Source organism: Acidisphaera sp. L21, assembly GCF_009765685.1.
Taxonomy (GTDB): Bacteria; Pseudomonadota; Alphaproteobacteria; order Acetobacterales; family Acetobacteraceae; genus LMUY01.
The window spans coordinates 85029-141834 of record NZ_LMUY01000007.1 but is presented as its reverse complement, the minus strand read 5'-3'; the positions used below and the strand labels follow the sequence as shown (position 1 = coordinate 141834).

General features: G+C 67.9%; 52 protein-coding genes, 2 other RNA genes and 1 pseudogene (1 of these 55 running past the window's edge). 38 read left to right on the top strand and 17 right to left on the bottom strand.

Annotation, left to right across the window (positions count from 1 at the left end):
• Positions 1-232: the end of a MerR family transcriptional regulator gene (locus GSQ76_RS01490; RefSeq protein ID WP_158742134.1), read on the top strand. 842 nt of this gene lie to the left of the window's left edge; the window shows 232 of its 1074 coding nt (coding positions 843-1074); its start codon lies off the left edge, out of view; its stop codon occupies positions 230-232.
• Here GSQ76_RS01490 and GSQ76_RS01485 read toward each other — a convergent pair.
• Complete coding sequence (locus GSQ76_RS01485) at positions 184-1035, bottom strand: SDR family NAD(P)-dependent oxidoreductase (RefSeq protein WP_158742133.1); 852 nt, start codon at positions 1033-1035, stop codon at positions 184-186. The genes GSQ76_RS01490 and GSQ76_RS01485 overlap by 49 nt on opposite strands.
• Before the next feature lie 252 nt (positions 1036-1287).
• Here GSQ76_RS01485 and GSQ76_RS01480 point away from each other — a divergent pair, with 252 nt between their 5' ends.
• A complete protein-coding gene (locus tag GSQ76_RS01480) occupies positions 1288-1938 on the top strand; it encodes a tetratricopeptide repeat protein (RefSeq protein WP_216850844.1) in 651 nt (216 codons plus the stop codon).
• Here GSQ76_RS01480 and GSQ76_RS01475 read toward each other — a convergent pair whose 3' ends face one another.
• The 4 genes from GSQ76_RS01475 to GSQ76_RS01460 all read right to left on the bottom strand — a co-directional run bounded on the left by GSQ76_RS01475 (position 1939) and on the right by GSQ76_RS01460 (position 8127).
• Positions 1939-3741 carry a glycoside hydrolase family 15 protein gene (locus GSQ76_RS01475; RefSeq protein WP_158742131.1) on the bottom strand — a complete coding sequence of 601 codons (1803 nt, stop codon included), beginning with the start codon at positions 3739-3741 and terminating at the stop codon, positions 1939-1941.
• A gap of 70 nt (positions 3742-3811) precedes the next feature.
• Positions 3812-5476, bottom strand: coding sequence for a hydantoinase B/oxoprolinase family protein (locus GSQ76_RS01470; RefSeq protein WP_158742130.1), 1665 nt, complete (start codon positions 5474-5476; stop codon positions 3812-3814).
• The gene (locus tag GSQ76_RS01465; protein WP_158742129.1) at positions 5473-7539 is read right to left on the bottom strand and encodes a hydantoinase/oxoprolinase family protein; all 2067 of its coding nucleotides are present in this window, start codon (positions 7537-7539) and stop codon (positions 5473-5475) included. The genes GSQ76_RS01470 and GSQ76_RS01465 overlap by 4 nt, the downstream gene beginning before the upstream one ends.
• Before the next feature lie 138 nt (positions 7540-7677).
• The gene (locus tag GSQ76_RS01460) at positions 7678-8127 is read right to left on the bottom strand and encodes a MarR family winged helix-turn-helix transcriptional regulator (protein ID WP_254070179.1); all 450 of its coding nucleotides are present in this window, start codon (positions 8125-8127) and stop codon (positions 7678-7680) included.
• Between the two features lie 83 nt (positions 8128-8210).
• On the opposite strand from GSQ76_RS01460, the gene GSQ76_RS01455 reads away from it, so the two are divergent.
• Positions 8211-9698: an FAD-dependent oxidoreductase gene (locus GSQ76_RS01455; RefSeq protein WP_216850843.1), complete on the top strand. Its 1488-nt coding sequence runs from the start codon at positions 8211-8213 to the stop codon at positions 9696-9698.
• A 34-nt stretch (positions 9699-9732) separates the two neighbouring features.
• Here the strand turns inward: GSQ76_RS01455 and GSQ76_RS01450 are convergent, their stop codons facing one another.
• Positions 9733-12228 (bottom strand): ATP-binding protein, encoded by a 2496-nt coding sequence (locus GSQ76_RS01450; RefSeq protein ID WP_158742126.1) that lies wholly within the window; start codon positions 12226-12228, stop codon positions 9733-9735.
• A 139-nt stretch (positions 12229-12367) separates the two neighbouring features.
• Positions 12368-12919, bottom strand: coding sequence for a GAF domain-containing protein (locus GSQ76_RS01445; RefSeq protein ID WP_158742125.1), 552 nt, complete (start codon positions 12917-12919; stop codon positions 12368-12370).
• 398 nt (positions 12920-13317) lie between these two features.
• Between GSQ76_RS01445 and GSQ76_RS01440 the strand changes: the two genes are divergently transcribed.
• From GSQ76_RS01440 to GSQ76_RS01420, 5 genes are read left to right on the top strand one after another with little or no spacing between them, the layout of a single operon-like run.
• On the top strand, positions 13318-13722 hold the full coding sequence (locus GSQ76_RS01440; RefSeq protein ID WP_158742124.1) for a biotin/lipoyl-containing protein: 405 nt from the start codon (positions 13318-13320) through the stop codon (positions 13720-13722).
• A gap of 9 nt (positions 13723-13731) precedes the next feature.
• Positions 13732-15117 (top strand): acetyl-CoA carboxylase biotin carboxylase subunit, encoded by a 1386-nt coding sequence (accC, locus tag GSQ76_RS01435; RefSeq protein WP_158742123.1) that lies wholly within the window; start codon positions 13732-13734, stop codon positions 15115-15117.
• Entirely contained in the window at positions 15098-15532 is a 435-nt protein-coding gene (locus GSQ76_RS01430) for a hypothetical protein (protein WP_158742122.1), read from the top strand. Before accC ends, GSQ76_RS01430 begins: the two co-directional genes overlap by 20 nt.
• Complete coding sequence (gene pxpB, locus GSQ76_RS01425) at positions 15529-16194, top strand: 5-oxoprolinase subunit PxpB (protein ID WP_158742121.1); 666 nt, start codon at positions 15529-15531, stop codon at positions 16192-16194. The genes GSQ76_RS01430 and pxpB overlap by 4 nt, the downstream gene beginning before the upstream one ends.
• Before the next feature lie 11 nt (positions 16195-16205).
• Entirely contained in the window at positions 16206-17210 is a 1005-nt protein-coding gene (locus GSQ76_RS01420; protein ID WP_254070178.1) for a biotin-dependent carboxyltransferase family protein, read from the top strand.
• Here GSQ76_RS01420 and GSQ76_RS01415 read toward each other — a convergent pair.
• Both GSQ76_RS01415 and pdxH read right to left on the bottom strand, forming a co-directional pair.
• Complete coding sequence (locus tag GSQ76_RS01415; RefSeq protein WP_254070177.1) at positions 17207-18622, bottom strand: AAA family ATPase; 1416 nt, start codon at positions 18620-18622, stop codon at positions 17207-17209. The two genes, GSQ76_RS01420 and GSQ76_RS01415, sit on opposite strands and share 4 nt — an antisense overlap.
• A 7-nt stretch (positions 18623-18629) precedes the next feature.
• Complete coding sequence (gene pdxH / locus GSQ76_RS01410; RefSeq protein WP_158742119.1) at positions 18630-19250, bottom strand: pyridoxamine 5'-phosphate oxidase; 621 nt, start codon at positions 19248-19250, stop codon at positions 18630-18632.
• Between the two features lie 152 nt (positions 19251-19402).
• On the opposite strand from pdxH, the gene fabI reads away from it, so the two are divergent.
• The 4 genes from fabI (at position 19403) to GSQ76_RS01390 (ending at position 22868) form a co-directional block, all read left to right on the top strand.
• Positions 19403-20248 carry an enoyl-ACP reductase FabI gene (gene fabI, locus GSQ76_RS01405; protein ID WP_254070176.1) on the top strand — a complete coding sequence of 282 codons (846 nt, stop codon included), beginning with the start codon at positions 19403-19405 and terminating at the stop codon, positions 20246-20248.
• A 20-nt stretch (positions 20249-20268) separates the two neighbouring features.
• On the top strand, positions 20269-21369 hold the full coding sequence (aroC, locus tag GSQ76_RS01400; protein WP_158742118.1) for a chorismate synthase: 1101 nt from the start codon (positions 20269-20271) through the stop codon (positions 21367-21369).
• 38 nt (positions 21370-21407) lie between these two features.
• Complete coding sequence (locus GSQ76_RS01395; RefSeq protein WP_254070175.1) at positions 21408-22634, top strand: hypothetical protein; 1227 nt, start codon at positions 21408-21410, stop codon at positions 22632-22634.
• Positions 22635-22721: 87 nt separating this feature from the next.
• Positions 22722-22868: a peptide chain release factor 1 gene (locus GSQ76_RS01390; protein ID WP_158742117.1), complete on the top strand. Its 147-nt coding sequence runs from the start codon at positions 22722-22724 to the stop codon at positions 22866-22868.
• Here GSQ76_RS01390 and GSQ76_RS01385 read toward each other — a convergent pair.
• A complete protein-coding gene (locus tag GSQ76_RS01385) occupies positions 22865-23791 on the bottom strand; it encodes a ribokinase (RefSeq protein WP_158742116.1) in 927 nt (308 codons plus the stop codon). The genes GSQ76_RS01390 and GSQ76_RS01385 overlap by 4 nt on opposite strands.
• Positions 23788-24705 carry an FAD-dependent thymidylate synthase gene (gene thyX / locus GSQ76_RS01380; protein WP_158742115.1) on the bottom strand — a complete coding sequence of 306 codons (918 nt, stop codon included), beginning with the start codon at positions 24703-24705 and terminating at the stop codon, positions 23788-23790. Before thyX ends, GSQ76_RS01385 begins: the two co-directional genes overlap by 4 nt.
• Positions 24706-24773: 68 nt before the next feature.
• On the opposite strand from thyX, the gene GSQ76_RS01375 reads away from it, so the two are divergent.
• The 6 genes from GSQ76_RS01375 to GSQ76_RS01350 all read left to right on the top strand — a co-directional run bounded on the left by GSQ76_RS01375 (position 24774) and on the right by GSQ76_RS01350 (position 29884).
• Complete coding sequence (locus GSQ76_RS01375) at positions 24774-26153, top strand: phosphatase PAP2 family protein (protein ID WP_158742114.1); 1380 nt, start codon at positions 24774-24776, stop codon at positions 26151-26153.
• A 55-nt stretch (positions 26154-26208) separates the two neighbouring features.
• Positions 26209-26551, top strand: a transfer-messenger RNA (tmRNA) gene (ssrA, locus tag GSQ76_RS01370).
• A gap of 67 nt (positions 26552-26618) precedes the next feature.
• Positions 26619-27626 (top strand): LLM class flavin-dependent oxidoreductase, encoded by a 1008-nt coding sequence (locus GSQ76_RS01365; protein ID WP_158742113.1) that lies wholly within the window; start codon positions 26619-26621, stop codon positions 27624-27626.
• Positions 27623-28279, top strand: a complete 657-nt coding sequence (locus GSQ76_RS01360) for a sulfite oxidase-like oxidoreductase (RefSeq protein WP_158742112.1) — start codon at positions 27623-27625, stop codon at positions 28277-28279. Before GSQ76_RS01365 ends, GSQ76_RS01360 begins: the two co-directional genes overlap by 4 nt.
• A 67-nt stretch (positions 28280-28346) precedes the next feature.
• Positions 28347-29000 (top strand): carbonic anhydrase, encoded by a 654-nt coding sequence (locus tag GSQ76_RS01355; RefSeq protein ID WP_174247270.1) that lies wholly within the window; start codon positions 28347-28349, stop codon positions 28998-29000.
• Positions 28997-29884: a bestrophin family protein gene (locus tag GSQ76_RS01350; RefSeq protein ID WP_158742110.1), complete on the top strand. Its 888-nt coding sequence runs from the start codon at positions 28997-28999 to the stop codon at positions 29882-29884. Before GSQ76_RS01355 ends, GSQ76_RS01350 begins: the two co-directional genes overlap by 4 nt.
• Before the next feature lie 24 nt (positions 29885-29908).
• Here the strand turns inward: GSQ76_RS01350 and GSQ76_RS01345 are convergent, their stop codons facing one another.
• From GSQ76_RS01345 to GSQ76_RS01335, 3 genes are read right to left on the bottom strand one after another with little or no spacing between them, the layout of a single operon-like run.
• Entirely contained in the window at positions 29909-30910 is a 1002-nt protein-coding gene (locus tag GSQ76_RS01345) for a DUF2891 domain-containing protein (RefSeq protein ID WP_158742147.1), read from the bottom strand.
• The gene (locus GSQ76_RS01340) at positions 30910-31374 is read right to left on the bottom strand and encodes an ankyrin repeat domain-containing protein (protein WP_254070174.1); all 465 of its coding nucleotides are present in this window, start codon (positions 31372-31374) and stop codon (positions 30910-30912) included. Before GSQ76_RS01340 ends, GSQ76_RS01345 begins: the two co-directional genes overlap by 1 nt.
• A gap of 47 nt (positions 31375-31421) precedes the next feature.
• Positions 31422-31733: an antibiotic biosynthesis monooxygenase gene (locus GSQ76_RS01335; protein ID WP_158742108.1), complete on the bottom strand. Its 312-nt coding sequence runs from the start codon at positions 31731-31733 to the stop codon at positions 31422-31424.
• Positions 31734-31869: 136 nt separating this feature from the next.
• On the opposite strand from GSQ76_RS01335, the gene GSQ76_RS01330 reads away from it, so the two are divergent.
• The 3 genes from GSQ76_RS01330 (at position 31870) to GSQ76_RS01320 (ending at position 34798) form a co-directional block, all read left to right on the top strand.
• Positions 31870-32385, top strand: coding sequence for an SspB family protein (locus GSQ76_RS01330; RefSeq protein ID WP_158742107.1), 516 nt, complete (start codon positions 31870-31872; stop codon positions 32383-32385).
• Positions 32386-32469: 84 nt separating this feature from the next.
• Positions 32470-34134, top strand: a complete 1665-nt coding sequence (locus GSQ76_RS01325; protein WP_158742106.1) for a fumarate hydratase — start codon at positions 32470-32472, stop codon at positions 34132-34134.
• Between the two features lie 151 nt (positions 34135-34285).
• Complete coding sequence (locus tag GSQ76_RS01320; protein ID WP_158742105.1) at positions 34286-34798, top strand: hypothetical protein; 513 nt, start codon at positions 34286-34288, stop codon at positions 34796-34798.
• Here the strand turns inward: GSQ76_RS01320 and GSQ76_RS01315 are convergent, their stop codons facing one another.
• Entirely contained in the window at positions 34799-35638 is an 840-nt protein-coding gene (locus tag GSQ76_RS01315) for an alpha/beta hydrolase (protein ID WP_254070181.1), read from the bottom strand.
• Positions 35639-35711: 73 nt separating this feature from the next.
• On the opposite strand from GSQ76_RS01315, the gene GSQ76_RS01310 reads away from it, so the two are divergent.
• From GSQ76_RS01310 to GSQ76_RS01280, 7 genes are all read left to right on the top strand, one after another.
• Positions 35712-36113 (top strand): VOC family protein, encoded by a 402-nt coding sequence (locus GSQ76_RS01310; RefSeq protein WP_158742103.1) that lies wholly within the window; start codon positions 35712-35714, stop codon positions 36111-36113.
• Positions 36100-37128: a tRNA preQ1(34) S-adenosylmethionine ribosyltransferase-isomerase QueA gene (gene queA, locus GSQ76_RS01305; RefSeq protein WP_158742146.1), complete on the top strand. Its 1029-nt coding sequence runs from the start codon at positions 36100-36102 to the stop codon at positions 37126-37128. The genes GSQ76_RS01310 and queA overlap by 14 nt, the downstream gene beginning before the upstream one ends.
• The gene (tgt, locus tag GSQ76_RS01300) at positions 37125-38249 is read left to right on the top strand and encodes a tRNA guanosine(34) transglycosylase Tgt (RefSeq protein WP_158742102.1); all 1125 of its coding nucleotides are present in this window, start codon (positions 37125-37127) and stop codon (positions 38247-38249) included. The genes queA and tgt overlap by 4 nt, the downstream gene beginning before the upstream one ends.
• A gap of 6 nt (positions 38250-38255) precedes the next feature.
• A complete protein-coding gene (gene queF / locus GSQ76_RS01295; RefSeq protein WP_158742101.1) occupies positions 38256-38744 on the top strand; it encodes a preQ(1) synthase in 489 nt (162 codons plus the stop codon).
• Between the two features lie 13 nt (positions 38745-38757).
• Positions 38758-39786, top strand: coding sequence for a tRNA epoxyqueuosine(34) reductase QueG (gene queG, locus GSQ76_RS01290; protein WP_158742100.1), 1029 nt, complete (start codon positions 38758-38760; stop codon positions 39784-39786).
• Complete coding sequence (locus GSQ76_RS01285; RefSeq protein WP_158742099.1) at positions 39783-39989, top strand: ribbon-helix-helix domain-containing protein; 207 nt, start codon at positions 39783-39785, stop codon at positions 39987-39989. Before queG ends, GSQ76_RS01285 begins: the two co-directional genes overlap by 4 nt.
• A 68-nt stretch (positions 39990-40057) precedes the next feature.
• The gene (locus GSQ76_RS01280; RefSeq protein ID WP_158742098.1) at positions 40058-40228 is read left to right on the top strand and encodes a hypothetical protein; all 171 of its coding nucleotides are present in this window, start codon (positions 40058-40060) and stop codon (positions 40226-40228) included.
• A 6-nt stretch (positions 40229-40234) separates the two neighbouring features.
• Here GSQ76_RS01280 and GSQ76_RS01275 read toward each other — a convergent pair whose 3' ends face one another.
• Positions 40235-43222, bottom strand: coding sequence for an AsmA family protein (locus GSQ76_RS01275; protein ID WP_158742097.1), 2988 nt, complete (start codon positions 43220-43222; stop codon positions 40235-40237).
• On the bottom strand, positions 43219-46788 hold the full coding sequence (locus tag GSQ76_RS01270; RefSeq protein ID WP_158742096.1) for a hydantoinase B/oxoprolinase family protein: 3570 nt from the start codon (positions 46786-46788) through the stop codon (positions 43219-43221). Before GSQ76_RS01270 ends, GSQ76_RS01275 begins: the two co-directional genes overlap by 4 nt.
• Before the next feature lie 149 nt (positions 46789-46937).
• Here GSQ76_RS01270 and GSQ76_RS01265 point away from each other — a divergent pair, with 149 nt between their 5' ends.
• From GSQ76_RS01265 to GSQ76_RS01220, 10 genes and pseudogenes are all read left to right on the top strand, one after another.
• Positions 46938-47711, top strand: coding sequence for a TerB family tellurite resistance protein (locus GSQ76_RS01265; protein WP_158742095.1), 774 nt, complete (start codon positions 46938-46940; stop codon positions 47709-47711).
• A 71-nt stretch (positions 47712-47782) separates the two neighbouring features.
• An RNA gene (rnpB, locus tag GSQ76_RS01260) (RNase P RNA component class A) lies at positions 47783-48172 on the top strand.
• A 268-nt stretch (positions 48173-48440) separates the two neighbouring features.
• A complete protein-coding gene (mraZ, locus tag GSQ76_RS01255; RefSeq protein ID WP_158742094.1) occupies positions 48441-48908 on the top strand; it encodes a division/cell wall cluster transcriptional repressor MraZ in 468 nt (155 codons plus the stop codon).
• A complete protein-coding gene (rsmH, locus tag GSQ76_RS01250; RefSeq protein ID WP_158742093.1) occupies positions 48905-49843 on the top strand; it encodes a 16S rRNA (cytosine(1402)-N(4))-methyltransferase RsmH in 939 nt (312 codons plus the stop codon). The genes mraZ and rsmH overlap by 4 nt, the downstream gene beginning before the upstream one ends.
• The gene (locus GSQ76_RS01245) at positions 49840-50718 is read left to right on the top strand and encodes a hypothetical protein (protein WP_158742092.1); all 879 of its coding nucleotides are present in this window, start codon (positions 49840-49842) and stop codon (positions 50716-50718) included. Before rsmH ends, GSQ76_RS01245 begins: the two co-directional genes overlap by 4 nt.
• Positions 50715-52778 (top strand): penicillin-binding protein 2, encoded by a 2064-nt coding sequence (locus tag GSQ76_RS01240; protein ID WP_158742091.1) that lies wholly within the window; start codon positions 50715-50717, stop codon positions 52776-52778. The genes GSQ76_RS01245 and GSQ76_RS01240 overlap by 4 nt, the downstream gene beginning before the upstream one ends.
• 1 nt (position 52779) lies before the next feature.
• Entirely contained in the window at positions 52780-54216 is a 1437-nt protein-coding gene (locus tag GSQ76_RS01235) for a UDP-N-acetylmuramoyl-L-alanyl-D-glutamate--2,6-diaminopimelate ligase (RefSeq protein WP_158742090.1), read from the top strand.
• On the top strand, positions 54216-55520 hold the full coding sequence (gene murF / locus GSQ76_RS01230) for a UDP-N-acetylmuramoyl-tripeptide--D-alanyl-D-alanine ligase (protein ID WP_158742089.1): 1305 nt from the start codon (positions 54216-54218) through the stop codon (positions 55518-55520). Before GSQ76_RS01235 ends, murF begins: the two co-directional genes overlap by 1 nt.
• Positions 55517-56608, top strand: a complete 1092-nt coding sequence (gene mraY, locus GSQ76_RS01225; RefSeq protein ID WP_408836152.1) for a phospho-N-acetylmuramoyl-pentapeptide-transferase — start codon at positions 55517-55519, stop codon at positions 56606-56608. The genes murF and mraY overlap by 4 nt, the downstream gene beginning before the upstream one ends.
• Positions 56605-56806: pseudogene (locus tag GSQ76_RS01220) on the top strand (UDP-N-acetylmuramoyl-L-alanine--D-glutamate ligase); the annotation flags it as partial. The gene mraY and the pseudogene GSQ76_RS01220, both read left to right, overlap by 4 nt.

Sequence of the window (56806 nt, the reverse complement as noted above, 5' to 3'; positions counted from 1 at the left end):
TCTGGATCTTGCCGATGTTGGCCCCGACGAGGCGATTATTCTATGCCCCGCCAATCACAGCCCGCCCAGCCTCGTGGCGCCGCATCCAGGATCGCCGGGCTACGAAGCGGTTGCGACCTGCCTCGCACCCCCCGGTGTTCGCTTGAGGACGGAAGGGGTCATTGCCTGGCGACCGGCGATCGATCACAGCCCACCCTCTGCCGTCAACACCGCGCGCAGCCCCTCGCGATAGGTCGGATAGCGCCACCGCCGCCCCAGCGCCGCCTGCGTCACCGCACTGCGCACCCGGCGATTATCCGCCCAGAACGACCGCGCCATCGGGCTCATCGTCGGCTCCGCCTCGGCGAACGGGATCAGCGCCGGTGGCTCGCGGCCCAGCAGCCGGGCGGCTTCGGCAATCACGTCGGCGCTCGCGGCTGGTTCGTCGTCCGCACCATGCAGCACCCGCGGGCCAGCGGGCCGATCCTGCGCCATCGCAGCCAGCAACGCGCCGCTGATGTCCTCACGATGGATCCGGCCGAAAAGATGACCCGGCTTGTCGACCCGGCGGGCCCGGCCGGCACGCAAATCGTCCAACACCGAGCGGCCCGGACCGTAAATCCCAGCTAGGCGCATCAGGTCGACGGCAGCGCCGGGTCGCGCCGCAGTCCAGGCACGTTCCGCAGCGACCCGGCGGCGGCCACGCTCGCTGGTGGAGGCGGGTTCCGTCGCCTCGTCCACCCACCCGCCGCCGCGGTCGCCATAGACCCCGGTAGTGGACAGATACCCAATCCAACGCAGCGCCGGCGCCGCCGCAATGGCGACCGCATGGCGGGCCAGAACCGGATCGCCATCCTCGCCGGGCGCGGCAGTGGCAACCAGGTGGGTGACATCGGCCAGCACCCGGTCCGCCATGTCGAACGGGACCAGCGTCACGCCGGCGGGCGGGGCGGCGTCCGTCTGGCGAGTGGCGACCGATACCGTCCAGCCATCCGCCGCCGCTTCGCGCGCCAGGGCGGTCCCGGTGTAGCCAAGGCCGAAGATCAAAAGCTGCATGGCTGCGCCGTCCCGCTCCAGTTGCCCGGCGCGCCGGCTGCCGGGTAGACTATCAATATTATGAAGAAACGCGACCGCGCGATCATCGCCGGGGCGGTCCTGCTTCTCCTGGTCGCCGCAGGCACCGCGTGGGAGCTGCATGGGTCCGAACCCGCGCAAACCGACGAAGTGGCAGAGACGGGGGAGGCATTGCCGATCCCGCCCGTCCCGCCACGCATTGCCGAGGGCGCGGATTACGAGCGCTGCCTCGGCATGCTGGCCAGCGACCCGGAGGGCGCCAACAACTTTGCCGATGCCTGGCAGGCGACCGGCGGTGGCGAAGGCGCCGATCACTGCCTTGCCCTGGCGCACCTGCAATTGGGGGACGTGCAGTCCGGTGCCGAGATGCTGGAAAAACTCGCCGGCTCCAGCAAGGCGCCGGCCGCCGCGCGCGCCACGGTGTATGGCCAGGCCGACCAGGCCTGGTTGATGGCAGGCGACCCGGCCCGCGCGCTGGCCGCCGCCACCCTGGCGCTGAGCTTGTCACCCGATGATCCGGATCTGCTGATCGATCGTTCTGTCGCGGAAGCCACGCTCGGCCATTACGACGATGCGGTTGACGACCTGAGTCACGCACTGGAACTGGACCCGAAGCGGGCCGATGCCCTGGTGCTGCGCGCAGCGGCCTGGCGGCACGAAGGCCATCTGGATCTGGCCCAGGATGATGTCGATCGCGCATTGGCCAAGGATCCCGACAACCCCGAGGCCTACCTGGAACGCGGCATTCTGCGGCAACGACAGGGCGACAGGAACGGCGCGCACAACGACTGGATGCAGGCCGAGCAGCTGGCGCCCGACTCCGCCACCAGCGATCTGGCCGAACAGAACCTCGCCTTGCTGGAGGCAGGGCCGGAACGCCGCTGATCAAGGCCAGGGCGGCGGCCGGCCACCGGCAAGCGTGCGATCCAGGTAACTCGCCGCACTGATCAGCGCGAGATGGGTGAGCGCCTGCGGAAAATTGCCCTGGTGACGGCCGGTAGGCGACAACTCCTCCGCATACAGCCCCAGCGGGCTGGCATAGCCGAGCAACTTCTCGAACAGCAACCGCGCCTGCGCCACTTCACCACCCCGGGCGAGACATTCCACATACCAGAACGAGCAGGCGAGGAACGATCCCTCCTGCCCCTCCAGCCCGTCCAATGCGCGATCCTGTTCGGCCCGGCGGAACACCAGCGCGTCCTCCACCAGATGTTCGCGGATCAGGTCCATCGTGCCCAGCCAGCGCGGGTCGCACGGTGAGATGAAGCGCACCAGCGGCATCAGCAGCATCGAGCCATCGGGCGTGTCGGCACCAGGATATTGAACGAAGCTTTTCAGATCCGGCCGCCAGAATTCCTCGTGGATGCTGGCGTGGATCCGCATCCGCAGCTCGTTCCATTCCGGAAACGGCGCCGGCAGCGACCGCTTCTGCCCCAGCCGCACCGCGCGGTCGACGGCGACCCAGCACATCAGGCGGGAATGCAGGAAGTGCTTGCGCTCCCCCCGTCCTTCCCAAATCCCGCTATCCGGCCGCTGCCAATGTTCGCCGATCCAATCGATCAGCGTGCGAATGTGGCTCCAGTCCTCGTACGAGGTCGATCGACCGTATTTATTGGCGAGGTACACCGCGTCCATCAACTCGCCATAGATGTCCAGTTGGAACTGGTCGGACGCGGCATTGCCGATTCGCACCGGACGGGACCCGGCGTAGCCCACCATGTCCAGTTCCGTCTCCGGCAGATCGTTCTCACCATCCAGGGAGTAGGCGACCCGCAACCGCTCACCCTCGCAGGCGCGCACCCGGTCGCCGATCCAGTCGACGAATTGTTCCGCCTCGTCGGTCAAACCCAACCGGATGAAGGCGTACATCGTGAACGAGGCGTCGCGGATCCAGACGTAGCGATAATCCCAGTTGCGCGCCCCGCCGGGTTGTTCTGGCAGGCCGAAGGTTGGCGCGGCGATCGCGGCGCCGTGGCTGCGGGACGTCAGCAGCTTCAACGTCAGCGCCGATCGCATCACGGTCTCGCGCCACCGCCCCACATACAGCGATCGGCGGGACCAATGGCGCCACCACTCTATCGTTTCGTGAAAGGTACGCTCCGCCACGTCCTTGCAGAAGGCGCTGTGGTCGTCGGGCGGATCGATCTCCAGCAGGAAGCCAGCAGAGTCGCCCGCCTTGAGGTCGAAGCGTGCAAAGAGGTCGCCATCCTTGTCCGCTAATGGCACGGTGGCGGATAGGCGCAGCACCGGGCCGTCGCCCTCGGGCCGGAACACGCCGCCGGGTTCCAAACGATGCTTGCCGCGGGCATAGTCGAAGCGGGGCGCGCAGAGCGCCTCCATCGTGAAGGCGCCCCGGATGATGCGGAGGTGACGCTGAATACGTTGCGGCCCTTCGGCACCATCCATCGGCATCAGGTCGGTGAGTTCGGCGATCCCCCGGCTGGACATGAACCGCGTCAGCAGCACGTTCGTGTCCGGCAGATACATCTGCGTCATGCGCAGCTCATCGTCATCGGGCGCAATGCGGAAGATCCCGGCGTCCGGGTCCAGCAGCGAGGCGAAGATCGAAGGGCTGTCGAAATGCGGCGCGCAGAAAAAAGTGATCGCGCCGTCCCGCGCGATCAACGCCGAGGTTCGCAAGTCGCCAATAAGGCCGTGGTCTTCGATGGCGCGATCGGGTGGTGTCATGGTCGGGCGATAAATGCCCGGCCCGCAGGAAAGTTTCGCCGTGACCGGTCCATCCGGCCACGGCGGCAGGCTAGGCGGCGTCGTAGCCGTAGACGTCCCGCGCCTCGTCCGCGCTGATCAGCCCATCCCGCAGATCGCGGGCAACGAGCGCGCGGTCGCGGGTGAGGGGGTCGCCCATGCCGCCACCGCCCGGCATTTGCAGCACCAGCCGGTCGCCGTCCGGAATGATCTGGAAGCCCTTCGGCTTCAGCGCCGGGCCGGATTTCAGCATCACATGGCCCGCCGCACCCTTCAGCCCGCCTTCACGCCCACGCGGCGCATTGGCCACGCGGTCGAAGATGGCGTTGCAGGCGAATTCCAAATCGTCGCGCCCGGCGATCTCCATGATCTGGCCCAACCCGCCGCGGGTCCGCCCGGCGCCGCCGCTGCCGGGCCGCAACTCCTTGCGCCAGATGACGATGGGCGCCGTCGCCTCCGTCGCCTCCACCGGCATCGTGCGCACGCCGCTGGGGAAGGCGGTGGCGTCCAACCCGTCCGAGGTCGGTCGCGCCCCCGTCCCACCGCTATTGAACGTAATGATCTCGAAATCCGGCAGCACCGGGCGATTGGCCGTCGCCTGCCCGGACACCGAGCCGCCGCCGCGCAGGGGCGGGTTCCACAGGCACGACGCACCCTCCGCCGTCACCCGCTCCGGCACCGCCTGGTGCAGGCAGCCCATCACCAGATCGGGCAGCAGATGGCCGATGACGTGCCGCACCGCCACCGCATACGGACGCGGCGCATTCAGGATGCAGCCCTCCGGAATGATGCATCGGAACGGCTCCAGCGAGGCGGTGTTGTTCGGAATATCCGGCGCCACCACCACCTTGATGCCGAACGCCGTATAGGCGCGGGTATACGCCGCCGGCACGTTGATGCCGCGGGTCGACAGCCCGGACGTGCCCTGGAAATCCACCGTGATGCTGTCCGACCCGACCGTCAGCGCCGCCTCCAGATGCACCGGCGCCTCATAACCGTCGCTGCCGATATCCGCCCGGTAGGTCCCGGGCGGCAGGGCGGCAATGGCGGCGATCGTCGCCCGCCGGCTGGCGTCGAAGATGTGGGTCGCCAGATCCTCCAAGCCGCTCATCTGGAACTCGTCCATCATCTCCACCAGGCGGCGGATGCCAGCGTCGTTGCAGGCGCACAGCGAGTAGACGTCGCCCTCCAACTCCACCGGCAGCCGCGTTCCGGCGCGCAGGATGTCGAAGAACGTCTCGTTCGCCACGCCCTCGGAAAAGCATTTGACGATGGGAATGTACATCCCCTCCTCGAACACGCTGCGCGCCTCCGGACCCATCCCCAGCCCGCCAATGTCGATCACATGGGCGGTGTTGGCGAACAGCCCCACGATGTGGCCGTTATGGAACGCCGGAGACACCACGGTCAGGTCGTGCAGATGCCCGGTGCCCAGCCACGGATCGTTGGTAATATAATGGTCGCCCGCCTTCATCGTCGCGGCCGGGAAGCGCTTCAGGAAGTGCCCGACGCTCTCCATCATCGAGTTCACGTGGCCCGGCGTTCCCGTCACGGCCTGGGCCAGCATCCGCCCGTCCAAATCGAAGATACCGGCCGAGAGATCCCCCGATTCCCGCACCGTCGTCGAAAACGCGGTGCGGATCATCGTCTGCGCCTGTTCTTCCACAACGGCGATCAAACGGTTCCACATGATGCCGTAGGCGAGGGCGCTGATCATGCTGCGGTCTCCCGGGAAAGAATGATGATGCCGTGGTCGTCGATGCTGGCGGTCCACAGCGCGCCGACCAACGTCGAAGTCTCGTCCTCCGCAATGATCGCCGGCCCGGCGAGCGTGGTCCCCGCCGGCATCGTGTTGCGGTCATGCACCGGCCAGTCGGCGATCTCCCCCGTCACCGGGTCCTGCACCGCCTGCGTCCGCGCCGGGCCCGCAGCAATGGTCGGCGGCGCCGGTTCGTCATGCACCAGCGTCTCGGTCGCGACGGCGACGGCGAAGCTCATCACCTCCACGTCGGAGCCCGGCACCGGCCGATCGTAGAACCGCGAGTATTCCGCGTCGAAGCTGGCGCGAATACCCGACGCATCCCCCGCCTCGATCGCGCGGTCGGACAGGCGGACCGGGATTTCGTGGCCCTGGCCGACATAGCGCATGAACGCCGTGCGCACGGCCCGAACCGGCGCCCCGAAACGCCCCGCATCCACCACGGTCATCGCCTCGCGCGTCATGTCCTCCAACAATTCGTTCACCGCCGCGACGTCGAATTTGCCAAGGCGCTGATACAGGCTGCGCACGACCTCGTATCCCACCGGCGCGCGCAGGAACCCGATCGCGCTACCCACGCCCGCACCCGGCGGGATCATGATCCGGCTGGCGCCAATCTTCTCCGCCACCCGGCACGCATGCACCGGGCCGCCCCCACCGAACGCGATGACGGTGCGGTCGGCGAACGCCTTGCCGCTCTCGATCGCATGGATGCGCGCGGCGTTCGCCATGGTCTCGTCCACCATCTCGATCACGCCACCCGCCGCCGACCCGGCGTCGATGCCCATCTTCGACCCCACCGCATGGTCCAACGCTGCGCGGGAGGCATCGGCGTCTAGCGCCATCGTGCCGCCAGCGAACCGCGCCGGGTCGTAGCGGCCGAGCACCAGGTTCGCGTCCGTCACCGCCGGCTCCTTGCCGCCGCGCCCATAACAAGCCGGCCCCGGCATCGCGCCCGCCGATTCCGGCCCCACGGCGATCCGCCCCAGCGCGTCCACATGCGCCAGGCTGCCGCCCCCAGCGCCGATCTCCACCATCTCGATCACCGGAATGCGCAACGGCAGGCCGGATCCCTTCTTGAACCGCCCGATCCGCGCCACCTCAAACGTGCGGGCGGTCTGCGGCGCCCCATCGTCGATCAGGCAGATCTTGGCCGTCGTGCCGCCCATGTCGAACGACAACACCCGGTTCAACCCCGCCGCGCGCGCAATCGCGGCCGAGAAGATCGCCCCGCCCGCCGGGCCGCTCTCCACCAGCCGGATGGGAAACCGGCAGGCCGTGTCCACGGTCGTCAAGCCGCCGCCGGACAGCATCAGGAACACCGGCGCATCCATGCCCATCGCCGACAGCCCGGTCTGCAGCCGGCGCAGATAGCCCTGCATCAGCGGCTGGACGTAGGCGTTGGCGACCGCCGTGGAAAACCGCTCCCACTCCCGCATCTCCGGCGAAACGTCGCTCGACAGCGTCACGGGGAAGCCCGCGGCCTCCAATATCGCGCCGGCCCGCCTCTCGTGCGCGCCGTTGGTGAAGGAGTGCAGGAACCCGACGGCGACCGACGTCACCTTGTGTTCGTGCAACGTGGGGATCAGCGCCCGCACCGCTTCCTCGTCCAGCGGCAGCAACACGCGGCCGTTGGCGTCCACCCGCTCGGGCACTGGCAGGCGCAAATGCCGCGGCACCAGCGGCTCCGGCAGGCGGATCTGCAGGTCGTACTGGTCGTAGCGGCTCTCATTGCCCATCGCGAGCACGTCGCGGAACCCGGCGGTGGTGATCAGCGCGGTCACCGCGCCCTTGCGCTCGATCACCGCATTCGTGGCCAAGGTCGTGCCGTGCACCAGGATGCTCACATCCCCCGGCGCCAGCCCGGCATCCGCCAGGATCGCGGCCACACCCGTCAGCACCCCCTTCTCCGGCGCATCCGACGTGGTCAGCGTCTTGGCGGTGAAACGGCGGCCGTCCCGTTCGAGGGCGAGGTCGGTGAAGGTGCCGCCAATATCGACGGCCAATCGCGCGGATGTCATGGGCCGGTAGTCTAAACCCATGTTGCACCGCCGCAGAAGGGGTGTGGCGCGGATGCCGCCTCCATACCGCGGCCAGGCGGTCGAATTTCGAGCCCCCGAATTTCTAGCTCCCGAATGTCCAGCCCCCAGCTTCTCCGGCTACGCCTCCGGCAGTGCGTTCAGCGCGTCGGCGAATTTGCGCATCAGCGTGACCAGTTGGTCCACCTCCTGCATCTCCCAACTCTCGAAGATGCCTTGCCCGATCCGGTCGCGGGCGGCGTCCACCGCGTCCGTCATGACCTTGCCGCGCGCGGTGACCACCGATTGCCGCACCCGGCGATCCGCCGCCCCCGCGTGGCGTTCGACCAAGTCCAGGCTTTCCAGCTTGGCCACTTGCCGGCTGACCGTCGTGTAGTCCCGCCCCACGCGATCGGCCAGATCCACCACGCCGATCGGGCCAAACCGCTCGATCCCGACCAGCAGGGGGAACAGGGCGCGATCCAGCGCGATCCCCGCCTCCCGCACCATCGCCGCATCCCGCTGCGGCCGGTTCATCACGGCCACGATGTCCAGCAGGGCGCCGTGCAGCACCCGAAGTTGGACCGACATATGTGTAATTTGCACATTTCTTCTTGACGGCATGACGCACTCCAAACTATGTGCATTTCACACATATTCCGGAGGCGATGACAATGGAATCTTCCACCGATGTGCTGATCTGCGGCGCCGGTGCCGCAGGCCTGACGCTGGCGATCGACCTGGCCCGGCGCGGTGTGCCCTTCCGCCTGATCGAGAAGATGGACGCGCCGTTCCGCGGCTCCCGCGGCAAGGGCCTCCAGCCGCGCAGCCTGGAGGTGTTCGAGGATCTCGGCATCGTCGACCGGCTCGCCGCCATCGGCACCGCCTACCCGCCCCAGCGCATGGTCCGGGAAGACGGCAGCAGCGCCGACGCGCCCATCATGGAAAGCCGCGCCCCCACGCCGGCCGAGCCCTATGGTTCGCCGCTGATGGTGCCGCAATTCCTGACCGAGGGCGTGATGCGGGACCGGCTGCGCGAACTCGGCCACACCCTACGGTTCGGCGGCGAATTGCTCGGGTTCGAACAGGACGAAACCGGGGTGCAAGCCAGGCTGAACGGCGAGACGATCCGGGTGCGCTATCTGGTGGGGACCGACGGCGGTCGCAGCTTCGTCCGCCACGCGCTGGGCACCGGCTTCCCCGGCAAGACGCTCGGCGTGCGGGCGATGGTGGCCGATGTCGAATTGGACGGTCTGCCGCGCGACGCTTGGCACCGTTTCAATGACGGGTCGATGCAGCGCCAGCTATCGCTGTGCCCGCTGCCGGGCACGCCGATGTTCCAGCTGCAGGCACCGATCCCGCTGGAGGGTGAGATCGACCTGTCAGCCGCCGGGCTGAGCACATTGATCGCCGCGCGAACCGGGCGGACCGACATCGTGGTGCGATCCGTCTCCTGGGCTTCGGCCTTTAACATGCATGCCCGGTTGGCCGATCGCTACCGGACCGGCCGCGTGTTCCTGGCCGGGGACGCGGCGCACACCCACCCGCCAACCGGGGGGCAGGGCCTGAACACCAGCGTGCAGGACGCCTACAATCTCGGCTGGAAGCTGGCCGCGGTGCTGCGCGGTGCGCCCGAAACACTGCTGGACAGCTACGAGGCGGAGCGCCGCCCGATCGCCGCCGACATGCTGGGCCTCACGACCAAATTGCTCGATGCTGCCAAGACCGGGCCGATGCGTCGCGGGCGAGCCGAGCATCAGCTCGATCTCTGCTACCCCGGCTCCCCGCTGGCGATGGAACATCCAGCCCACAGCGCCGGGCTGCGGGCTGGGGATCGCGCCCCCGATGCGCCGATGCAGGGTGCGGCAGGCCAGCCGATCCGGCTGTTCGATCTGTTTCGTGGGCCGCACTGGACTCTGCTGGCCTACGAGGCGGATCGCGACACGGTCATGCCGCCGTGCGAAGGCCTGCATATCCACATGATCGGGTCCGCCGGCGATATCATGGACGCCGCCGGGCATTTCCGCGACGCCTACGGGGTGGCGCCGGGTGATCGCGTCCTGGTGCGGCCGGACGGCTATGTCGGCGCCATCGTCGCCGCCGGCCGCGATACCGGCCTGGCCGCGTATTTGGCGGCTGTCGGCGTGCGGCCGCTGGCGTAATCTCGGCCCGCGCAGGTGATCCGCGTCAGCCGCCCTATGCCGCCAGGATGGTGGCCCGGCTTTCGCCGATCGCCTCCCGCAGCGCGTTCAACAGCGCCAGACGCCGGGCCGGTTTGCGCAGCAGCTTGGTCAACGGCGGCAAGCTCAGCACCGTGGCGTCGTCCAACTCGTATCCGCTCAGCAGCAGCATGGGCAGGCCGGGCACCTGGGCCGCGGCGCAGGCCAGGAAATGCGGGCCGGGCATGTCGGGCAGGGCGTAATCGGCCAATATGGCATCGTACGGATCGCGGTCGTGCAGCCGCGCCATGCCATCCGTGGCATTGGTGACGGCCACGACCTCGAACCCGGCGCTCACCATCACAGCGGCCAGCGCGGCCGAGACGTCCTGTTCATCCTCCACCAGCAGCACCCGGCCAGTGCCCTGGCCGATCGTGGCCAGGTTGAAGTCGCGCTCCTCCCCCACCAGCATCCCCGCCGTCGCCGCGGGCAGCCATAACTCGACGCGCGTACCCACTCGGCCGCCGTTGAGCAGGCGGATGTCCCCGCCGGATTGCCGGCAGAATCCCTGCGCCATCGACAGCCCCAGGCCGGAACCCTTGCCGAACATCTTGGTGGTGAAGAATGGCTCGAACGCGCGGGATTTCGTGTCGTCATCCATGCCGCGGCCGGTGTCGTGCACCGCGATGATGACGTGGCGGCCGGCGCCCAGATTGCCGAACACCCCATCCTCCAGCGTCGCGTTGCGGGCATGCAGCACCAGGCTGCCGCCATTCGGCATCGCGTCGCGCGCATTGAGCAACAGGTTCAGCAGGCAGCTTTCAGCCTGGGTCGGGTCCACCTGGATATCGTCGGTGAACGGCTCGACCGCGATTTTGAACCGGATGCCCGGGCCCAGGGCGCTACTGCCGACCAGCTTGTGGGTTTCCGCCAGCAGGTTCGCCACGCTCAGCCGCCGGGGCTGCAGGATCTGCTGGCGCGAGAAGGCGAGCAGGTGATGGACCAGGCGCGCCCCGCTATTGGCGGCCTTCTGCGCCGTCAGCGCCACCTCCATCGCCTCCGGCCCAGCCAGGTAGTCGGCGGCCATGATGTCGATGCTGCTGACGATGGTTTGCAGATAGTTGTTGAAGTCGTGGGCGACACCGGCAGTGAGCCGGCCCACCGCCTCCATCTTGCTGGCGTGGTGCTGTTCCGATTGCAGCCGGTTCTGCTCCGTCATGTCCCGCGTGCTGCCCAGCAACAGGGTGATCCGGCCGCCATTCGGCTGGATCGGCACCAGAACGGTGTTGCAGTCCCGCTGCCCTGCCGGCAGATCGCGCGTATCGCTATAACTATAGGTCGTGCCAGCGGTGAGGCAGGCGCGATAGCGCTGTTCGATCGACATCGCCAAGGCGGCGGGAAACAGGTCGGCCGGGCGCTTGCCCATGGCGGCCGCCGCGGACACCCCGGTCAGGATCTCGCAGCTACGGTTGACACCTTCGTAGCGCAGGGTCCCATCATCCGCGACGTCGACGATGAACAGCGCATCCGGCGCGTTGTCGAAATAGGCCTGCTGCAAGCCGGTACTGCGAACCAGGTCACGCTCCGCCTGTTCACGCCGGCGCTGCTGCGTCTGGATCGCCCGCAGCAGAAGCAGCCCGGCCAGCACCAGCACCAGGCTCACGCCGCCAACCACTGTCGCCTGGCCGACCCAGGGGGCGTAGACTGTGCTCAGCGCGGTGTTGACCGACAGTACGAGGGGCAATGTCCCGACCTGGGCGAACGCGAATAGCCGCGGCGTCGCATCCACGCGAGAGATACCGTCGAACGGCGCCAACCGCCCCTCGCGCAACCGCTGAAGCACCGACACATCCGTCACCGTACGGCCAATCTCGGCGTCCATCAGCGGGCTGCGATACATCAGCGTCCCGCCAAGGTCGAACAGCGTGATCGTGCTTTCCGGTCCCAAATCCAGTTTGGAGAACAGGGCGGTAAAGTAGGAATAGCGGACCGAGCCGACGACGACGCCGGCGAATTGGCCCTGTGGCCCGGCGATCCTCCGGCTCAGCGCCACGGACCACTCGCCCGTCATGCGACTGCGATACGGGCGGCTGATATACAGCCCGGCATCCGGCTGGTCCCGGTGGATGGTGAAGTAGTCGCGGTCGGCCAAGACCTTGTCGCCATGGGACAGGGGTCCCGAGTCGTGGATGACCTTGCCGTCGGCATCCATCACGAACATGGAGCCCATGTTCCGGGCCTCGATGGAGCCGTCGAACAGCAATTGCTGGCGGGACACCGGGTCCACCAGGGCGAAGGCGGGCACATCCAGCGCCCGGACGGTGGCCTGCATCGACAGGTCGTACGAGCTGATCGTGCGATCGATGTCGCGTTGCAGCGCCGTCACCAGGTTGGTCGCGGTCCCGGCAGCATAGCGCCATGCCGCCAACCGCGACTCCGCCAGCACCCAGCCCAGCACCGCCATCAGCAAGACGCCGATGACCAGCAACCCGATAAGCGATTTGCGGGAGGCGTTCTCCCCGGAATGCTGCAAGCCAATGACCCTGTGCAAATGCGATGTCGCTGCGACGACGCCCCGCGCACCGGGACCCGCCAGCGATGATCGTGCGATCGCAGCGGATTAGCATGTGCAACGTTTAAGATTGATGAACCGTTCCGAAAATCGTCGCGGCCTACCCCCGTTCGGACAAGGTGCGGTGCAACTGGTCCCGCAAAAGCTGGACGCGGGTGCGGTCGCCCAGCGCCATCTGGTCTGCAATCGCCCGGCGCAGCCCGTCGGCCGTGCTGGCCTGTTGGGTATGCCGGATGAGCTGACCAACCGCCGCGCCAGCGGCGACCAGACGAGCCAAGCTATCCGGCGGCAGCGTACGGGGAACCTGGTCCAGCAGGCAGACCGCACCCAGGCGATACCCGTGCGCATTCACCAGCGGCACACCGGCATAGAACCGGATGTAAGGCGGCCCGGCCACGAAGTGGCTGTCGCTGAAGCGCCCGTCCCGGGTCGCATCCGCGATCACGAGCGGCTCATCCTGCAGGATGGTATGCGCGCATAAACTATATTCGCGGGGCGTGAAGGCCATCTCCATCCCCACGACAGCTTTGAAATGCTGGTAGTAACGCCCCACGATCGTGACGGCGCACACGGCGACATCGACGTCGCGCGCCAGATCGCGAAGGATCCCCTGGGCCTGCTTCCCGATGTCGAGTTGAAGCACGCCACTCATGATGACGTCAGCCAGCCGAGCCGCTTCGTGCGAAGATGGGTTAGTCGGAGGCATTGCGCGGTCCAATTGATCCGGGACGGCATTAATACTGCAAATAATAGCGTCCCGTTAAATTTATTCGGTATAACATCGTCAATTCAAATAGTGAATCAACCAATACTGAACAAAGGTGAATTTATACATGCGGCCCGCCCGCCGCCGCCGGATGCAACCGTGAGGACACACTCTGCTAAGAAACGAGGGGAAAACACGCAATGGTGCTCCAAACCCCTTGATGCCCGCTCACGGTTTTGCGAGTTTAACTAACTGTAAATATCCGGCGAAAAGTCGGCCTGACCCTTCTTTTTTACGTGAAGGACGGCGTTCGTCATGTTTTGCGACACTTGCAGGTTACTTCCGTGAACATTGATCGACTGACAGCGCTCGTAGAGCATGCGTTGAATGCGGGTACCTCCCTGTCGCAATATGACGAGGGCGGGTTGCGCCTCACCATCCGGTCCTTGCCGCACGGCGCCACGCAGGCATCGCGGCCGGATACCAGCCTCAGCATTCCGCCGTCGCGCAATGGCGCCGATACTGTGCATTCTGCCTTGTTCGGCCTGTTCCATTTGCAGCCCAGCGGCGGTGCCGAACCGTTCGTGTCCCTGGGGCAGCAGGTGGAGGCCGGGCAGAAGATCGGATTGATCGAGGCGATGAAGGTGTTCAGCCCGGTCCTATCGCACCGCGCCGGGCGCATCGTCGCCGTATTGGCCGAGCACGGCGCCGAGGTGGAGTGCGGGCAGCCCTTGTTCCACATGGAGTGAACGTCCGCCGTGTTTAGGACAATCCTCATCGCCAACCGGGGCGAGATCGCCGTACGCATCATGCGCGCCTGCCGGCAAATGGATATTCGAACCGTGGCCGTCTTTTCGGAGGCGGATGCCGGCGCCTCCTACCTCCGCCTGGCCGACCGCGCCGTCTGCATCGGCCCCGCCCCGACCCAACGCAGCTACGGCGACCCGGCGGTTATCCTGCTGGCGGCCGAAGCCACCGGGGCGGAGGCGATTCACCCCGGCTACGGCTTCCTGTCCGAAAATGCCGAATTCGCGCGCCAGGTGGAGGAGGCCGGGCTCGCCTTCATCGGCCCGCCCTCCCACGTCATCGCCATGATGGGCGACAAGATCGCCGCCAAGCGCGCCATGCTCGCGGCCGGCGTGCCCTGCGTCCCTGGTTCCGACGGCGCTCTCCCCAGCGACCCGGCAGCCCTGCAGGCGCTGGCCGCGGAAATCGGCTTTCCCCTGTTGGTGAAGGCGGCGGCTGGCGGCGGCGGCCGGGGCATGCGGGTGGTGGATCGCGCAGCCGACCTGCAAGGCGCCGTGGCATTGACCCAGCAGGAGGCGCAGCAATTCTTCGGTAGCCCCGAAGTCTATGCCGAGCGCTACCTCCGCACGCCGCGCCACGTCGAAATCCAGGTCATGTGTGACAAGCATGGCAACGCGGTCTGGCTGGGCGAGCGGGACTGTTCCTCCCAACGCCGCCACCAGAAATTGCTGGAGGAGACGCCGGCCCCGGGTATCGACCGGGACCTGGTGCGCCAGGTGGGCGAGCGCTGCGTCGCCGCCTGCCAGCAGATCGGCTATGTCGGCGCCGGCACGTTCGAGTTCCTGTTCGAGGACGGGCAGTTCAATTTCATCGAAATGAACACCCGCCTCCAAGTTGAACATACCGTGACTGAGGCGGTCACCGGGCGGGACCTGGTCCAGGCACAAATCCGCGTTGCCGCCGGCGAATCGTTGCCCTGGCGGCAGGACGAGATCACCAGCACCGGCCATGCGATGGAATGCCGGATCAATGCCGAGGATCCGGTGAGCTTCGCGCCATCGCCGGGCCGAATCACGCGATGGAACGTGCCAGGCGGCCCATATGTGCGGTTCGACACGCATATGAGCGCCGGCGACACCGTGCCGCGACACTACGACTCGATGGTCGCCAAGCTGATCGCGCACGCGCCGACCCGGGCCGAGGCGATCCGCGCGATGGACGGCGCGCTGGCGGAATTGCAGGTCGAAGGCGTGCTCACCAACCGTTCGCTGCACCGGCGCATCCTCGCCGACCCGGATTTTCGCGCGGGCGGGGTGTCTATTCATCATCTGGAAACGCGATTAGCTCATTGGCGGGGAGAGACCACGGAGCGACTCGATGACCGCAGAGTTGGATAACGACTATGCCGTTCGGCTGTCGACGGAGCAGGTAGCCCAGCTGGCGGAACTGCTGCGCGGCGATGGATTGCGCACGCTACAATTCGATACGGTCAAGGGCCGCTTCGCCGTCACCCTCGGCGATGCGTCGGCTACGCCGGTGACCGACGCTCCAGCGATCGGAGCCGAGACGGTGTGCGCCGGATCGGTGGGTGAGTTCCTCACCAGCTACCCCTCGCGCGGCGAACCGCTGGTGCGGCCGGGGGCGGAGGTGGCGCCGGGTGCATTGCTCGGCCTGGTTCGCACCGGGCTGGTGTTCGCGCCCGTGACCCTGGCGGCAGACGACCCACGACCGGCCACGCTGACGCGGATCCTGGTGCCGGCCGGAACGCTGGTCGGCTACGGCACCCCATTGTTCGAGATCCAACGGCATTGACCGACCTCGCGGCGCCCCGAATTAGCCTCGTCGGCACCGCAGGGCTTTTGTTTCAGGCGCCCGGCGCCTTCGCCCTGCCGGTGCAGGCCCGCATCTGGCACATGGCCGACACCGCATCCCGCTGGCCCGGCGTGGCCGAGGCCGTTCCCGGCGTGACCAGCCTGATGTTGGTGTTCGCAACGCCCCCCGCCTCGCCCGAGCCTATGACGCAGAAGCTGCTCGCCGCTTGGGACGATAGCGGCGACGCCCCGGTGCCGGAGGGTCGCCTGGTCGAAATCCCCGTATCGTATGGCGGCCCCCACGGGCCGGATCTGGCCGGTGTTGCCGCCCATACTGGGTTCGATGTGGCCGAAGTGGTCCGCCGCCATGGCGCCGCGGAATATCGCGTGTTCGCGCTCGGCAGCCAGCCAGGCTTCGCCTATCTCGGCGGCCTGGACCCCGGAATCGGCGTCCCGCGCAAGGCGGTGCCGGTGTTGCGGGTCGAGGCCGGGACGGTGGTGATCGGCGGCATGCAGGCCGGGGTCGTGGCCGCGGCCGGCCCGAATGGCTGGCACGCGATCGGTCATTCCGAATCGAAACTCTTCGACCCGGTCCGCTCGTCGCCAACACTGTTCCTGCCCGGCGATCGCGTCCGGTTCCGAAAAATCGCCCTGGAAGCATGATCCCTGGAAGCATGATCCCTGGAAGCATGATCCCCGGCAGCATGATTCCTGACCGCATGATTGAAGTGCTGGAGGCCGCAACGGCCAATACGGTGCAGGACATCGGCCGAACCGGGTTCGCCCCTATCGGCGTTGGCCGTTCCGGCGCGATGGACCCGGTGGCCTTGCAGGTCGCCAATATGCTGCTGGGAAACGCGACCGGCGCCGCGGCGATTGAAATCCAGGTTTTCCCCTTCGCCGTGCGCTTCACCACCGATACCGCGTTTGCCATCACCGGCGCCGATTCCGAACCCAGGCTGGACGGCGTTCCCCTGCCCCCCTGGTGGGCAGCGCCGGCGCGGGCAGGGCAGGTGCTGCGGCTGAGCCCCCCGCGGGACGGCGCGCGCAGCTATTTGGCAGTGGCAGGTGGGATCGACGTGCCGGCCGTGCTCGGTTCGCGCAGCACGCATCTGCGCAGCGCGTTTGGTGGCTTCCACGGCCGGGCTCTGGAACACGGCGACATGCTGCCGATCGGGCCGGCGGCTCAGCCTGCGATGACCCTTGGCGCCGCCGCGCCCGAACGGCCTGTCGGCCCGGTCCTGACGGTGCAAGCGCTGCCGGCAGCCGAACATGACGCCTTCCCGCAAAGTGCGCGCGAGGCGTTCTGGTCGGCCGAGTGGCGCATCACTGCGCAGAGCAACCGGCACGGCTACCGCCTCAGCGGCCCGGAACTAGGCGGGGGCGACGGGTTCAACATCCGCTCCACCCCAATCTTGCCAGGTGTCGTGCAGGTGCCCCCCGGCGGGGCGCCGATCGTGCAGATGAGCGACGCCAACTCCGCCGGCGGCTACCCGAAGATCGCGACGGTGATCGGTGCCGATTTGCCACTGCTGGGCCAGGCGCGATTGGGCAGCCGCGTGCGGTTCGCGAAAACCAACTACGAAGCGGCCTTGGCGGCGGAACAGGCGGTGCGGGCCTACCTTGCCCGGGTGCAGCGAACCATCGGGCTGTTCAGGCGGAATGGCGCGCCGGGTTAGTCGAGCCCAAGCAACGCACGGCAGCGATCCACCACGGAGTTATCCGCGGTCACACGGTGCCAGTCGATCAGGCCCGGGTCTTTGTCTGCCAAGCGGTGCAGCACGGCGTCCGTCGCGTCGGAGGCATCGCCGGATCGGGCGCGAACCCGGCGTTCCAACTCCTCGATCGGCGCTTCCAGCCAGATGCCGGTGAAATCCTGGCTCGCGGCAGCTACGGCATGGCGCAGCGTGGGCGACAGGAAGCTGGCATCCAGGATCACGCTATGCCCAGCGGTGGCGCGAAGCTGGTCCAGCAAAGCGGCATCGACGCGCGCGTTCGCCTCCACAGTGTAGGCCTCTCGCCCCAACCGCCGTTCGGGGGCCACGCCGAACAGGCGTTTGCGGATTTCATCGCTGCGCAAGATCAGCGCGCCGGGCGCTGCGTCCAGGGCAGGGGCCAGCGCGCGGGCCAGGGTGGACTTGCCAGTGCCGGGCAGGCCGCCAATGGCGACGACACGACTGCGGGCAGGGCGCAAATACGCCAGCGCCGCATCCAGATACCCGGCATCGCCGGTAACATGCGCCCGCACCATGGCGCGCCGGGACAGGAAGGCAGGCAACACCCGCACCAGCGACGCATCCCCGGTCCGGGCGACATAGCGGTTCAGCACGCGATTGGCGGCGGCGCGCCCGGCCCGGCGATCCAGATCCATCAAGAGGAACGCCAAATCGTAACCGAGGTCGATCGTGGCCATCGCCTCGTCGAATTCCAGCGCATCGAACGGCACTGGCGCGCCATTCCACAGGCAGATATTGCCAAGGTGCAGGTCGCCATGCGCGCGGCGCACCAGCCCGGCCGCGGCGCGGACCGCCAACAGGGGCGTGGTGGCGTCCAGCGCCTGCTCCGCCCCGCTCAACCATTCCGCCACGCGCTCGGGCGGCAAGCCGGCGTCCAGCGCTGCCTTCGCATTGCCGCGGGCATTGCGGCCGGGATGGGTCGGGTCGTGGCCCGGGGCGGGTGATCGCCTGGCGTGGTCTGCCGCGACCATGTCACCCAGCGCGTCCAACATGCTGTCCGACAGTCCGCTCGCCACCTGGTCCAGCAGGAAGTTTCCCGGCGGGATCGGCGCCATGCGCAGCACCCACTCCACCGCTTCACCCTCGCCACCCAGTCGCAGCCCGTCCGGTCCGCGGGTGATCGGCAGCACGTCGCGATACAGGCCGGGTGCCGCCGGGGCGTTCAGCGCCAATTCGCGCTGCACGAAATGGCGTCTGGCCTCCAACGTGGTGAAGTCGAGGAACGCCAGACGAACGGCCTTCTTCAGCTTGAACACCACATCCTTGCCGACGAACACGGCGGAAATCTGCGTCTCCGACGTCTCGGCCCCCGTCAGCCGGCTCAGCAGAGCGCGCGTCTCCGCCTGGTCGTTCACCGCCGGGCTACGGATACAGCGCCTCGGACTGCCAGGCGCCATCGTGCTGCGTATAGACCCGGCGGTCATGCAGGCGGAACGGCATGTCCTGCCAAAACTCCAGCGCATCCGGCCGCACACGGTAGCCGGACCAATGCACCGGCCGTGGCACGGTGTCCCCGGGATACCGCGCGTCGGCCTCGGCCAAACGGCGCTCCAGATCCGCCCGGCTCGGCAGCGGGCGCGACTGGTCGGACGCGATGGCGCCCAGGCGAGATATCCGGGCACGGCTGCCGAAATAAGCATCCGCCTCGGCCTCGCTCACCGGGCTCACTGGGCCTTCGACCCGCACCTGGCGACGCAACGACTTCCAGTGGAACAGTAGTGATACGTGCGGGTTGGCGGCCAACTCGCCGCCCTTGCGGCTTTGCCAGTTGGTGTAGAACACGAACCCGCTGGCATCGACACTCTTCAGCAGCACCATCCGGACGGAGGGGCGGCCATCCGGTGTCGTGGTGGCCAAGGCCATCGCGTTGGGATCATTCGGCTCACTCTCCGCGGCCTCGGCCATCCAGTCCTGGAACAACTGGATCGGGTCGCTGACGATCGGCACGGGCTGGCCGGCGCGTGGGGTATGGGTGTCTGGCATGCTGAACCTCTCTGCAACAAAGAGTGTGGTGCTGCAATCCAACTTCGCCAACCCGGCCCTTCCCTTGCCACGCCGCCTGTGCCACCACCCGCGACGCCCGGTCGATCGCCGGGCTTGCCTGCCAGATCCGCTACCCGAGGGGGAATAACGCCATGCCGGATGCCAACGCGCTCGCCAAGCCCGTGACAGGGAATTTGATGGCGGGGAAGCGCGGCCTGGTGATGGGCGTCGCCAACGACCGCTCCGTCGCCTGGGGGATCGCCGCCGCCCTGGCCGCACAAGGGGCCGAGTTGGCGTTCACCTACCAGGGCGATGCGCTAGAGAAGCGTGTGCGTCCGCTGGCCCAAAGCGTGGGCAGCAAGCTGATCGTCCCCTGCGACGTCAGCAGCGATGCCAGCATGGACGCAGCCTTCGCCGCCGTGCGCGATCAGTGGGGCGAGTTGGACTTCCTGGTCCATTCGATCGGCTGGGCCGACAAGCAATTCCTGCGCGGCAAGTATATGGACACGCCGCGCGACGCGTTCCTCACCGCGATGGATATCTCCTGCTACTCCTTCACCGCCGTCTGCGCCCGTGCCGTGCCGATGATGAAGGCCGGCGGCTCGATGCTGACCATGACCTATCTGGGCGCCGAGCGGGTGATGCCGCATTACAACGTCATGGGTGTGGCCAAGGCCGCGCTGGAGGCATCGGTGCGCTATTTGGCCGCCGACCTCGGCGGCCAGGGCATCCGCGTCAACGCCATCAGCGCCGGGCCGATCAAGACGCTGGCCGCCAGCGGCATCGGCGATTTCCGCTACATCCTGCGCTGGAACCAGTACAACTCCCCGCTGGAGCGTAACACCACGATCGAGGAAGTGGGCGGCGCCGGGCTGTATCTGCTGTCCGACCTGTCCTCCGGCGTGACGGGCGAAGTGCATCACGTGGATAGCGGCTACCACACGGTTGGCATGAAAAACCCGACCGCGCCCGACATCACCGTCTCGCACGCCGAGTAATCCCTGGAGGCGCGGGTTCTGTGAGCCATAATACGTTCGGCCACCTGTTCCGCGTCACCACCTGGGGCGAAAGCCATGGCCCGGCGATCGGCTGCGTGGTGGACGGATGCCCGCCGCTGCTGCCGTTGACCGAGGCGGACATCCAGCCCTTTCTGGACCTGCGCCGCCCCGGCCAGTCCAAATTCACCACCCAGCGGCAGGAGCCGGACACCGTCCGCATCCTGTCCGGCATTTTCGAGGGCCGAACCACCGGCACCCCAATCGCGCTCCACATCGACAACGTCGACCAGCGATCCCGGGACTATGGCGCCATTGCCGAGCAATTCCGCCCCGGTCACGCCGATGTCACCTACGTATTGAAATACGGCATTCGCGACTACCGCGGCGGCGGCCGGTCCTCCGCCCGGGAAACCGCCATGCGGGTGGCGGCGGGTGCCATCGCGCGCCGCGTGCTGGAGGGTGTGACCATCCGCGGCGCGCTGATCCAGATCGGCCCGCAGGCGGTGGACCGCAGCCGCTGGGATTGGGCGACATTGCGCGACAACCCGTTCTTCTGCCCCGACCCGGTGATGGCCGCGCAATGGGAGGAGCAGTTGGCTGCCGTGCGCAAAACCGGCTCCTCCGTCGGCGCCGTGATCGAGGTCGTGGCCGAGGGCGTGCCGCCTGGCCTGGGCGCGCCGATCTATGGCAAGCTGGACGCCGACCTGGCCGCGGCCCTGATGAGCATCAATGCGGTCAAGGGCGTCGAGATCGGCGCCGGATTCGCCGCTGCGATGTTGCATGGTGAGGAAAACGCCGACGCGATGCGGATGCACGACGGCAGCGTGGCCTTCGCGGCCAATCATGCAGGCGGCATCCTGGGCGGCATTTCCACCGGGCAGCCAATCGTCGCACGGTTCGCGGTAAAGCCGACGAGTTCGATCCTGACCCCGGTGCCGTCAGTGGACCGGCACGGGCACGAGGTTGAAGTCATGACCCGGGGGCGGCATGATCCGTGCGTCGGCATCCGTGCAGTGCCGGTCGGGGAGGCGATGCTGGCCTGTGTCTTGGCGGATCACTTATTGCGCCATCGCGCGCAAAATCCGCACGCCCCGGCAACTGCACACCTGCCCAGGAATTAAGCTCTCGTCACGGCGATGTGTATGGGGTCGAATATCGTATGGGCACTAACCTTGGGCCGATGACTGCCCCAGACACGACCATCAATTCCGCCGGTCTCGACGAGTTCGTCGACCGATTTGGCAAAGGCGAGTGGGCGACGCGCATTTCCGATCTGGAGCGCGAGGCGGCCAAGCCGACGCGTCTGGGCCGCGCCATCCAGCAGCGCCACATCATCGAATTGACGATCGACCGCTGGCGCAAGCCCGGCCGCAACCGTCCCCCCAGCGCCGGTGAACGCTGCATCGCGAAATTGGCCGCCGACGCCAGCCGACTGTTCGAGGAATTGCCCGGCGCCAGTCGGGATCGGCTACGGGCCCGTTTGCAGCGCGCCGCCGAGGCGGACAACACGCTCATTCCCGCCTTCCACATCCTGCGGACCGCCGCGCTCCAACGCGCCCGCGGGTTCGAGGTGCTGTTCGCCGGGTTGGAGGACGATACCAACTTCGACCTGCTGATCCACCGCGACGGGCAGGAGGCGGAGATCGCCTGTGACGTGGTGTCTGCCGAGGACGGGCGCGGCGTGCATCGCGGCGCATGGTCCAACCTGTGCGATCGGGTCGATCCGGAACTGCAGACCTGGCTGGCCAGCCATCCCGGCCGCTATTTGCTGAAGATGACCCTGCCACAAGGCCTGAAGGACGTGCCACAGAGCGAGGCGCTGGCCGCCCTGCACGGTCGCATCACCACGATGCTATCCGGTATGCGCCGGGCCGACCATGACGAGGCCGCGGTGCTGCGCCTGGACCCGCTGATGTTGGCCGCCGCCCAGGCCGACGAGCTGGGCCTGATGCCGAGCCTGCGCAACGAGTTCGGTCCCGAGGCCCATCTGGCCGTGATGACTGCCGAGCGCAGCATGATGGTGCTGGCCGCCCGTGCCGGGCAGGAGAACGAGGTCGCCGTGGCGATCCGTCGCCGTATGGCCGCGATCGCCCCCACCCGCCTGAGCGGACAGCGCCCCGGCATCCTGGCGATGTTCATCGAAGATACCGACCGCACCGAATGGCGCCTGCTGCGGGAGCGAATGGATCTGGAGGGCGAGGCGCGCCACTTCCTCACCAACCCCGAAGCCAAGCCGGTCGTCGCGGTCACCTGCGCGTCCCGCCTGGAAATGTTCGGGGTCGGGGCGCCGGACGCCGCACCCGATGGCGAGTTCCGCTTCCGCAACACGCAGCACCCGGCGTGCAAGCTTACCGCCCTCGCACCCGCCATAACGTCATCGGTCTGACATATTCGTGAGCCGACACGAACTGCCCTGGCCTCGCCACGTTCTTCGTTCCTACTGTCTGATGTTGCGTCGCAGCGGAGCGTTTGAATGGACGACCAGGTTTACGATCAGAAGCTTGAAGAGCTGGACCGCATGCTGAACGACCCAGACTCGAATATGGAGCCAGAGAAGGTCTGGACGCTGTTGGCAGAAATCTCTGGCCACGACTGCGCCGCACACGCTGCATCCGCCTAGGTCGGCGGGTCCTCTTTACTGGAGAGGACTTCTTGCGAACAAGTGCGCAGCACCTCGTCCGTTTCGGCGGATGAGGGAAGGCTAGCCTGGCTTCCACGGCGCGTGCAGCTGAGTCCGGCAGCGACATTCGCCCGCTCGAGGGCCGCCTTGACACTCTCGCCCCGGTCTAGGGCAGCAGCGAACACCCCGATAAAACAATCCCCTGCGCCCGTGGCATCAACCACGGCGACCGAATTGGCGCGCAGCAATACCGCGCCCGTATCGGAATGTGCCAACACGCCCTCGGCGCCCAGCGTGTTGACGATGCCGACGCCCAAGCCCGCATGCAGCGAGGCTGGATCGGCGGAAACACTGAGATGCCCGGCCAACCAAGCCGCCTCCTCGGCATTCACCACCAGCCAGTCCACCATCGCCAGGGCGTCTTCGGCGATAGGGCCAGCCGGCGCCAGATTGAGGATGATCCGTGCCCCGCGCGCCTTCGCACGGCGGATCAGCGCCCCTGTTGCCTCCGCCGGCACCTCCATCTGCAACACCAGTATCGTGTCCGGCCCAAGATCGGCATCGGCGACCTGGCCGGCCACGACGCGCAAATTGGCGCCGCTCGCCACCGCGATCTGGTTTTCGCCATGGCGGTCCACACAGATCGAGGCGCTTCCGGTGGGCAGATCCACCGTGCTCACCCGTGACAGATCCACCCCCGCGTCGCGCAGCCCGGTCATGGCCGCCTCGGCCATCGGGTCGCCGCCGATCGCGCCGGCCATCGCGACAACCGCGCCATCGCGCGCCGCGGCAACCGCCTGGTTGGCACCCTTCCCGCCGGGCTGCACCAGGGCGGTGCGACCGATTACGGTTTGGCCCGGCCTCGGCAGCTCATCCAACTGGTAGATGATGTCCAGATTGATGCTGCCGAAGACCAGGATCATGCGAGGGCTGCTTCCATCTCCGCCCATTCGCGCTTGCTGAGCCCGCTGCTGGGCTGGTCCACCGCCTCACCAGCCAGGCGCCGCTTGATGACCGCCAGCATCGCGGCGGAGAACGTCACCGCACCCAGCCGGTAGTCGCGGAACGCGGCTGCAGTGGCCGGCACCCACGCCTCCATCGATCGCATCATCACGTCGGCATAGGCGCGGATCTCGTATTGCGCATGCGAATCGGCCCGCAGCGACAAGAAGCCGAGCAAATTATGCAGGTCGGTCTTCCAATACCATTGTGTGTAGGTATTCAGCGTCAGGTTCATCCGCGCCAACTCGCGCGCCAGCCCCTGCCGGGCAGGATCGGCCTCGTCCTCGTTCAGCATCCAGGTATAGTTGTCGTAGGTGCGGCCGGCATCGCTGCGCAGCAGGTCGAGCACCGCCTCCGCCTCCGCACCCTCCAGCACATCGCCGCGGCCCTGGCGGTTGTCGCTGGATTGGGCGGCTAGGTGTTCCGGCGCGGGAATGTAGAATTCCCGGTCCATGACCGAATAGCGGGCGGAATACTCGTTCACGTTCGCCGTCCGGTGGCGGATCCACTGCCGCGCGACGAAGATCGGCAGCTTCACGTGATACTTGATCTCGCACATCTCGAACGGGGTCGAGTGGCGGTGGCGCATCAGATAGCGGATCAACCCGGCATCCTCGCTGACCCGCTTGGTGCCCCGGCCATACGAAACCCGGGCGGCCTGCACCACCGCGGAATCGTCGCCCATGTAGTCGACGACCCGGACGAAGCCGTGATCCAGCACGGGCGTGGCGTGATACAGCATCGCCTCCAACGCCGGCACGGTGGCCCGCAGGGTGGGGGTGGGGGTGGCGCGCAGCTCGGCAATGGCCGCGTCCTGTTCGGGTGATATCGGCATGGGCCACCACCTACCACCAGCCGACCCGGTCGACTACGTTGCCGTCACAATTGCGATCGGGTCGGTAGATGAAGCAGCGTATGGCAGGCGGCTTGGCCGTGATGCTCACGATGGCGGTGGCGCTTGCCCCCATCGCCGCATCGGCCCAACCGGCCTCCACCCTGGCGACGTCCACCCTGGCGTCGCTGAGGGGTTTGGCGCCCGTAACAACGCTGCCCAACACGCCGGCGGGACAGGCGGCGTTGGCCGGGAATTACACCGTCACCGGTGGCATTCAGGCCGGGACGATCCAGCAGCCCACCCTGCTGCCGTTTGCCGAGCAGCAGCAACTCGCCCTGCGGGACGCCTTCATCACCGGCGGCAACGCGACGCAATTGGCCGATTCGCTCGGCACCCTGCTCGGCACCTCGTACCAGTCCCTGGCGAAATACGAGTCGCCCAAGCAGTTCACCAGCATCGCGCCCTCGGTCGCGGCGCTGATCGCCTACACCTCGGCAACGACCGGGTCCGGCGCCAATGCCGGCAAGTTCTTCTTCGCCAACAAGACGACCGACGGCAAAACCCCCGCCGCCGACCCGGCCATGGCCGTCATGGCGCAGGTGGGCGGCGTGGCCGATGTGTTCGGCAGGGCCTACGCCCACCCGGCCGGCACGCCGGGCAACGACCCGTTCGGCAACTCCCGCCCGTTCCAGACCGAACCGGGCCTGACCCCCGTCAGCGGCCCCGACTACTTCGGCAAGCCAGCGACCAACACCACCTATCTGCGCGGCCCGGATCAGGATCTGACCGAAAGCCCCTCCTATCCCAGCGGTCACACGACCTACGGCACGACGGAGTCGGTGCTGCTCGCGATCCTGGTGCCGGAGCGGTATCAGCAGGCGATGACCCGGGCGGCCGAATACGGCAACAACCGCATCATCCTCGGTGCCCACTACACGATGGACGTCATCGGCGGCCGTACCCTGGCGCTGCACGACGTGGCGCACCTGCTGGCCAACGACCCGGCCTATGTCGGCCAATCCCTCCGCGGGGCCCCCGTCATCACCGACTTCCAGGGCGCGGTAAAGCAGGCGCGTGCGGATCTGACCCAGGCGCTGACGGCCAAGTGCGGCGACACGATGCCAGTCTGCGCCGCGCAGGATGTCAGCCGGTTCGCCAACCCCGCCGCCAACGAGGCATTCTACACCATCACCCTCACCTACGGCCTGCCGGTGGTGTTCCAGTCCACCGCGAACACCGTGGAAGACGTGGGCAAGGTTGCACCCGAAGCTGGCTATCTGCTGACGACGGCCTTTCCTTATCTGACGCTGGTGCAGGCCAACGCCATCCTCACCGCGACGGAAGGGCCGGGCGGCGGGTTCCTGGATAACGGCTCCGAATTCGGGCTGTATTCCCGGCTGAACATGGTCGCCGCCGCCAAGCGCGCCGCCGCCATGGCGCCCCACTAGCCCCGCTTGCGATCGGGCCCCCGCTTGCGATCGGGCCCCCGCTTGCGATGCGGCCCCGCTTGCGATGAGGCCTGCGCGTGCCTACTATAGGGGTGCTGGTTCGCCGGCTATGGCGGTAGAGGGCTAATTCGTTAGGCATTTGGGACGCGGGTGCGATACCCGCCGCCTCCACCAATGGCTACAAGTGGGCGCCAGTCATTCTTGACCCGGGCCTATGCGTGGATCTGGGGGCGAAATAGGTTCGACCGGTGTTGAAAGGTTGGCTGGCCGCTCGGCATTGTACCGCCGTTATCGGGCTTTATTACAAGTGCCAATGACAATCATGAGGCATTCGCAGTCGCAGCGTAAGCTACGATAGACGCGGTTCGGGGGGCACCGGGCAACAGAAGCCCCCCACTCATGCCCAACCTTGTTATTGCACCGCCGAAGACAGACATGTCGGGTCGGTCTTCACAGAAGGTGGCAATGCAAGCGATCTCCGTCCTCGATCTCGCACCAGTGCCCGAAGGCTTTGGCCCTGCCGACGCCCTGCACAATTCACTCGACCTCGCCCAACATGCCGAGCGCTGGGGCTACCGCCGCTATTGGCTGGCCGAGCACCACAACATGATCGGCATCGCCAGCGCGGCGACCGCCGTCACGGTGGGTTACGTCGCCGGCGGCACGCACCGCATCCGCGTCGGCGCGGGTGGCATCATGCTGCCCAACCACTCCCCCCTGGTCATCGCCGAGCAATTCGGCACCCTGGAAACCCTCTATCCCGGCCGCATCGATCTCGGCCTAGGCCGCGCCCCAGGCTCGGACGGCTACACCCAGCGTGCGCTTCGGCGGGACCCGGAGGCGGCTGACAGCTTTCCGCAGGATGTGGCCGAGCTACGGGCGCTGCTGGGCCCAACCACTCCGAACCAGCGCGTCCAGGCCGTGCCCGGCGGCAACACGAACGTGCCCCTCTGGATCCTCGGTTCCTCCCTGTTCGGCGCCCAGGTCGCAGCGCATTTCGGCATGCCCTACGCCTTCGCCTCCCACTTCGCGCCAGACGCGCTCATGCAGGCTCTGCAGGTCTATCGCGACCGTTTCCAGCCATCCGAGCAACTGGCCAAGCCCTACGCCATGGTCGGCGTGAATGTCGTCGCCGCCGAAACCGATGCCGAGGCCAAACACCTCTTCACCTCCCCGCAGCAGAGTTTCACCAACCTGTTCCGTGGCACCCGCGGCAAGCTGCTCCCCCCGATCGACGATATCGAAACCTATTGGTCCCCCTCCGAAAAAGCCCAGGCGATGGGCATGCTCGCCTGTTCCTTCGTCGGCTCGGCCGCCACGGTGAAGCGCGAGCTATCGGCGTTCCTCGACGAAACCGGGGCGGACGAGATCATGGTCGCCGGTGCCATTCACGACCACCGCGCCCGCCTGCGCTCCTACGAAATTCTGGCGGAGATGGCGCCCTCGCTCATCCAACAGGACGCGATGGCGTGAGCGACGTGCCCCCGCCCGATAGCAAGCTTACCACCACGAAGCAGCGTTGGGCGGAGCAGGGGCGGTTCTTGACCGGTGGCCCCCCCGTGCCGGAGCGGGCGCGTCTGCCGCCGGGTCAGCACCTCGTGCGGGACTGGCCGGTGCTGGACCTGGGCGTGCACCCGAACATCGACCCGGCCCGCTGGTCCCTCCGCGTGTTCGGCGCGGTGCGGGAGTCGGTAACCTGGAACTGGGACGCCTTTCGCGCCCAGGACCAGGTGCAGGAGGTGACGGACATCCACTGCGTCACCACCTGGTCGCGCTACGACAACCAGTGGGACGGCGTATCCACCCGCACCGTGCTGGACGCGGTGCAGCCGCTCGACGGCGCCAGCTTCGTCATCCTCCACAGCCACGATGGCTACACCACCAATCTTCCCCTGGCCGATTTCGCCGCCCCCGACGCGATCCTGGCGCATTGCTGGAACGGCAAGCCGCTCACCGCCGAACATGGCGGCCCGGTCCGGCTCATCGTGCCGCATCTCTATCTGTGGAAAAGTGCCAAGTGGCTGCAGCGGATCGAGTTCGTGACCGGCGACAAGCCCGGCTTCTGGGAGACGCGGGGCTATCACGAACGGGGCGACCCGTGGCAGGAGCAACGCTACGACGAGTAGGTGAGGTGGGTATGAGCGTAAACGCGCACGGGATAGGCCGGTAATGTCGGCTCGGCAGGAGAGCGGGATGCGCCGCCTCGTCGCCGGAGTGCGTAATTTTCGCGAGAACGTCTTCCCGCAGCGCCAGAAGCTATTCGCCGAACTGGCCGCCGGGCAGGAACCGCAAACCCTGTTCATCGCCTGCGCCGACAGCCGCGTCGTGCCGGAACTGATCACCCAAACCAGCCCTGGCGAGCTGTTCGTGTGCCGGAACATCGGCAACATCGTCCCCGCCTATGGTGAGATGCTGGGCGGCGTGTCCGCAGTGATCGAGTATGCCTGCGTGGCGCTGGGCGTGAGCGACATCGTCATCTGCGGCCATTCCGATTGCGGAGCGATGAAGGCGCTGCTGAACCCCGATAGCGCCCTGCTGCGCACCATGCCGACCGTCGCCTCCTGGATGCGCAATGCGGAGGCCGCGCGCAGCGTGGTGGCCGTCACCCACCCCGGCGTCGAAGGCCCGGCGCAGGTGCAGGCGCTGGTGGAGCAGAACGTTCGCACCCAATTGGGCCATCTGGCGACTCACCCGGCAGTCGCGGCGCGTCTGGCCTCGCGTCAGGTCGCGTTGCACGGCTGGGTGTACGGGATCGAGACGGGCAGCGTGACGACCGTCGATCACGCGACCGGCAAGTTCGTCCCGCTGGAAGCCACCGAATTCGCCACGCGAGCCGCGCTACCGTGATCGTACGGCGTGGCCTGGACCTTCCCCGGCTGGTCCGGCATGGCGGCCTGCCGCTGCTGGCCCTGCTGGCGTACGACGTGCTGGTGACGCTGATTTACATGGTCGGGAACTGGACCTGGATATCGGTGCCCGAGCTGCCGTTGCCCCTACTCGGCAGCGCCATCGCGCTCATCGTCACGCTGCGCAACAACGCCGGGTATAATCGCTGGTGGGAGGCCCGCGGCCTGTGGGGCGCCGTGGTGAACAACTCGCGCAGCCTGGCGCGCGGCCTCGCGACCTTCCTGGAAGACCCGCTGCTCGCCGCCAGTCTGGTGCGCCACCAGATCGCCTACGCCCTGGCGCTACGCTGCCATTTGCTGCGCCTGCCGCCATGGGACGATCTGGCCGCCTATCTGCCGCCGGAGACGATCGCCCGGTTGCGCGAGGTCGCCAACGTGCCGTTCGCCATCCAGATGATCATCGGCCGCCACATCGCCGAGGCCCGCCGCGCCGGCAGTCTCGATGCGATCGGCGCCACCGCGCTGGACCGCACACTGAACGATATCGCGAACGCCCAGGGCGGGCTGGAGCGGATTAAGAACACGCCGATGCCGCGGCAATACGACCAGTTCCCGCAGGTCTTCACCCGTGTCTATTGCCTGCTGCTGCCGATCGGGCTGGTCAACCAACTGGGGTATTACACCCCCGTTGGCTCCACCGTGATCGGCTTCATGTTCATCGCCCTCGACCGGATCGGCCAGGATCTGGAAGACCCGTTCGAAAACCGGATCCACGACCTGCCCATGCAGGCGATCACCCGCGGGATCGAGATCGACCTGCTGCAGGCCAGCGGCGCCACCGGGGTCCCGTCCCCGGTGACGCCCGTCGACGGGATTCTCGGCTAGAGATTTGCCAGCACGAAATTTGCGCTAGCCTTCTAGCGCCAGCACGGCGAACGTCGCCAGCCAGTGCTCGCCCATATAGTCCCCGGCGACATGTGGCAGCCCAGCGTCCAGATGCAGCTCGGCCGCCTGCTCCATCATGATCTGCCGCGGGTCACCTGGCGGCAGCGTTCGGGCCAGCGCGCGCCAGCACCAGGCCCGGCTGAGGTTCAGCCCATCCAGATGTGCGATCTTGCCGTCGCTGCGGTCGCTGACGGCGGCGGGGGCGAACAACGTCGCCGGCCGCGCCTCGGCCAAATGGGGCAGGAACCGGTCGAACCACGGGCCGAACTGCTCCGGCGGCAGCAGGCGGCGCATGCACTCCGCCTCCATCAGGGCGGAGGAGAGGAAGTCGTCCCCACTCGGCTCCCACGCCTGGCAATCGGCATCGGCGCCATACCAACCCTCCGCCGTGTGCCGCAGGCTGTCGAACAGCCCGGTATCGCCGACGCTGGCCGCGTAGTCGGCGGCGAGGGACAGGGCGAAGGCGGTGTTGAAATGGGTGCCGACCCGCACCGGGTAGCTCGCCTTGGGCAGGAAGGTCTGAAACCGCTCGACGATCAGGCCGGTCAGCGGCGCCAAGGCGTCGGACCAGCGGCGCTCGGGCAGGTGGCTCAACGCCTCCGCCAGCTTCAGAATCCAGGCCCAGCCATAGGGGCGTTCGAAGCCGCCCGCATTGGGGTGGCTTAGGGTCGCGACCTCGCCGGCCACGCGCTCGGGCGTCAGATGGGCCTCGAACAGGGTGCGGATGGCGCTGGCGGGCGGCATGGCGGGGAATTGGCGCAGCAGATGCGCCAGCATCCAGTAGCCATGCACGCAGGAATGCCAGTCATAGCTGCCGTAGAATACCGGATACAGATCGCGCGGCGTGCGTGCGTCCTGCGGGCCGGCCATCGGGTTGGCCGGCTTGTTCGGATACTCGCGGGTGACGTGGCCCAGCGCCACCGCCACCAGGCGGGATGCCGTCGCCTCGCTCAGCGTGTGGGCCATCACGCGGCCAGGCCCAGGGCGGCGACCAACTCGGGGCGGCCGCTCTGCCGCGCGATGTCGGCGGCGCTGTTGCCCTCGGCATCCAGGCGGTTTGGGTCGGCGCCGTGCTGGATCAGCAGTGCCGCCATCTCGGCGCGGCCGAACATGGTGGCGAACATCAGCGGCGTGCGCCCGGCCTCGTTGGGCGCATCCACGGCGGCGCCAGCGGCCAGCAATTGCCCGGCGATGTCGACATAGCCCTTGAACGCCACGCCGCCCAACGCGGTGCTGCCCTTGGCGTCCACCGCATCCACCACCGCGCCCCGGGCCAGCAGCAGCGCCGTCGCCGCCGCCTGTTCGTTGTAGCTCGCCAGGATCAGCGGCGGAAAACCACGATCGTCCGGCCGATTTGGGTCGGTCCCGGCATCCAGGAACGCCCCCAGCAACTCGACGTCGCCATCCCGCGCCGCCGCGTAGAACAGCATTTCCAACTGCTCCGGTGGCAACCCTGCTGAGACAGGAGCCGGTGTCGTCATTTCACGGTCTGCACGACGGTAAAGCCCTCGAATTCCGGGTGGCCCAGATACATCGCGCGGTTATCCCCGGCGTTGCGATGCGAGGCGCGAAATGCCTCCGATTTCGTCCACCCCTCGAATGCCGCGTAATCGGTCCATATGGTGTGGGAGGAATACAGCACGTGGTCCTCCTTCGTCGGCCCACGCAGCAGGTGGAATTCGACGAAACCAGGCACCTCGTTCAGATGACTGTCCCGGTTTGCCCAGACTTGTTCAAACGCGGTCTCCGACCCGGGCGTGACTTTGAAGCGGTTCATTGCGATATACATTTGAGTCTTCCTCTGCCGCGACGTTGCCACATTAACATGTTGTGGAGAGTATTGATGGCTATCGCACGGGAGCTGTTTTTTTGCTCCGGCGCGCGATTTCACGCTAATCGAGACCTGAAGTAATCGAGCACACGCCATGGAAGACGACGACACACCCGCCCCGCGCCCCGACAGCCTGCTGCCCTACGACGTATGGGCGCAGGAGGCGATGCGTGGCGTGGCGATCCGCGCCCTGCAATTCGCCGGCGAGCAGGGGATGCCGGGCCAGCACCATTTCTACGTCAGCTTCCGCACCGACCACGTCGGGGTGACGATTCCGGCCCGTTTGCTGGCCCAGTATCCGGAAGAGATGACGATCGTCCTGCAGCACCAGTTCTGGGATCTGATCGTGAACGAGGCTGCCGGCTTCTTCAGCGTCGGCCTGTCGTTCGGCGGCATCGCCAGCACGCTGGTCATCCCGTTCGCAGCGCTGACCGCCTTCGCCGATCCGCACGCCCAATTCGGCCTGCGCTTCCGCGCCGCCCCCGTGGAGGCCGCCAATAGTGAGGAATTGGAGGAAACCGTCGAGGAAGAGGTCGCCGAAGAGCCCGAGCGCCCGACCGAGGAGCCACAGGTCGTCAGTCTGGACGCATTCCGCAAACGGCGCGACTGACCTCAGCACCCTCCCGCAAGGGAGGGGCCTTTTTTATCCGAGGAAGGGCTCGTAAAAGCGTCATAGCTTTTCGGAGTGCCAGCCATGGACAGCCTTCCGCCCCGGACGCCGGGCTTCACCTACGCGCCGATGTTCCCGGTGGGCGAGCGTGATACGCCGTGGCGCAAGCTGGACATCCAAGGCGTATCCACCGGCCAATGCGACGGCCAGACCGTGCTGCGCATCCAGCCGGAGGCGCTGAGCGAACTGGCCTTCCAAGCCTTCCGCGATACCTCCCACCTGCTGCGCCCCGGCCATCTGGCCCAACTGCGCGCCATCCTGGATGACCCGGAGGCGAGCGCGAACGACCGGTTCGTCGCGTTGGACCTGTTGAAGAACGCGGCCATCGCGGCTGGCGGCGTACTGCCGATGTGCCAGGACACCGGCACCGCCCTGGTATTCGGCAAAAAGGGCCAGCGCGTCTGGGTGCAGGGTGACGAGGAGGAGGCACTCTCCTACGGCGTGCACCGCACCTATACCGAGACCAATCTGCGCTACAGCCAGATGGCCCCGATCAGCATGTTCGAGGAAGTGAACACCGGCAACAACCTACCCGTCCAGTTCGACATCATGGCCCAACCCGGCGAGCACCACGCCGACGAGTTCCACATGCAGTTCGTCGCCAAGGGCGGCGGCAGCGCCAACAAGACGTTCCTGTTCCAGGAAACCCGCGCGATCCTGAGCCCGGCCAAGCTGCTGGCCTACCTCGAGACCAAGGTCCGCACGCTCGGCACCAGCGCCTGCCCGCCCTACCACCTGGCCATCGTCATCGGCGGCACCAGCGCGGAGCTGACGCTGAAGACGGTCAAGCTTGCCTCCACCCGCTGGCTGGACACGCTGCCGACCACCGGCACCATGGCCGGCCACGCCATTCGCGACGTCGAGATGGAGAGGCAGGTGCTGGAGATGACCCGGCGCATCGGCATCGGCGCCCAGTTCGGCGGCAAGTATTTCTGCCACGACGTGCGCGTCATCCGCCTGCCGCGCCATGGCGCCAGCCTGCCGGTGGGCATCGGCGTGTCGTGCAGCGCCGACCGACAGATCATGGCCAAGATCACGCCCGAAGGTGTATTCCTTGAGCAGTTGGAGACCGATCCGGCCCGCTTCCTGCCCGAAACAACGGACGACATCCTGGGCGGCGAGATGGTCAAGCTCGACCTCAATCGCCCGATGATCGAGATCCGCCGGGAATTGTCGCGCCACAAGGTGTCCACCCGCCTGTCACTGACCGGCACGATGGTTGTCGCCCGCGACATCGCCCACGCCAAACTGGCCGAGCGGCTGGCGGCGGGGGAAGAACTGCCCGACTACATCAAGAACCACCCGGTCTATTACGCCGGCCCGGCCAAGACGCCCGAGGGGTTCGCCACCGGCTCGTTCGGTCCGACCACGGCGGGGCGGATGGACAGCTACGTCGAACAATTCCAGTCGGCCGGCGGCAGCCTGATCATGTTGGCCAAGGGCAACCGGTCCCGCGCAGTGCGCGACGCTTGCCGGGCACATGGCGGCTTCTACCTCGGCAGTGTCGGCGGCCCTGCAGCCCGGCTGGCCCAGGACTGCATCCGCAAGGTCGAGGTGCTGGAATATCCGGAACTTGGCATGGAAGCGGTTTGGCGCATCGAGGTCGAGGATTTCCCCGCCTTCATCGTGGTCGACGACAAGGGCAACGATTTCTATGACTCGATGGAACCGGTGATCAAGGAAACGTGATCTAATCGCGCCGCATGTGACATCCAAAATAGCGCATTACGTCTAAAATAAAAGACGACGCCTACTATTTGTTAGCTTGCTCGGTGCAGGCTGGGCCGGTCACCAGGCGGCAAAACGCCCCCGAACGCACTGTCATGCGAGGGGAAATCTTATGCCTACCGATATCGCGGCGGCGTCCAGCTATAGCGCATTGCCAGCCTCGCCAATCAAGGCCGCGGCCTCATTGGGCATTATTCCCGCATCCCAGGGTAGCATTGCGGCCGCCGTGGCGGCCGCACCGCATCCCAGCCCTGTATCGCTGCTAGACCCCAAGAGCGGGATCGTCGTGTTGGAGTTCTACAACGCGAAGGGTGATGAAACGCAGTCTCTGCCCACCAAGCGGCAGCTCAAGAGCTATGAACTGAACGAGCCGTCGAACGGCATCTACCAACCCGCGATCCACGACGTCGCCACGCCGTTACTTTCGATCACGGGCGCTGCGACCGGCAGCGTCACGGGCGCACCTGCCAGCGCCGGCACGACACCCGCGAGCCCCGCACCAGTGCCGGTCGCCCCAGCGCCGGTCGCCCCAGTGCCGGTTGCCCCAGTGCCGGCCGCAGTGCCCGCCCTCTCGGCTTCCGGCAACGTCGCCGCGACAGCAGGGGCGTTTTCGACCGAAGCCTAGCTAGTGGCGTAGCTTGGCGATCAGCCAGGTGATCGCGTCGAACTGCAGTTTGCCGATTTGGTCGTTGTTCAGGCCCTGGTAGCCATGATCGCCATCATACGGCGTCAACTGCGCGCTCACGCCGTGCGCCTGCAGCGCGGTCATCAACTGTTGAGAATGGTCGAACGGCACGACGCGGTCGCTCTGCCCATGGATGATGTAGATGGGCGCGGTCTGCCGGGTGATGGCCGGGATCGGGGACACGCTTTGTAACTGGTCCGGCGTCGGCGTCGTGGTGCCGAACATCGCCTCGATCGACCCGAGGCCGTACTGGCCCATCCCCGGCAGATCCATCGGGCCGAACTGATCCACCACCGCCTTCACATTGGGCCGTTCGCGCGAGTACAGCCCGGCCTCATCGCCGGGCACGGTCTTGGACAGCGTGCCCAGAAACACCGCCAATTGCGCGCCGGAGGAATCGCCGACCGCGCCGATGCGCGCTGTATCGATGGCGTAGTCGGCGGCATGGGCGCGCAGGAAGCGGACGGCGAGTTGCGCATCCACCAACTGGGCCGGCCACCGCGTGTCAGGCATGGTCTTGTCGGCAAGGCGGTAGTCGATGTTCAGCACCACGATCCCGTTGGCGGCCAATGTGTTGGCGAAATAATCCGCCCAGTGCCGGCTACCGCTCACCCAGCCGCCGCCGTGAATGACCACCACCGCAGGCCGTTTGCCGAGGCCGGTCGTGGGCAGGTACAGGTCCGACTGTTCGGCTGGCAGTGGGCCGTAGGCGAGGTCGGGTTGGTTGACGACGGGGTAGGGCTGGGCGGCCGCGGGCAGGGCGGCGAGCATGGCAGCCACCAGGATCAATTGCCGCGGCTGCCGGAGGGCTATATATGCGCGGCGGGTAAAGCCTCTCACATCGGACCCTATCATGCGATTCACTGTCGACCGTCTCGACCACATCGTGGTGAATTGCAAGGACGTGGAGATCACCGCGTCCTGGTACCAGCGCGTCCTGGGAATGGAGCGCGAGGAGTTCGGCGAGGATAATCGCACCGCGCTGAAGTTCGGCGGCCAGAAGCTGAACCTGCGTCCCACCGATGCCGACACCCGATCCTGGGCGACCGGCGTCAACGACAAGGCCGGCGCGATCGACGCCTGCTTTATCACCGCCGTCGGGCCGGAGGACGTGGTCGATCACCTGCAGCAATGCGGCGTCGCCATCGAGGCCGGCCCCGTCCCCAAAACGGGCGCGCTTGGGCCGATGCAGTCGGTCTATTGTCGCGACCCCGACGGCAATCTGATCGAGATCAGCTCCTATCTCTCCCTCTGATCCGTCCTCCGATCCCTATGCGTTCGACCTTCCCCCCGGGCTGATCGCGCAGGAGCCGGCCCGCCCGCGGGAGGCAGCGCGGCTATTACACGTGGGGGTCGGGCTGGCGGATTATCGCGTGGCGGATCTGCCCGGTCTGCTGTCGCCGGGGGACCTGCTGGTCGCCAACGACACGCGCGTGATCCCAGCCCAACTGGCAGCCCATCGCGGCGCCGCTCGCATCGGCCTCACCTTGGACCGCCCCCTGGCGGACGGCACCTGGCACGCTTTGGCCCGCAACGCCCGCCGCCTCGCGCCCGGTGACGTGCTCTCCCTCGACGGCACCGAAATGCGCGCCCTGGTCGTCGCCCGGGACGAGGGCGACGTGACCATCCGCTTCGACCTGGAGGGCGAGCCCTTCGCCGACGCCCTGCGTCGTGCCGGTGCCTTGGCTCTGCCGCCCTACATCGCCCGCCCATCCGGCCCGACCGCGGCCGACGCGCAGGACTACCAGACCGTCTTCGCCCGGGCCGAGGGCGCGGTCGCCGCCCCCACTGGCGGCCTGCACTTCACCCCCGCCCTGCTGGACGCCGTCGCCGCCCGTGGCATCAGCCGCACCACGATCACGTTGCATGTGGGCGCAGGCACCTTCCTGCCCATGCGCGGCGACCCGGACCAGCACCACATGCACCCCGAGCGCGGCGAGGTCACCGAACAGGCCGCCGCCGAAATCCGCGCCGCCTCCCGCGTGATCGCCGTCGGCACCACCACGCTCCGCCTGCTGGAATCCGCGGTGACGGAGGACGGCATGCAGCCCTTCGCCGGCGAAACCTCCATCTTCATCCGCCCCGGCTTCCGTTTCCGCGCCGTGCACCGCCTGATGACGAACTTCCACCTGCCGCGCTCCACCCTGTTCATGCTGGTCTGCGCCTTCGCCGGCACCGGGCGGATGCGCGCCGCCTATGCCCACGCCATCGCCACCGGCTATCGCTTCTACTCCTATGGCGATTCCAGCCTGCTGGACCCGGCGCCATGAGCCTGTCCTGGACCGCGCACGCCACCAACGGCGCCGCCCGGGCCGGCATGCTGCACACCGCGCATGGCGACGTCCCAACCCCCGTCTTCATGCCCGTCGGCACCCTCGGCACGGTGAAGGCCATGACCGCCGACGCCGTGCGCACCACCGGCGCCACGCTCGTCCTCGGCAACACCTACCACCTGATGCTGCGACCCGGCGCCGCGCGGGTTGCCGCGCTCGGCGGCCTGCACCGCTTCATGGACTGGCCCGGCCCGATCCTCACCGATTCCGGCGGCTTCCAGGTCATGTCCCTGTCCGCCCTGCGCAAGATGGACGAGGACGGCGTCACCTTCCGCTCCCACCTCGACGGCTCGGCCCATCGCCTGACGCCCGAGAACTCCACCGAAATTCAGCACCAACTGGACGCCACCATCACCATGGCGTTCGACGAATGCACCCCTTTCCCAGCCACCGAGGCGCAGACCCAGACCTCGATGGAACTGTCGATGCGCTGGGCCGTCCGCTCCCGCACCGCCTTTCGCCCCCGCACCGGCTACGGCCAATTCGGCATCGTCCAGGGCGGTGTGTTCCCGCATTTGCGCACCCGATCCGTCGAGGCGCTGACCCCGCTGGATTTCGAGGGCTATGCGATCGGCGGACTGGCGGTGGGCGAGGGGCAGGCGGCGATGTTCACCGTGCTGGACGCCACCGCCCCTCAATTACCCGCCGACAAGCCGCGCTACCTGATGGGCGTCGGCACGCCGGACGATCTACTGGGCGCAGTCATGCGCGGCGTGGACATGTTCGATTGCGTGATGCCAACCCGCGCCGGCCGCACCGGTCGCGCCTATACCAGCGTCGGCATCCTGAACATGCGCAACGCCCGCCACATCGACGACGCCGGGCCGATCGACCCGGCCTGCGCCTGCCTCGCCTGCACCAGGCACAGCCGCGCCTATCTGCACCACCTGTTCCGCGCCAAGGAAATGCTGGGCCCAATGCTGCTGACCACGCATAACCTCACCTACTACGCCACCCTGATGGCAGGGATGCGCGACGCCATCATCGGCAATCGCCTAGCCGAGCACGCCGCGATCGTGCGTGCGGGCTGGAATGCCACGCCCGACAGCCCTAGCTAAGACGCTATGAGCGAACTCGACGATCTGCCCAAGACTGGCGCGCCCTACGAAGGGCTGACGCAACTCGGCCACCCCACCATCGCCCCCGCCTCGCCCGACCAGGCAGTCCTGGAGCGCGTGCCCAGCCCGCACCAGGGCAAGGACTACGTCGTGCGGTTCGTGGCGCCGGAATTCACCTCGCTCTGCCCGCTGACGGGACAGCCGGATTTCGCCCACATCGTCATCGACTACATCCCCAGCGAATTTCTGGTCGAAAGCAAGTCGCTCAAACTCTTCCTCGGCAGCTTTCGCAACCACGGCGCCTTCCACGAGGCATGCACGATGACCATCGCGGACCGGCTCGTGCGCCTCCTATCGCCCCGTTGGCTGCGAATCGGCGCCTATTGGTATCCACGCGGCGGCATCCCGATCGACGTGTTCTGGCAAACCGCCGCGCCTCCCGCCGGCGCCTGGGTGCCGGACCAAGGCGTCCCGCCCTATCGCGGCCGCGGCTAAATGAAGCGGGCGCATGGAGGATCCTAAGCAGGACATCCGCGCCAAGGCCCTCGCACTCGGCTTCGACGCCGTTGGGTTCGCCCAGGCCTCGCTCGGGCCGGAGGCACGGGACCGATTGGGCGCCTTCATCGCCGCCGGCCAGCACGGCGACATGGGCTGGATGGCGGAACGCACGGAGCAGCGCAGCCACCCGCAAGCCTTGTGGGCCGAAGCCCGCAGCGTCATCGCCTTAGGATTGAGCTACGCGCCCGCCGGAGACGCGCTGGCCACCACGCGCCTGGCCGACCGCGGCAACATCTCCGTCTACGCCCGGCATCGCGATTATCATGACGTGGTAAAAGGCCTGCTGAAGCACCTGGCGCAGTTCGTTGCCGCCCGCTTTGGCCCGGCGGTAAAGGTGTTCGTCGACACCGCCCCCGTGATGGAAAAGCCGCTCGCCGCCGCCGCCGGGTTGGGCTGGCAGGGCAAGCACACCAATCTCGTCTCCCGCGCCGACGGCTCGTGGCTGTTCCTGGGGGAGATCTACACCACGCTGGAACTGGCGCCGGATGCACCGCACGCCGATCGTTGCGGCACGTGCACGCGTTGCCAAACCGCTTGCCCAACCGATGCGTTTCCCGCCCCGTATCGTTTGGATGCGACCCGTTGCATCTCGTACCTCACGATCGAGCATCGCGGCCCCATCCCGCTGGCGCTGCGCCCCCTGATGGGCAACCGCATCTACGGCTGCGACGACTGCCTGGCGGTCTGCCCGTGGAACCGCTTCGCCCAAGCCTCCCGCCACGCCAAGCTGCAGCCCCGGCCGGACTTGGAAGCCCCCTCGCTCGACCGCCTGGCCGCGCTGGACGATGCCGGGTTCCGCGCATTGTTCAGCGGGTCGCCGATCAAACGCATCGGCCGCGACCGCTTCGCCCGCAACGTCGCCATCGCCATCGGCAATTCCGCCGACGCTGCCTTGCGCCCTGCCGCCGCTACCTTGGCCGCCGATCCCGACCCGATCGTGGCAGAGTCCGGCGCCTGGGCAGCGGCGCGCCTGGCATGACGCTGGAAAAACGCAGCGTCAGCCTGGCCGGCCACCGCACCTCCGTTGCGTTGGAGCCGGAATTCTGGGCCGCCCTGGTCAATGCAGCCGAGCAGCGGGGACAATCGCTTGCCGGATTGGTGACCGAAATCGACGCCGCACGTGACCCGGCGCGGCCCCTTTCGAGCGCATTAAGAGTGTTCGCGCTTTTGTGGTCTACTTAACCTTTTAGAAAACTTGTTTCGGCATCGTCGCCTCATCGGCCACAAATGGCCGCGCAGGAGCAAAAGCAATGCCGAATCTTCAGACTGCAAAGCCGACCCCTCCCGTCAGCCCGCTGATCCTTGCCGACCGCCTCATCTCGCTTGCCCAGGATGCCGACCGCGCCGGCTATGCCGAGTCCGCATCCCGTCTTCTGGGCCTCGCCTACGCCGTGTTCGACGAGCAGCCGCGCCGGAACTAAACCCGCCTAACGATCGGCCAACCAACGGGCCAGGTCCGCAAGCTCGGGCGAACGACTGGGCGACGCCACCGGGCCAATGATGCGGAGACCGATCGAGGGTGCCTTCTCCAGCGCGGGCCGTATGGCCAAATGGGCGTCGATCGCTTCCCCCGGCAAATCTACCGTGCCCGTGGCGGCGATCGCACCTGCCGGCGTCGCGACGTCACCGCGGCTGATCGACATGGTCCCCTGCGTCATCATCCCATCCATCGTCAACAGGGTGAACGGCGTGCCGCCATCGCGCAGTGCATCCGCCACCCCGGCCTGAATCGCGCCCGCATCCGGCGCCGGCCCAGCGGTCGTGGCCGTGTTCAGCACAGCCAGCACGCGCCCCGCATCCAGCCCCGCCAGCGTGCCATCCCGCACCGTCAGCCGAACGCCACCCTTCAGCGTCGCCAGCAGCCCCGCCGGGCTGTAGCCCGTGCCGGTGAGGTCGACCGTGCCGTCCAGCCGCCCCGCAACCAGATCCACTGGCGCGCCCGTCAGCGGGCCGTCCACCACGATATCGGCCAGTCTGGCCGTCGCCGCGAGTGTCGGCGGTGTGCTGGCGTCCAGGCTGGCATGCCCGCTCAGCGTGCCTCCCGCGAGCTTGGCCGACACCCCGTCCAGCCGCAGCACGCCGTTCGTAATGGCGATGGTCGCGGTAGCCTGGTCTGCCACCGGCATCTGGCCCGACAGGACATGCGCCGCCCGCACCGTCATCGCCGCGTCGGCTGCATGCAGCAGGTCCAGCGACCAGGGCGCCGTCGATTGCGGGTTTATCGCAGGCAGCGGCAGCGTGTCCGCATCCAGCTTCGCCGTGACATTCCGGCGCGCCGTCCCCAGTCCGGCAACGGCCGCGTCGCCCGTCATGCGCAGCGAGCCCGCCGACATCTCCATCGCCGACAACGCCACATGATCGGGTGCCGCATCCAGCCCCGCCTGCACCGACAGCGAGCCATTGCCCAGCCAGCCCATCGTATCGCTCAGCCCCAAGGCCCCGAGCAGCCGCGGCGCGCCGGGGTGGTGCAGCGCCACCGGCCCCTTCCAGTGTCGTGCCGCCAGATCCAACGTGCCGTTCACCTGCAGTCGCGTGTCGGACAAATCGGCAGCGGCCATGATGCTCAGCGCAGCCGGCGTGCCGTTGACCATCGCCCCGAGCGTCGCCGGGCCGGTGAATAGGGTGCGGGCGAATTCCAGGCTGGGCGGGATGTCCTCTGCCAGCGCCTCTGCATGGCCTAGCGAGACATCCAGCCGTCCGTCGCCGATCTTTCCCGCGGCCGACACATTGCCCGACAGACCGAGCGACAGATCGGTCGCCGTGAGCGCAAAATGGTGTAGGTCGAGCATGCCGTTGCCGCATTTCGCCTCGACCGTCAGCTTGCCCAGAACCGTGCCGTGGAAAACCGGGGCGGTGGCGGCTAGGGTGATGTCGGCATCGAACCCGGCGAAGCGCTGCGGCAGGGCGGCCAAGCGGGTTGCAGCATCCGTCCAGCCAACCGGTAGCGACGGCACCCATCGATCCAGCACCGGCCCGGTCAGCTGCAGATTGGCGGCTATCACCGGGCGTGCGCCGCCACCGATCGCGAGGCTGCCGGAGAGCGGAGCGCCGTTGAGGTCGCCCACCAAATTGCCAAACGCCACTTCATTGGCGTTCGCCGCCACGGCGGCGTTGAGCGTGACCGATTGCACCGCATCCGGCGGCAGCGCGTCGACCAGGGCCGGGGCGCGTGGGCGCAACCAGGCCAGCGTCTGCGCCATGTTGGGCGCGACCAGGCGTGCGTCGCCGGCAAAGCGCCCCGCAGCCAATTGTCCGGTCAGGTGGAAGGTGGCGTTGCCGGGCAACACGGCCTCTGCCTCGCGTAGCGTCACGCCGTTGGTCCCGACCTCGAAGCCCGTGCGGAAATGGCGCAGCACGCCGCCCGCCAATTGCGCCGCGTCGGCGGATAGTTCGATGCCGGTCGGCAGGGTCGGTTGATGTCCCTGCAGCAGGGGCGCCAACCAGGCATCGAGGTCCAACTGGCTGGTCGCCAACGCCGCATCGACGTGCAATTGCGGTAACAGGCGCACGGCCACTGCGCCACGCGCCGGTGCGCCGCCGATATCCAGTTCCAGATCGTCAGCGATCACCAGCCCGCTGCTGGCCTTCACCTGGCCATCGGCCCGCCATGGCCGATTGGGGGCAGGCAGCAACAGCGAAAGATCCGGGCCGCGGCCGGACAGGCGGCCCGCCAGGCTGCCATCCGCCGCAATCTGCCCCGACAGCGTGCCGCCCGTGCCAACCGCCGTCCCTTTGCCGTCCAGGCTGACCTCCAGCGTGGCCGAGCCATCGCGCCCGCGCCGGCCCAATCGTCCGGTCATCTGCCAGCTTCGCCCCATGACGGAGGCGAGCCCCGCGGCAGACAGCGTGCCGGTGGCCGGGTCGACCCGCAATTCGCCGCTGATATCGGCCATCATCAGGCCGCCGACCGCCAGCGTGCCGTCCTCAACCCGCGCATGCAGCCCAGGCGGCGGCGCGCTGGCGTCGGTGACGAGCGTGGTCAGCGGCCAGGGCAGCCGCATGTGCGGCCCGCGCAGCACCAGATCCTCCGGCTCGATCCGGCCGGACAGCAGAGCGCTCAGGGCGACGCGCAGCCGCAATTGCGCGGCGGTGGCGCTGGCGCCGTCCCCGGTATCGGCCAGTGTGACGTCGCCGGCCACCAGCGTGGCCTGTGGCAGCAGCGACAGCCGGATCGGCCCGGCGATGCGCACCGGGCGGCCCAGTGCGGCGGACGCCACCGCCTCCACCGTCGTACGATACTGGCCCCAGTCCAGGAACCGCGGTCCGAACCAGGCCGCAATGATCGCGAGCCCAGCCACCACCACCACGATCGCGGCGACCGCCCGCAGCCGTTGCAGCTTGTTGGGGGGCGGGCCGGCGAACGACGACTTCCTGCGCGAGCCGGCCGAGCGGCGGTGGCGGCCCACTCCGCTCATTCGGCCGTGGGTGTTCCCCAGCCGCCGCCGCCGGGCGTCTCGATGACGAAGATGTCGCCGGCCTGCATGTCGGTGCTGTCGGTTCCGGTCAGGATCGTGCGGGTGCCGTCTGCCCGGTCGACCCACTGCTTCCCCGCCAGGCCAGGCGCGCCGCCCGCCATGCCAAACGGCCCTTCGCTGCGGCGGGAGGCGACGATCACCGCCTGCATCGGCTCCAGGAAGCGGATGCGGCGCACCGATCCGTCGCCGCCCATCGTGGCGCCTGCACCGCCAGACCGGCGGCGGATGCTGAACTCTTCCAGGCGAACGGGGTAACGCAGTTCCAGAACCTCCGGGTCGGTCATACGCGTGTTGGTCATGTGCGTCTGGATGGCGGAGGCACCGGCAAAACCCGGCCCGGCGCCACCGCCGCCGCAGATGGTCTCGTAGTATTGATAGGTCGCGTTACCGAACAGGAAATTGTTCATCGTCGCCTGGCTGCACGCCATTGCCCCCAACGCGCCCAGCAGCGTGTTGCAGACGGCTTGGCTCACCTCCGTATTGCCGGCCACCACGGCCGCGCCGGGTTCCGGCGACAGAAACGTGCCCGGCGGAATGACGATCTTCAGCGGCACCAGGCAGCCATCGTTCAGCGGGATATCGGCGCCGACGAGGCATCGGAACGCATACAGCACGCTGGCGCGGGTGACGGCGGGGGGCGCGTTGAAATTGTCGCCCCGCTGCTTGCCCGTGCCGGTGAAATCCACCGTGGCGCTCCGGCTGCCGGCATCCACCGTCACTGACACGCGCAAAGGCGAGCCGTCATCCATCGTGTAGGCGAACGACCCGCTGGGCAGCCTGGCCAGCACGCGGCGGACACTTTCCTCCGCGTTGTCCATCACATGGCGCATGTAGGCTGCCACCGTGTCCCAGCCGTAGCGGTCGACCACCCGGGTCAGTTCCTGCACGCCGCGCTCGTTGGCGGCGATCTGCGCCTTGATGTCGGCCACGTTCACGTCGGGCGAGCGCGCCGGGTAGCGTGCGCCGCCCAACACGGCGCGGAACTCCGCCTCCCGAAACCGCCCAGCCTCCACCAGCAGGAAATCGTCGATCACGACGCCCTCTTCCTCCAGCGTGTGGGAGGCCGGGGGTGTCGAGCCCGGCGTGATGCCACCGATATCGGCGTGATGCCCGCGGGAGCCGACGAAGAATCGGATCGACGTGCCGGTCGCGTCGAAGACCGGGGTGATGACGGTGACGTCCGGCAAGTGGGTGCCCCCGTTGTACGGGTTGTTCAGCGCCACCACGTCGCCGGGCCGCAACGTGCTGCCGCGGTGGTGCAAGACGGTTCGCACGCTCTCCCCCATCGCGCCCAGATGCACCGGCACATGCGGCGCGTTGGCAACCAACCGGCCATCGGCGTCGAAGATGGCGCAGGAAAAATCCCACCGCTCCTTGATGTTCACCGACAGCGATGTGTTGGCCAGCACCACACCAGTCTGCTCGGCAACGTTGGTGAACAGGTTGTTGAACAGCTCCAGCAGCACCGGGTCGGGGCGGCCGGTGGCGTTGGCATCTTCCCGTCCGCGCGGCGTGGTCCGGTGCAGCAGCAGATGGTTCTGCGTGGTCAACTCCGCGGTCCAGCCGGGTTCGACCATGGTGGTGGCATTCGCCTCCCGGATCAGGGCCGGCCCGGCGATGCGGTCGCCAGCCAACAGGGCGGTGCGTTCGAACACCGGCGTCGCGTGTTCGGCGCCCCCGGTCCAGACGGCGACGCTGTCCACCGCGCTGGGCGCGCCGGAACTGCGCGGGGGCAGGGCGGGTTCGCTGACCCGCTCACCGGGGGCGATGGCTTCGACCGCGACGGCCTCCACGACCAATGGGCGTTCGGGCGTGGCGAAGCCGAAGCGGGTGCGGTGCGCATTGGTGAAGGCCTCGCGCATGTCCGGGCCCAGTGGCACCTCCAGCGCGGCCTGGGTGCCGGCGTAGCGGATATGCGCCCGGCGTTCGACGCGCACTCCCGCCGGGTCGGCGCCCTGTTCGGCCAAGGCCGCCGTCGCATCAGTCGCCAGTTGGTCGGCCAGCGCGTTCAGTGGGGCGATGTCGCCCAACTCGGATTCCACCGCCTGCTCGCGCAGCACCGCCTGGTCGGCCAATCCCATCCCGTAGGCGGACAGCACACCCGCGAACGGGTGGATGAACACCGTGTCCATGCCCAGTTCGTCCGCCACCAAGCAGGCGTGCTGCCCGCCGGCGCCGCCGAAGCATTGCAGCGCGAACCGGGCCGCGTCGTGGCCCTTCTCCAGCGACACCTGCTTGATCGCGTTCGCCATGTTGGCGACGGCGATGCGCAGGAATCCCTCGGCCACGACGCGGGCATCCTGGCCCGGCACCAGCGTCGCGAATTTGGCCCGCACTGCCGCCGCATCCAGCGCCTCGTTCGCGGCCGGGCCGAAGATGGCGGGGAAATGCGCCGGCTGGATCTTGCCGACCATCACGTTCGCATCCGTCACCGTCAGCGGCCCGCCGCGGCGGTAGCTGGTGGGCCCCGGATTGGCCCCGGCACTGTCCGGCCCGACGCGATAGCGCGCGCCGTCGAAATGCAGGATCGACCCGCCACCGGCCGCCACGGTGTTGATCGCCATCATCGGCGCGCGAATCCGCACCCCGGCGACCGCTGTTTCGAACGCTCGCTCGAACCCGCCATCATACAGGGCGACGTCGGTGGAGGTGCCGCCCATGTCGAAGCCGATGATGCGGTCGATCCCGGCTGCCTCCGCCGTGCGCGCGGCGCCAACGATGCCGCCGGCCGGCCCGGACAGGATCGCGTCCTTGCCACCGAACGCGGAGGCATCGGCCAGGCCGCCGCTGGACTGCATGAAATACAGCTTCACGCCGGGCAACTCGCCCGCCACCTGGTCGACGTAGCGGCGCAGGATGGGAGACAGGTAAGCGTCCACGACCGTCGTGTCGCCGCGCGGGATCAGCCGCAGCAGCGGGCTGGTGGCGTGGCTGGCGGAGATTTGGGTGAACCCGGCCTCCTTTGCCAATTCAGCCAGGCGCTGCTCGTGCGCCGGGTATTTCCAGGCATGCATCAGCACGATCGCGCAGGCGCGGATGCCCTCGGCCATGGCAGCCCCGAAGGCCGAGCGAGCGGCAATTTCGTCCAGCGGCTCGATTTCTGCGCCATGGACGTCGTAGCGGCCGCCGACCTCCACCACCTGCTCGTGCAGCAGGCTGGGCAGGCGTACCTCCAGATCGAACAGGCGCGGCCGGGCCTGGTTGCCGATGCGCAACGCGTCGGCGAAGCCGCGTCCAACCACCAGCAGCGTCCGCTCCCCCCGGCGTTCCAGCAGCGCGTTGGTGGCGACGGTCGTGCCCATCTTCACCGCATCGATGGTGCCCGGCGGAATGGCGGCGCCAGCCCCCAGGCCCAACACGCCGCGAATGCCGGCGACCGCGGCGTCGCGATATAGCTCGGGGTTTTCGCTCAGGAGTTTGTGGGCGGACAGGCGACCGCCTGGATCCCGCGCGACGATATCGGTGAAGGTGCCGCCGCGATCGATCCAGAATTGCCAGCCCGACATATATGCTCCTCCGTGCCACTCGCACATGACGGCAGCGACCGAATCGGCGCAAGAGTCTGGATCGGCGCAAGAGTCCGGCCGATGCTTTGGGCGATGCTTTGATCGTTCCTGGCGCTGTGAAGCGGCCGGGGCTGTGTTAGAAGCGTCCTATGGGATATTGGGGCAAATTGCTCGGTGGCGCCGCCGGGTTGGTGATGGGCGGCCCGTTTGGGGCGGTCATGGGTGCGGCCCTGGGTCATGCGGCCGACCAGGGCGCCATTCCACGCCTGCGAATGCCCGGCGGGTTCGGACTCAACCAGGCGCGCGTCGCCGCGATGCTCGGCGGACGGGACCAGCTATTCGCCATCGGCGTCGTGGTGCTGTCGGCCAAGCTCGCCAAGTGCGACGGCGCCGTGGTGCGTGAGGAGATCGACGCCTTCAAACGCCAATTCCGCATCCCGCCAGAGGCCGTGCGCGATGTCGGCCGCATGTTCGACGCCGCCCGCGACAGCAGCGAGGGCTTCGAATCCTACGCCTCCCAACTCGGCGACGCCTTCGCCGACACGCAGGGCGTGTTGGAGGACGTGCTGTCGGCCCTGTTCGCCATCGCCCGCGCCGACACCCCGGTGAACGGGCGGGAGATGGATTTCCTACAGCGTGTGCATGCGCGTTTCCGCCTCAACCCCGTGGCATGGGATCGCGCCCGCGGCGCCGCCCCCCGCTTCCGGCCGGAACCGACCGACGACGCCTACGCCGTGCTGGGCATCGCCCGCACCGCCTCGGATGACGAGGTGCGGGCCGCCTGGAAGGCGCTGGTGCGCGCCAACCACCCGGACAGCCTCGCCTCACGCGGGGTGCCGAAGGAATTCATCGCCAGCGCGACGGACAAGGTGGCCGGCATCAACGCCGCTTGGGACCGGATCAAGCGCGAACGCGGGTTGTAACGCGAGCCCGCCACGACGGGCTCGACCTCCCGGCTTGACGGCCCGACCCCCGGCGCGCACACCCCGCCGGGTCAGGTGGCTGGGCGGCCGCTGCGTTCCGTTTACGGGGCGTGGAGGAAAGTCCGGGCTCCACGGGAAGACGGTGCCGGCTAACGGCCGGCGGGGGTAACCCCAGGGAAAGTGCCACAGAAAATAAACCTCCCGCTCGGCTATGCGGGGAAGGGTGAAACGGGGCGGTAAGAGCGCACCGCGCCCCTGGTGACAGGGGCGGCAGGGTAAACCCCACCGGGAGCAAGACCGAATAGGGGTGGCCGGCGGCATCGCAAGATGGACGCGGGGGCTTTCTCGCCCCGTCACCCGGGTTGGTCGCGTGAGGCGTGCGGTAACGTACGTCCCAGAGGAATGGCCGTCCATCGCAGCCGAAGCGAGGACAGAACCCGGCTTATAGGCCACCTGACATTTCCTCACACCCGTCGGCTAAAGGCCGACTAAAGGTCAGTAGAACAAACAGTGAAAAACATTTCTTAACAACTAACTGTGGCCGGACTCTGTGTCTTCCTGGTAACTAACGCGTGAAAACGAGAACAAACGGAGCAGACCCAAGTAACCCCATCGCGATCCCTTTGACGCCCATATTTGCCCATGATATCCCATGGCATCCCATGAAACGGGGCGATTTGGGCGGGCTCGGCCGTTCCAAACATAGGTTAAGGGGTTCGCCGGGCCGCAATGAGTCAATTCCTGGGAACGCACCAGAACCGGTTGGACGCAAAGGGACGGGTCTCCGTCCCGGCCCCGTTCCGCACGGCACTGCGCCCAGGGGCAGACACCGAGGCGCCTGTCACCGCCATCCTGCGCCCATCGCATAAATATGCCTGCATCGAATGCTGGCCGGTCGCCAAGTTTGAGGCGCTCGCCGCGTCCATGAGCAAGCTCGCCCAGTTCAGCGACGCGCACGAGGATATGGCCGCCGCCCTGTACGCCGACGCCTTTCCGGTCGAGGCGGATAAAGAAGGCCGCATCGTTCTGCCAGCCGAGCTCGTGTCCCACGCCAATCTGTCCGGCCAGGTGTCGTTCATGGGCATGGGCGACACCTTCCAGATCTGGGAACCCGAGGCCGGTGCGGCCCGCCGGGCCGAGGCGCGCACCGGCGCCCGCCTGCGCGAACTGAGCCTACCCGGCGCGGTGGCCGCATGATGCAGCACATCCCCGTCATGCTGCCCGAGATCCTCGACGCATTGGCCCCTACCGACGGCGCCACCTATCTGGACGCCACGTTCGGTGGCGGCGGTTATGCCGGCGCGATCCTGGAGGCCGCAAACTGCACCCTGTGGGCGATCGACCGCGACCCGGACGCGATTGCCCGCGGCGCAGCCCTCGCGGCGCGCTTCCCCGGCCGGCTGCATCTGCTGCACAGCTCCTTCGCCGAGATGCTGGCGATGCTGGCCGAACGCGGCATCACCCGGTTGGACGGCGTTGTGATGGATCTGGGCCTGTCCTCCTTCCAGATCGACGATCCGGATCGCGGCTTCTCCTTCCGCGCCGACGGCCCGCTGGACATGCGCATGGACCGCGCCGGTGAAACCGCGGCCGATTTGGTGGCGACCTTGCCGGAAGCCGAACTGGCCGACACGCTGTATCAGCTGGGGGAGGAGCGTCTCTCCCGCCGGATCGCCCGCGCCATCGTGCTGGCCCGGGCGGAGGCGCCGATCACCACCACCGGCCAACTCGCCGCCATCATCCGCCGCGTCGTGCCGAAAGACGCATCCGGCATCGACCCGGCGACCCGCTCGTTCCAGGCGCTACGCATTCGCGTGAACGACGAGTTGGGACAGGTCGAGCGTGCGTTGACGCAGGCAGCCGGGCTGCTGAACCCCGGCGGCCGCCTGGTCGTCGTGTCTTTCCATTCGGGCGAAGATCGACTCGTGAAACGGTTTATGACGGAGGCGGCCGGGCGCCAGCCCGCTCCGTCCCGCCACGATCCGCGCGGCTTGGCGGGGCGGACGATCCCCGACTTCCGTCTGCTGTCCACCCGGGCCCGTCGCCCGACAGATGCCGAAATCGCCCGCAACCCTCGGGCGCGTAGCGCCAAGCTGCGCACCCTTGAACGCCTAACGGAGCCAACGCCATGATCCGGCCCCTCACCTGCCTCTCCCTCGTCGCCGCCCTCGGTTCCGGGCTCTATTTGTATCAGGAGAAGCATCGGGCTCAGTTGCTGGACCGTGATATCGGCCGCACGGTGAAGCTGGCGGAGCAATCACGCGACCGGATCGGGCTGTTAAAGGCCGAATGGGCGCTGCTGAACGAGCCGGAGCGGCTGGCCGGTCTGGCAGCCCAGCATCTGCAATTGTCGTCGCTGCAGCCAAGCCAGTTCGCGCGGATCGAAGACCTGCGCAACCGCCTGCCGGCCATCAGCACCGCACCCGTCACGCCGGCCGCACCAGTGGAGGAGGCACCAGTCGCCGCGGCCACCCCGGCTGTGCCGACGCGCACGATGATGGCATCCGCCCAGCCGCCGGCGCCCGTCTCCGCCGCCGCAGCACCCGCGCCGATCATGATGGCCCCCGTGCGGACCGTTCAGGTGGCGGCGACGATCCCCGTCGCCCCGGTCGAGCGTGCCGTCGTGAAGCCGAGCGCCGCCGCCGCTACATCCCCGATCCAGACCATTACCGCGCGCCCGGCGTCGAAGCCTTCGCCGCGCCTGATGACCGCCGCGCTGAAGCATGAGGCCGATCCTGTGATCCGCGCCTCCGCCGAACCGGCGATGCGGGCGGAGACGGTGACCCGCGCCGTCGAGCCGCAGCCGGTGCGCCGCCTGTTCGCCCCCGTGATGCCCGCCTACGCGCCGACCCCGGTCGCCGTGCACGCCCCGACTGTGCAGACCGCGAGCGCCACTGCGCCTGAGTCAGCCTTCGTCGGCTCGGCCCTGGGCATGGCACACACGACGCTCGCCGCGCCGGTGCCGATGTCGTCCGCGACCAGCCTGGGTGCGACGTACGGCCGATGAACGAGCCGCCGCCCTCCAACGCACCACCCGCCCCGCGGCGCGGCGCACCGCGGATCGGTGGCGCAACCCCGCTGGTGGAGAACGTGCGCGTCACTGCGCCGGACCTGCGCCGGCGTGCGGCGTTGGAGCAGTCGCGGTCCCGTCTGCTGATCGCGGCAGCCGGCTTCATGGTGTTGTTCGGCGCCGTCGTGGCCAAGCTGGCCAGCGCCACCATCATCTTCCCGATGATGCCAAAGCTGTCGGCCGAAGTGCCGGTGGTGCCGGACCCGGCGGCAATGGCCGCGGCGGATGCCAATCCCGACGCGCCGATGCCGGGCACGCTGACCGCCCAGCACGGTCCCCGCGCCATGATCACCGACCGCAACGGCGAGATCCTGGCGATCTCGCTGCCGACCTCGGGCCTATACGCCAACCCGAAGGAGATGATCGACCCGGCCGACGTCGCGCACAAGCTCAAGAGCGCGCTGCCGCGCCTGGACGAGCAGAAGGTCCTGGCCCGTCTCACCGCGGCCAAGCAGTTCGTCTACCTCGCCCGGCAGATCAACCCGCGGGAGCAACTGGCGATCAACGCGCTCGGCATCCCCGGCGTCTATTTCCAGCCGAGCGAACGCCGCCGTTACCCGCAGGGCCGCGTGGCATCCCAGGTGCTGGGTGGCGTCGACGTGGACAATCACGGTATCGCCGGGGTGGAACGCTTCTTCGACGACCGCCTTCGCGACGATGCCACGCCGCTGCGCCTTTCGATCGACGTGCGCGTCCAGGCCGTCCTGCGCGACGAATTGTCCAAGTCCATGGAAGAGTTCACCGCCATCGGCGGCTGCGGCATCGTCATGGACGTGCGCACCGGCGAGGTCATCGCCATGGTGAGCCTGCCGGATTACGACGCCAACAAGGCCGCCCAGGCGACCCCGGAGGAGCGGTTCAACCGTGCCGTCACCGGCATGTACGAGCCCGGCAGCACGTTCAAGCTGCAGACCGCCAGCATGGCGCTGGATAGTGGCATCGCGAATTTGTGGAACGAGTACGACGCGGCCAACCCGATCCATATCGGCCGTTTCACCATCACCGACTTCGAGGGCAAGCACCGCTTCCTCTATCTGCCGGAGGTTCTGGCCTACTCCTCCAACCTCGGTGCGGCGCACATCGCCCAATCCGTCGGGCCGGAGCGGCAGCGTGCCTGGCTGAGCAACATGGGCATGCTCGAACGCATCGGCGTCGAACTGCCGGAGACCGGGCGGCCGATCTTCCCCTCGGTCGCGAATTGGAAAGAGGCCGCGAACCTCACGATCGGCTTCGGCCACGGCATCGCCGTCAGCCCGCTGCACGTGGTGCGCGGCACGGCCACGTTGGCCAATGGCGGCGTGTTGCTGCGGCCTACCTTGCTGGCGCAGGACCCGGGGGCGCCGCCGCGCGTCGGCGTGCGGGTGATGCAGCAGCAGACCAGCGACACGATCCGCAAGCTGATGCGCCTCGTGGTGACGGACGGTTACGGCAAGCCGGCCGACATCCCCGGCTACTACGTCGGCGGCAAGACCGGCACGGCGGAAAAGGTCGGCGGCCACGGCTACAAGAAACACACCAACGTCAGCGCGTTCATGAGCGTGTTTCCAATGAACGCGCCGCATTACGCGGTGTATTTCATGCTGGACGAGCCGCACGGCAACAAGGCGACGGGCGGCTACTCCACCGCCGGCGCCGTCAGCGCGCCAGCAGCGGGCCGGGTCATCGCCAAGATCGCGCCGATGCTGGGCCTGCTGCCGGACATCGCCGACATGCCGCAACTCACCGCCGCGCTCAGCGTGCCGATGCAGCCGGGCCACGGCTACGTGTCGCGCTGGAACGGACCGCTGGATTTCGTGCCGCCGTCCACTCCGCTGGCAAGCGCCACGGCGGCCGTCGCCGCGACCGCATCGTCCTCGCCAGTGCCAACGCTGCGCCAGGCCAAGCACGGGCGCGGGCCGGAGCCGGTTCCGGCGTCCATGCCGCCGCAGCCGGTCATGCGCACGCCGGAGCAGATGCGTCACGAGGCCAGCCTCGGTACCCAAGTTGCGGCTCACTGACATGCTGCGCAACGTTCAGATCCCCGTTGCCGGGGTGCCCCCGGTATCCATCACCGGCATGACGGCGGACAGCCGGGCCGTGGTGCCCGGCTTCTTGTTCGCGGCCCTGCCGGGTACGAAGGTGGATGGTCGCCGCTTCATTGCCGATGCGGTGGAGCGTGGCGCCGCCGCGGTGCTGGCACCGTTGGGCACCGAGTGGCCGCCCGGCGTGCCGCCCCGCCCGATGATCCAGGATGCAGAGCCGCGCCGTGCCTTGGCACGCCTGGCCGCGGTGCAGGCCGGCCCGCAGCCAGAGGCGATCGTTGCCATCACTGGCACCAACGGCAAGACCAGCACGGCCGACTTCCTGCGCCAGATTGCCGGTCACACCCGCCCTTCTGCGAGCCTGGGCACGCTCGGCGTCGTGGCCCCCGGCCGCCCCGGCGGCAGCGGGTTGACCACGCCCGATCCGGTGACCCTGGCGCAGACCTTGGCCGCGCTGGCGAAGGAAGGCGTGCGGTTCGCGGCGTTGGAGGCATCGTCCCACGGGCTGGACCAGTTCCGCCTGGATGGCGTTCGGATCAGTGCCGCCGGGTTCAGCAATCTGACCCGCGACCATTTGGACTACCACGGCACGATGGCGGCCTACCGCGCGGCCAAGCTGCGCCTGTTCGACGCCCTGCTGCCCACCGGTGCGCCCGCCATCGCCAGCACCACGCTCGACCCCGAGACGACCAGCGCATTGCGCCGCATCGCGGCGGAGCGGCGGCTGGCACTGCAGTTCGTAGGCGAGGATGGCGATGCGATCCGCCTGATCCGCGCCGTGCCGCATCCCGGTGGCCAGCACCTGGACCTGCTGGTGCATAGCATTCGCCGCACGGTGGAGCTGAACCTGCCGGGCCGGTTCCAGGCCGATAACGCGCTGATGGCCGCCGCCCTGGCCGAAACCGTCGGCATTCCGGATGCGTTGGGCCGCCTGTCCGCACTGGCCGGCGTGCGCGGCCGCATGGAATTGGCGGCGACGCTGCCAAACGGCGCGGCCGTGTATGTCGATTACGCCCACACCCCGGATGCGCTCGAGCGGTTGCTGACAGCACTCCGCCCGCATACCGCCGGTCGGCTGCACGTGGTGTTCGGCGCCGGCGGCGACCGCGACCGCGGCAAGCGCCCGCTGATGGGGGAGGTGGCAAGCCGCCTGGCCGACCTCGCCATCGTCACCGACGACAACCCGCGCAGCGAGGACCCGGCCGCCATCCGCGCCGCCATCCTGGCCGCCGCCCCCGGCGCCCGCGAAATCGGCGACCGGATTGCCGCCATCCAGTCCGCCCTGAACGATCTGCGCCCCGGCGACGTGCTGGCCCTGGCAGGGAAGGGGCATGAGCAGGGACAAACCATCGGCACCACCGTGCTGCCCTTCGACGACGTTGCGACGGTTCGTCAGCTAGCGGGCCTGGCGTGATGTGGAGCGCCGTCGATCTGGGCGCCGCGACGATGGGCGCGGCGCGCACGCCGTTCGATGCCACGGGCATCTCCATCGACACCCGCACCCTGCAGCCCGGCGATCTGTTCATTGCCCTGGTGGGTGAGAATGGCGACGGGCACGCCCACGTGGCGGAGGCGCTTGCCAAGGGTGCGGCCGGCGCCCTGGTGCAGCACGACCTGCCCGGCGCCACGCTGCTGGTGCACAACACGCTGGACGCGCTGTGGGGCCTCGGCCGCTACGCCCGGGCGCGATTCCGCGGCAAGATGGTCGCCGTCACCGGCAGCGTCGGCAAGACCACCACCAAGGAGATGCTGCGCACGATCTTCGCCACCGTCGGCAAGACCCACGCAGCCCCGGCCTCCTACAACAACCAATGGGGCGTGCCGCTGACCTTGGCGCGCCTGCCGGCCGACGCCGCCTATTGCGTGGCCGAATTGGGCACGAACCACCCTGGTGAGATCAGCCCGCTCTCCAAACTGGTGCGGCCGGATGTCGCCGTCATCACCGCGATCGAGGCCGCCCATATTGGCTATTTCGGCAGCATCGAGGCGATTGCGACCGAGAAGAGTGCCATTGGCGACGGTCTGCCGCCGAATGGTGTGGCGGTGTTGCCGGCGGACAGCCATCTGCTCGGCCGCCTGGCGGTTCGCGCCCGCCGCACCGACACGTTCGGGCTGGCTCAGGTGATCGAGATGCACCCCGACCAGGACGGCACCACCGTCACGGCCCAGGTGGAGAACCGGGAGGTGCAGTTCCGCGTCAACGCCCCCGGCCTGCACATGGTGCTGAACGCCCTGGCGGCGCTAACGGCCGCCAGCGTGCTGGGGATCGATGGCTCCGCCGCCATCGCCGGGTTCACGCCGGGCGCTGGGCGCGGGCTACGGCGCGAGCTGCAGGGCGACATCCGGCTGCTGGACGAAAGCTACAACGCCAACGGCGCGTCGATGCACGCCGCGTTGGCGGTGTTGCGCAATTCGCCGGGCCGGCGGATGGCGGTGCTAGGCGATATGCTGGAGTTGGGCACGCATGGGCCGGCCGAACATCTGGCCCTGGCCCCGGCGGTTTCTCAATCGGCGGATGTCGTGTTTACCTGCGGCCCGTTGATGCAGGGCTTGTTCAACGCCCTACCGGCCGCGCTGCGTGCCGCCCATGCCGCGGACAGCGCCGCGCTGGCCCCGCTGGTCAAGGCGGCGGCGGCAGCCGGGGACGTCATTTTAGTCAAAGGTAGCCTCGGGAGCCGCATGGCCACCGTCGTTCGCGCGTTGGAGGGCATCGGCTGATGCTGCTGTTGCTCACCCGTTCGTCTGCCGACCAGGTCACGGTCTTCAACCTGTTCCGCTACATCACGTTCCGCGCCGGCGCCGCGTGCCTGACCGCGCTGATCATCGCCTTTGTGTTGGGGCCGTTCGTCATCCGCTGGCTGAAATCCGTACAGCGCGGCGGCCAGCCGATCCGCCTCGACGGGCCGGAGCGCCACCTGATCGAGAAGAAGGGCACGCCCACCATGGGCGGCATGCTGATGCTGCTGGCGATGGGCTTCTCCGTCTTCGTCTGGGGCAATCTGGCCAATGGCTACGTCTGGGCGGTGATGTTCGTCACCTTCGGCTACGGCGCGATCGGCTTCGCGGACGACTTCCTCAAACTGTCCCGCCGCAACACCAAGGGCGTATCGGCCCGCGGCAAGCTGGTGGCACAGCTCGTCATCGGGCTGATCGCCGCCGCCTGGATGAGCTGGCTGACGCGCGGGCCGCTGGCGACGGGGCTGACCCTGCCGGTGTTCAAGGAAGTGCTGATCCCGTTCAGCTACGCCTTCCCCCTCGTCGGCATGTTCGTGATGCTCGGCGCCTCGAACGCGGTGAACCTGACGGACGGCCTGGATGGCCTGGCCATCGTGCCGACCATCATCGCCTGCGCCGTCTTCGCGCTCATCGCCTACCTGGTCGGCAACCGCGTCTTCGCCGATTACCTACAGCTCAACCCCGTGCCCGGCGTCGGTGAGTTGATGGTGTTCCTCGCCGCGCTGATCGGCGCCGGGCTGGGGTTCCTGTGGTTCAACGCGCCCCCCGCGGCGGTCTTCATGGGCGACACCGGCAGCCTGGCGCTGGGTGGTGCATTGGGCGCCGTGGCCGTGGCGACGAAGCATGAGATCGTGCTGGCCATCGTCGGCGGCCTCTTCGTGGTGGAAACCGTCTCCGTCATCATCCAGGTGTTCTGGTTCAAGCGCACCGGCCGCCGCGTGTTTCTCATGGCGCCGCTGCACCACCACTTCGAAAAGAAGGGCTGGGCCGAGCCAACCATCGTGATCCGATTCTGGATCGTGTCGATGATTCTGGCCCTGGTCGGCCTTGCCACGTTGAAGATCCGATGACCGCCTGGCCCACCGACCTGTTCGCCGGCCGTCGCTTCGCGGTCGTGGGCCTGGGCAATAACGGCCTGCCGGCCGCCACCACGCTCGCCGCCATGGGGGCGGACGTCGTGGCTTGGGACGACAAGGCCCTGCCAGTTGATACCGGCCTGAATTTGCGCGACCCGACGGCCGAGATCGGCGGCTTCGATGCGCTGGTCC

Bases quoted from the DNA above. Each gene is read 5' to 3' on its own strand.
- GSQ76_RS01485 (WP_158742133.1), bottom strand. From the start codon at position 1,035: ATGCAGCTTTTGATCTTCGGCCTTGGCTACACCGGGACCGCCCTGGCG.
- GSQ76_RS01480 (WP_216850844.1), top strand. From the start codon at position 1,288: ATGCTGGCCAGCGACCCGGAGGGCGCCAACAACTTTGCCGATGCCTGG.
- GSQ76_RS01475 (WP_158742131.1), bottom strand. From the start codon at position 3,741: ATGACACCACCCGATCGCGCCATCGAAGACCACGGCCTTATTGGCGAC.
- GSQ76_RS01470 (WP_158742130.1), bottom strand. From the start codon at position 5,476: ATGATCAGCGCCCTCGCCTACGGCATCATGTGGAACCGTTTGATCGCC.
- GSQ76_RS01465 (WP_158742129.1), bottom strand. From the start codon at position 7,539: ATGACATCCGCGCGATTGGCCGTCGATATTGGCGGCACCTTCACCGAC.
- GSQ76_RS01460 (WP_254070179.1), bottom strand. From the start codon at position 8,127: ATGTCGGTCCAACTTCGGGTGCTGCACGGCGCCCTGCTGGACATCGTG.
- GSQ76_RS01455 (WP_216850843.1), top strand. From the start codon at position 8,211: ATGGAATCTTCCACCGATGTGCTGATCTGCGGCGCCGGTGCCGCAGGC.
- GSQ76_RS01445 (WP_158742125.1), bottom strand. From the start codon at position 12,919: ATGAGTGGCGTGCTTCAACTCGACATCGGGAAGCAGGCCCAGGGGATC.
- GSQ76_RS01430 (WP_158742122.1), top strand. From the start codon at position 15,098: ATGACCGCAGAGTTGGATAACGACTATGCCGTTCGGCTGTCGACGGAG.
- GSQ76_RS01420 (WP_254070178.1), top strand. From the start codon at position 16,206: ATGATCCCTGGAAGCATGATCCCCGGCAGCATGATTCCTGACCGCATG.
- pdxH (WP_158742119.1), bottom strand. From the start codon at position 19,250: ATGCCAGACACCCATACCCCACGCGCCGGCCAGCCCGTGCCGATCGTC.
- fabI (WP_254070176.1), top strand. From the start codon at position 19,403: ATGCCGGATGCCAACGCGCTCGCCAAGCCCGTGACAGGGAATTTGATG.
- GSQ76_RS01395 (WP_254070175.1), top strand. From the start codon at position 21,408: ATGGGCACTAACCTTGGGCCGATGACTGCCCCAGACACGACCATCAAT.
- GSQ76_RS01390 (WP_158742117.1), top strand. From the start codon at position 22,722: ATGGACGACCAGGTTTACGATCAGAAGCTTGAAGAGCTGGACCGCATG.
- GSQ76_RS01385 (WP_158742116.1), bottom strand. From the start codon at position 23,791: ATGATCCTGGTCTTCGGCAGCATCAATCTGGACATCATCTACCAGTTG.
- thyX (WP_158742115.1), bottom strand. From the start codon at position 24,705: ATGCCGATATCACCCGAACAGGACGCGGCCATTGCCGAGCTGCGCGCC.
- GSQ76_RS01375 (WP_158742114.1), top strand. From the start codon at position 24,774: ATGAAGCAGCGTATGGCAGGCGGCTTGGCCGTGATGCTCACGATGGCG.
- GSQ76_RS01365 (WP_158742113.1), top strand. From the start codon at position 26,619: ATGCAAGCGATCTCCGTCCTCGATCTCGCACCAGTGCCCGAAGGCTTT.
- GSQ76_RS01355 (WP_174247270.1), top strand. From the start codon at position 28,347: ATGCGCCGCCTCGTCGCCGGAGTGCGTAATTTTCGCGAGAACGTCTTC.
- GSQ76_RS01345 (WP_158742147.1), bottom strand. From the start codon at position 30,910: ATGGCCCACACGCTGAGCGAGGCGACGGCATCCCGCCTGGTGGCGGTG.
- GSQ76_RS01340 (WP_254070174.1), bottom strand. From the start codon at position 31,374: ATGCTGTTCTACGCGGCGGCGCGGGATGGCGACGTCGAGTTGCTGGGG.
- GSQ76_RS01335 (WP_158742108.1), bottom strand. From the start codon at position 31,733: ATGTATATCGCAATGAACCGCTTCAAAGTCACGCCCGGGTCGGAGACC.
- GSQ76_RS01330 (WP_158742107.1), top strand. From the start codon at position 31,870: ATGGAAGACGACGACACACCCGCCCCGCGCCCCGACAGCCTGCTGCCC.
- GSQ76_RS01325 (WP_158742106.1), top strand. From the start codon at position 32,470: ATGGACAGCCTTCCGCCCCGGACGCCGGGCTTCACCTACGCGCCGATG.
- GSQ76_RS01320 (WP_158742105.1), top strand. From the start codon at position 34,286: ATGCCTACCGATATCGCGGCGGCGTCCAGCTATAGCGCATTGCCAGCC.
- GSQ76_RS01310 (WP_158742103.1), top strand. From the start codon at position 35,712: ATGCGATTCACTGTCGACCGTCTCGACCACATCGTGGTGAATTGCAAG.
- tgt (WP_158742102.1), top strand. From the start codon at position 37,125: ATGAGCCTGTCCTGGACCGCGCACGCCACCAACGGCGCCGCCCGGGCC.
- queF (WP_158742101.1), top strand. From the start codon at position 38,256: ATGAGCGAACTCGACGATCTGCCCAAGACTGGCGCGCCCTACGAAGGG.
- queG (WP_158742100.1), top strand. From the start codon at position 38,758: ATGGAGGATCCTAAGCAGGACATCCGCGCCAAGGCCCTCGCACTCGGC.
- GSQ76_RS01285 (WP_158742099.1), top strand. From the start codon at position 39,783: ATGACGCTGGAAAAACGCAGCGTCAGCCTGGCCGGCCACCGCACCTCC.
- GSQ76_RS01280 (WP_158742098.1), top strand. From the start codon at position 40,058: ATGCCGAATCTTCAGACTGCAAAGCCGACCCCTCCCGTCAGCCCGCTG.
- GSQ76_RS01275 (WP_158742097.1), bottom strand. From the start codon at position 43,222: ATGAGCGGAGTGGGCCGCCACCGCCGCTCGGCCGGCTCGCGCAGGAAG.
- GSQ76_RS01270 (WP_158742096.1), bottom strand. From the start codon at position 46,788: ATGTCGGGCTGGCAATTCTGGATCGATCGCGGCGGCACCTTCACCGAT.
- GSQ76_RS01265 (WP_158742095.1), top strand. From the start codon at position 46,938: ATGGGATATTGGGGCAAATTGCTCGGTGGCGCCGCCGGGTTGGTGATG.
- mraZ (WP_158742094.1), top strand. From the start codon at position 48,441: ATGAGTCAATTCCTGGGAACGCACCAGAACCGGTTGGACGCAAAGGGA.
- rsmH (WP_158742093.1), top strand. From the start codon at position 48,905: ATGATGCAGCACATCCCCGTCATGCTGCCCGAGATCCTCGACGCATTG.
- GSQ76_RS01245 (WP_158742092.1), top strand. From the start codon at position 49,840: ATGATCCGGCCCCTCACCTGCCTCTCCCTCGTCGCCGCCCTCGGTTCC.
- GSQ76_RS01240 (WP_158742091.1), top strand. From the start codon at position 50,715: ATGAACGAGCCGCCGCCCTCCAACGCACCACCCGCCCCGCGGCGCGGC.
- GSQ76_RS01235 (WP_158742090.1), top strand. From the start codon at position 52,780: ATGCTGCGCAACGTTCAGATCCCCGTTGCCGGGGTGCCCCCGGTATCC.
- murF (WP_158742089.1), top strand. From the start codon at position 54,216: ATGTGGAGCGCCGTCGATCTGGGCGCCGCGACGATGGGCGCGGCGCGC.